Consider the following 51,855-nt stretch of genomic DNA (forward strand, 5'->3'; position numbering starts at 1 on the left):
GTCCTATTGGGCGGACGAGGACGCAATTCTGGCATGGAAACAGGTGTCCGAGCATCTGATCGCGCAGAAAATGGGGATCGAACGCTGGTATGCGCACTACGCGTTGCGGGTGGCAAAGGTCGAACGCGCCTATTCCGGGCCACAGGGGCGATCGGTCTGAACGGGCGCGCTAGCTGCCCAGAATGGCCCGCACATAGCCGCGCGTTTCCTTGTAGGGCGGCACACCTGAATACTTCTGCACCGCCTCCGGCCCGGCATTATAGGCTGCGAGCGCCAGCTTCCACGACCGGAACCGGTCATATTGCTGACGCAGGTAACGCGCGCCGCCTTCCAGATTTTGCACCGGGTTATGCGGATCAACCCCCAGCTTGCGCGCGGTAAAGGGCATCAATTGCGCAAGACCAATCGCCCCGGCATGGCTGCGTGCGCGCGGGTTCCAGCCGCTTTCCTGCTGCACCAACCGCAGGAACAGGTCTTGCGGAATGCCGTGCCGCTGGGCCGCGGCTTTGGCCAGTGCCAGGTATTCGCCTTTGTATTTTCCGGTGAAGGAGGGAATGCCATAGGTCGGCACGGCGTCCTTGTTGGGGGTCAGCCGGGTGCTGGAGGCGTATTGCTGCGCCGCGCGGGTGTCCAACACACGGGTCTGCGCCGCAAAGGCGGACCGTCCACCCGAGCTTGAAAACAGGTTCTCGGCAAAAGCGGCCTGACCGATTGGGGCAAGCCCCGTTGCAACGGCCAAAACGGCCCCGTATCCACGACGAAATATGCTGCGTGACATGCCTGTCCCCTGCCTGTCCCCTGAAATCAATGACGGCAATATACGCAAGTTCGGCTTTTTGGGGAAGAGGGTGTGGCATTTTGCGAAGGCGAGCTTGATATGCGGATATGGACCCGGCTTCACTGCCCTTCATTTGCCACGCCCACACGGGATTTCGGTTTCCCCATGCCCCCCCAGATGGTGTAACGATGAAGTCGAATTACAGAATCGAAAGGACGACGGATGGCGGGTTCGCTTAACAAGGTCATGCTGATCGGAAATCTGGGCGCCGACCCGGAAGTGCGTACATTCCAGAACGGCGGAAAGGTCTGCAACCTGCGCATTGCGACGTCAGAGACCTGGAAAGACCGCAACACCGGCGAGCGGCGGGAAAAGACCGAATGGCATTCGGTCGCCATCTTCTCGGAAGGGCTGGTGCGCGTCTGCGAACAGTTCCTGCGCAAAGGCTCCAAGGTTTATATCGAAGGCAAGCTGCAAACCCGCAAGTGGCAGGACCAGTCGGGGCAGGATCGCTACTCGACCGAAGTCGTGCTGCAGGGGTATGGCGGCACTTTGACCATGCTGGACGGACGCGGTGAAGGCGGCGGCCAGGGTGGCGGCGGCGGTTACGGTGGGGGCAGCCAGGGCGGCTATGGCGGTGGCGCTGGCGACAGCGGCCCGGCACCCGCAGGCGGCGGCTTCGACGACGAAATCCCGTTCTGACCCAGTCGGATACAAGCGATGCAGCCGCCCTGTTGGGCGGCTGTTTTCATATCAGCGCCTCGCCAGCGCGTCGTCCAGCACCGCGCGCACCACATCCATATCCACATCATCTGCCACGAAAGCGTCGCCAATGGCACGGGCCAGCACGAATCGCAGCTTGCCCTGTTCGACCTTCTTGTCCTGCCCCATCAGGGTGATCAGCCCCGCGCTGTCCGGCAGTTCGCCCGGAATGTCCGACAGGTCTTTCTTCATCCCCATTGCCGCCAGATGTGCGCGGAACCGGGACGGGCTTTCCTGACTGATCAGCCCCAGCCGTGCCGAGGTTTCAAACGCCAGCGCGCACCCGATGGCGACGCCTTCGCCGTGCAGCAGCCGGTCGGAATAGCCCGTTGCCGCCTCCAGCGCGTGACCGAATGTATGGCCGAGGTTCAGAAGCGCACGATCACCCTGCTCGGTTTCGTCCCGCACCACGATATCGGCCTTCATCTGGACCGAGCGGCGCACGGCCTCTTCACGCAGCTTCATATTGCCAGCGGCCAGCGCAGGGCCGTTGAATTCGAGCCATTCGAAAAACGCCCCATCCCCCAGCCCGCCGTATTTGACGACCTCACCGTAACCCGCCAGAAAATCACGCGGGGTCAGCGTTCCCAACACCTCGATATCAGCCAGAACAAGGGACGGCTGATGAAATGCGCCGATCAGGTTCTTGCCTTGCGGGGCATTGATCCCCGTCTTGCCGCCGACTGAACTGTCCACCTGTGCCAGAAGCGATGTCGGCACCTGCACGAATCGCACCCCCCGGCGCAGAATCGCGGCGGCAAAGCCCACCAGGTCACCGATCACACCGCCGCCAAAGGCGACCACCACGTCCTTGCGTTCGACCCGCTGATCCAGCAACCATTCGACCGTACGCGTCAGTTGCGGCCAGCTTTTCGTCCCTTCCCCGGGCGGAAGGATCAGCGCGTCCGAGGCAATCCCGCTGGCAGCAAGCCCTTTCTGAAGCGACGCAAGATGCAACCCCGCAACAGTCTGTTCCGTCACGATCCAGACCTTCGGGCGGGGCAACAGGGGGGCGATTTCTGCGCCCGCGTGCCCGATCAGGCCCGGCGCAATCCGCACGTCATAGGCACGATCGCCCAACGGCACATGAACGGTGGTCATGTCAGGTTTCCTCCAGCACATCAGGGCGGGTCAGAAGCGCTGCCACAACCGCATCCGCCATTTCGGCAATCGAATAGTCGCGCTGCGCCTCGACCGCCAGGTCGGCCTTGGCATAGACCGGTACGCGAGTGTTGTAGATATCGGTCAGCGTGGCCTTCGGGTCGGGGGTACGCAAAAGGGGGCGCGTGTCCTTGTGGCGCACCCGCGCCCACAAAAGGTCAAGATCGGCCTTCAGCCAGACCGCAACACCCCGCTGGGCAATCATCTGGCGATTGCGTTCCGACATGAACGCCCCGCCGCCGGTGGATAGAACCGCGCGCTGGGTGTCCAGAAGGCGCCCGATCACCTCGGATTCGCGATCTCGAAAAAACGCCTCGCCGTCGCGTTCGAAAATCTCTGCGATCGACATGTTTGCGGCGCGCACGATCTCTTCGTCGCTGTCCAGAAACGGCACGCGCAACCGGTTCGCAACCGCCTGCCCGACCGCCGTCTTTCCGGCCCCCATCATGCCCACCATGACGATGGATTTTTTCAGTTTGAATGCCAAAACGGCGCTCACTTGCCCAAATTCGGATTTCTTTCCTGAATGGCGTGATCTTGCCGAAAATGCCATATATAAAATCAGACAAAATACCACTTGAGGCAGAAAATGGTTGGAACAACATGCTGATCCGTTTGATCAAGCTTATTCTTTTCCTGGCAATCGTCGGCTTTATCGGGCTGACCGGGTTTGCGTTCTTCGGTGACATGGCGCCAAGAACCGCCCCTCAAAGCAGCACAGTGACGTTGAATGGGGACTGAACAGGTCAGGGACAGACGACATGGACTCGCCGCTTGTCTGGGCGGCGCGTTATTGTGTGTTCTGACCGGACTGGCACTGCCCGCCACGGCGCAGGCACCGCAGGGCACCGCCCCCTTGTCGGCCATCGATTGGTTGTCGGACAGCATCGCACTGCCGCCGCCATCGTCTGACAGTGCCATCTTGCCTCCGTCTTTTGATGAACCGGCAACCAGTACGGGCGCGTCGGTGGCCGAAGTCACCATGACACTGCTGGAAACCCCGGTGCTGGATGCGGTCGGGCTGTTGCCCCATGCGGTGACGGGCCTGCCCCGCGACCTGTGGGGCATGTCACGGCCCGACGACCTGGCTCGCCGCATCACCGCAATTGATCTGGATCTGCTGCCAGCCCTGCAAAGCCTGCTGCAACGGCTGATGCTGGCCGAACTGGATCCCCCCAAAGGGGCCAGCGCGGGCGAAGATCGCCTGTTTCTGGCGCGGGTCGACCGCCTGTTGACCCAGGGCGCGCTGGATCAGGCCGAGGCGCTTCTGGCGCGGGCCGGTTCGGTCAACCCGCGTGTCTTTCGCCGCGCCTTTGACACCGCGCTTCTGTTGGGCAACGAGGACGAGCATTGCACCACCCTGCGCGCCACGCCCGAACTCAGCCCCACCTTCCCCGCCCGCGTCTTCTGTCTGGCACGCAGCGGCGATTGGGACGCGGCGGTCCTGACTTTGGAAACGGGGCGGGCGCTGGGCTATATCAGCGACGAGGACGACGCCTTGCTCGCGCGGTTTCTTGACCCCGAACTGTTCGAGGACGAACCGGACTTGCCGCGGCCCGATCACCCCTCGCCCCTGACCTTCCGCATGTTCGAGGCGATCGGCCTGCATATCAACACGACCTCGCTGCCGCTGGCCTTCGCGCAATCCGATCTGCGCGCCAATATCGGCTGGAAAGCACGGGCCGAAGCCGGGGAACGTCTGGCGCGGGTCGGGGCCGTGACGGAAAACCAGCTTTTGGGTCTCTATTCCGAACGCCGACCCGCAGCGTCGGGCGGCATCTGGGACCGGATGAGCGCGGTGAACGCCGTGGAAACCGCGCTGGCCTCAGAGGATGACGACGACCTTGCCCGCGCCGTGCTGGCGCTGTGGCCGCATCTGGAAGAAAGCGGGCTGGAGGTGCCGTTTGCGCAAGTCTTCGGGGCAGACCTGGCCAAACGCAACCTGTCCGGTCGCGCAGGCGACCTTGCCCTTCGGCTTGGGCTTCTTTCCGACCAATATGACACCGTCGCGGCCCTTGGGCATGCTGCCCCCCGCGACTCGCTCGCGCCGATCCTTCTGGGTATCGCACGTGGCGAGACCGCCGATCTGACACCGATCGACGACCGCAGCCGTGCCGTGCTTGACGGGTTCGCCGCCACCGATCTGCCCATCCGCCTGCGCTCGCTCGTTGAACAAGATCGACTGGGTGAAGCCATCCTGCGTGCCATCGAGTTGTTTTCAACAGGCCTGAATGGCGATCTGGACGAGTTGACCGATGCGCTGGCCTTCTTCCGGCATGTGGGGCTGGAACAGGTCGCCCGGCAGGCCGCTCTTCAGTTCCTGATTCTGGAGCGGCGCGGATGAACGCCGACCACGCCCGCTGGATTTCCACCTTTCTGGAAGCGCAGGCGGCCGAACTGGATGCGTCTGAAAACACGCTGCTGGCCTATGGGCGTGACCTGAAGAGCTTTGCCGAGTTTGCAGGCGACAAGGGGCTGGATTTTGCCGCCATCAGTCGCGCCGATATCGAAGCCTTCATGGTCGATTGCGACACAATGGGGCTGGCGCAATCCACCCGCGCGCGCCGTCTGTCGGCGATCAAGCAGCTTTACCGCTTTGCCTACGAAGAAGGGTGGCGCCCGGACAACCCGGCCATAAAGATCAAGGGGCCGGGGCGGTCGAAATCCCTGCCCAAGATCCTGAGCGAAGATCAGGTCGAGGCGCTGCTTGTCACCGCGCGCAATCATGGCCGCAGCCCGTTGGACAAACTGCGCAACACCTGCCTGATGGAACTGCTTTATGCCACCGGAATGCGGGTCAGCGAGCTTGTCACCCTGCCCGCCTCGGCCGCCCGTGGCGACCCGCATATGCTGCTGGTTAAAGGCAAAGGCGGGAAAGAGCGGATGGTGCCCCTGTCACCCCCCGCCCGCGATGCGCTGGCCGCCTGGCTTGAGGCGCGCGACGCCGCCGAGGATGAGAAACGCGCAAAAACGGGTGCCAAGCCTTCGCCCTTTTTGTTTCCGTCCAGCGGCAAATCCGGCCATCTGACCCGGCATCGTTTCTATGGTCTGATCAAAGAAATCGCCCTGGCCGCCGGTGTGTCGCCCGACGCGGTGACCCCGCACCGTCTGCGCCACGCCTTTGCCACGCATCTTCTGGCGCATGGGGCCGATCTGCGCTCGATCCAGACGCTTTTGGGACATGCCGATATCTCGACCACCGAGATTTATACACATGTACTGGAGGAACGGTTGAAAGACCTTGTCCTGACCCACCACCCGCTGGCCGACACCGACTAGCGCGTTATTCCGCTATACATTCCCGTGCGAACAGGCTATCAGCCCGCTTTCGCACCTGCGACGCAGCCCATGCACGCCGCCCTTCTTGTTCTTCAGACACAACAGAATCGACCGCCCGTGAAACAGCCTATCTCTGACGCGCTTGCCGAGCGCGGATATGACACCCTGACCCAAGTCCAGACCGCCGTGTCCGACCCTGCGCTGGAAGGCGCGGACCTTCTTGTTTCGGCCCAGACCGGGTCAGGCAAAACCGTCGGCTTCGGCCTGGCCATTGCGCCGGTGCTGTTGGGTGACGCAGATCAATTCGGCCCTGCCGCAAGCCCGTTGGGGCTGGTCATCGCCCCCACGCGGGAATTGGCGATGCAGGTGAAACGCGAGTTGATGTGGCTGTTTGCCAAGACCGGGGCGGTCGTCGCCTCCTGCGTGGGCGGCATGGATATGCGCGATGAACGCCGTGCCTTGGCGCGTGGCGCGCACATCGTCGTCGCCACACCGGGGCGTCTGCGTGACCACGTCATGCGCGGATCAATCGACCTGTCTGCCCTGCGCAGCGTGGTGCTGGACGAGGCCGACGAAATGCTGGACCTGGGCTTTCGCGAAGATCTTGAGTTCATTCTGGATGAAACCCCCGAAGATCGCCAAACCCTGCTGTTTTCCGCCACGGTCCCGAAAAGCATCGCCACGCTGGCCGCGCGCTATCAGAAGGACGCTCAGCGGATCTCTACGGTGGCTGAGAAAAGCCAGCACACGGATATTGACTACCGCGCCATGCTGGTCGCCCCGCGCGACGGGGAAAACGCGATCATCAACGTGCTCAGGTTTTTCGAGGCCCCCAACGCGATCATCTTTTGCAACACCCGCGCGATGGTCAGCCGACTGGCGACGCGGCTGTCGAACCGTGGGTTCAATGTGGTCGCCCTCTCCGGTGAGCTGACACAGAATGAAAGGTCCAACGCGCTTCAATCCATGCGCGACGGGCGGGCGCGGATCTGTGTGGCGACGGATGTGGCAGCGCGCGGGATCGACTTGCCGAAGCTCGATCTGGTGATCCATGCCGAACTGCCCAACAACCATGAAACGCTGTTGCACCGGTCGGGCCGCACAGGGCGCGCGGGACGCAAAGGGGTCAGTACTCTGATCGTGCCGCCTGCAGCCCGCAAAAAGGCAGAACGCCTGCTGCGCTTCGCCAAGCTGACCGCCGATTGGAGCCCGGCCCCTTCGGCGCAAGAGGTGCAGGCGGAGGATCAGAAACGCATTCTGGCCGATGAAGTCTGGATACAGGAGCCCACCGCGAACGAGGCTGCATTGGCCGAAGAACTGGTGGCGACATTCACCCCCGCGCAACTCGCCGCCGCCTATCTGAAACTTTACCACACGGCCCACGCTGCGCCCGAGGAACTGTCCGACGTCAACACCAAGCCGGAAAAGCGCGAACCCTTCGGGCCGAGCGTCTGGTTCAGCCTTGCCAAGGGCCGCGATCAGGGCGCCGACCCGCGTCACCTGCTGCCCATGCTGTGCAAGGCCGGCGGGATCTCGCGTGGTGATATCGGCGCGATCCGGCTGCAAGATGACCAGTCGTTTTTCGAGGTGAAGGCGAACAAGGTTCCCGGTTTCCTGTCCTTGATCACCCCCGCCATGTCGGTCGAGGGCTTTGCCGTCGAACAACTGGATGCTGCCCCCGATCTTGCGCGCACCGGGAAACCGGCCCCGCGCGGCAAGACACGCAAGTTTGACAAGAAACCGACAAAGCCGCACCGCAAAGGCGACCGCACGTCAAGCACCAAGCACAATGGGAAAGACGAGTTCGGCGCCGATCGTCCCATCAAAGCCCCCGTCCATGCCAGGACAAAGGACGCGGACGCCAAACCACGCAAGCCGTCCAAACCCGAGGGTGACACGCCCAAAGGCAAGCGACCCGCCGACCGCAAGAAAGGACCGCCCCCGCCGAAGGGCAAGCCCAACAGCAAGAAAAACCGCGCCCGGGCTGCCGCCAAGGCCATCGCAAAGGCCAAAGGCGGTGACAGCGCGCCAAAACGGCGGAAAAGCTGACCCAGGTTTGCGCGCCTATGCAGGCGGAGGCTGACCCTGCGGTGTATAAAGCTCTGCAGCGCGGGCCTCAAACGCGGCAACGATGCGGTGCATCGCTTCGTTGAAGACAAGCCCGATCACCTTTTGCAGGATTGCACTCTTGAACTCGAAATCCACGAAAAACTCCACCTCGCACCCATCCGGGTACGGGTGAAATATCCAGTGCGATTTCAGGTATTTGAAGGGACCGTCCAGATATTCCGTGTCGATCCGCCGCCCGCCTTCGTCCAGCCAGACACGGCTGGCAAAGCGTTCGCGAAACACCTTGAAACTGATGACAAGATCCGCCTCCATCAGGTCACGCCCATCGGGCTGCGGCGTCACGCGGCGCACCCGCGCAGCAGTATTCCACGGCAGAAATTCGGGATATCGCCCCACATCCGCCACCAGATCATACATCTGTTCCGACGTGTATGGCAGGACGCGTTTTTCCCCATGTGTCGGCATGGTCAGGTTTCCCCTTCTCACTTCGCTGCGTATGTCTTAGGAATACGACCGGAAATCAAGGGGGAACACATGGCACAGCGTCCATATGTCATAGACACGATGATCTCGGCCAAACAAATCGCGGCGCGGGTCGAAGAGCTGTCGCAGGAAATTCATGACGAATTCAACGGCACTGACAAGCTGGTCGTCGTCGGCCTGTTGCGTGGGTCGTTCGTGTTCATCGCCGATGTTGTGCGCGAGCTGGACCTGCCGGTCGAGGTCGATTTTCTGGAAGCGTCCTCGTACGGCGACTCGACCGAAAGCAGTCGGGAAGTCCGTATTCTCAAGGACTTGCGCGGTGAGATTTCTGGCCGCGACGTGCTGGTGGTCGAAGATATTGTCGACACGGGTTTTACCCTGAAACATGTGGTCGGTCTGTTGAAAGCCAAATCGCCGCGCAAGCTGAAAACCATCGCGCTGCTTGACAAACCATCCCGGCGCGAGGTCGACATCCGCGCCGACTGGATCGGGTTCGAAATCCCGGACGAGTTCGTGGTTGGCTATGGCATCGACTTTGCACAGCGCGATCGCAACCTGCCCCATATCGGCAAGGTGCGGTTTCTGGACGAAGACTGACCCATGAACCCGCGCTGGTTCATGCGGATGGCCAAATGGGCGCGGCATCCGCCTTCGGCCAAACGTGTGAGGTTGGTTTTTGCAGTCGTCGCGATCTGCGCGGCGATCGTGATTTACGAGATGCTGTTCGGAACACCGGACTGGATGCAGATGGAGCGTCTGCGTCTCAAGCCATAAAGTATTTCCTGTCAGCCTCTTGCAAGCTGTTCTTCACGCGCCGCGCGCAGCCGTGCGAAATCGTCACCCGCGTGATAGGACGAGCGTGTCAAAGGAGTGGCCGACACCATCAGGAACCCCTTGCCGTAAGCGGCGGTCTCGTAGTCCTTGAACTCATCCGGGTGCACGAACCGCGCGACCGCGTGGTGTTTCGGTGTTGGTTGCAGATATTGCCCGATGGTCAGGAAGTCGATCCCCGCCGCGCGCATGTCATCCATGACCTGCAACACGCCCTGACGATCCTCGCCCAGCCCGACCATGATCCCGGATTTGGTGAACATCGACGGGTCCAGTTCCTTGACCCGCTGCAACAGGCGAAGCGAATGGAAATACCGCGCGCCGGGGCGCACCTGCGGATAAAGGCCCGGTACAGTTTCAAGATTGTGGTTGAACACATCCGGCCGCGCCTCGACCACGGTTTCCAGAACGGACGGATCGCATTTCAGGAAATCCGGGGTCAGAATCTCGATGGTGGTGTCGGGTGACTGGTGGCGAATGGCGCGGATGGTCTGCGCAAAATGGTCTGCCCCACCGTCTTTCAGATCGTCGCGGTCCACCGACGTGATCACCACGTGGTTTAGCCCCAGTTTCTTCACCGCATGGGCCACGCGGCCCGGTTCGAACGCGTCCAGATCGTCGGGGCGACCGGTGGCGACGTTGCAGAAGGTGCAGCCGCGAGTGCAGATCTCGCCCATGATCATCATGGTGGCGTGGCCCTGGCTCCAGCATTCGCCGGCATTGGGGCACGCGGCTTCCTCGCAAACCGTGGCAAGGTTGTTTTCACGCATGATCCTGTGCGTTTCAGCATAGCCTTTACCGCCGGGCGCTTTCACGCGAATCCAGCTGGGCTTCTTGGGCTGTGCATTGTCCGGGCGATGCGCCTTTTCAGGGTGGCGACTTTCCGGGATTTTCAGATCACGCATGGCATTCCTCCGCGCCAAAATCGGCTTTGCGACATATAACGGTATCGTGCCGCCGAGTCACCTTGAAAGCCGCATGGCTGTTATGTGCCTGGCGCATGGCCTGTGTCCCGAACCACCTGCGTTCCCGCCTGTTGCAGCAGACCCGCCAGCGTATCGAACCAATCGGTATGCACCGACAGGTTGCGGCGCACCAAACCGATGGTGCGACATGGTTCGGGCTGGGCGAACCGGGCGACGGCAAGGTCGGGCGTGGCTTTCTGTTCGTCGCCCCGCGCCAGTTCGGGCAGGAAGGTCACGCCCAGCCCCCCCGCTGCCAACCGGCACAGCGTGCCCAGCGACGCCGCCCCAAGGTCAACCCGCCGGTCGCGCCGTCGCAGGCCGCAAACCTCAAGCGCCTGATCGGCAAGACAATGCCCCTCTTCCAGCAACAGCAGCAGTTCCGGGTCGATCATCGCCGGATGCAAAGACGCGCGTGTGCCGGTAATTCGCTCGATCTGGGCAGATGTGCCGGCCAGCAGGAAGCGGTCGGTGAACAGGGGCGCTTCGACCAGCCCGGTGACACCGGAGGGCAGCGCGATGATCGCGGCATCCAAACGCCCCTCTTCCAGATCTGCCAGCAGATCAGCGGTCTGGGCTTCGCGCAGGCGCAAGTCAAGCCCGGTCGTGCGGGCCCGGATCAAAGGCAACGCGATGGGCAGCAGATAAGGCGCAACGGTGGGGATAACCCCCAACCGAAGCCGTCCGGTCAGCCCTTTCTGCCAATGCACCGCATCTTCCATCCGCTCAAGTTCGGCCATGATCCGCTTTGCGGTGGCCAGCACGTCCTGCCCGGCCGAGGTCAGTGACACCCCTTTCCGGTCACGCAGGAACAGGGGCGTTTGCAGACGATCTTCCAGTTCCTTGATCTGATTGGAAAGGGCTGGTTGCGTCACATGACACCGCGCCGCCGCCTGGCCGAAATGACGGGTTTCGGCCAAGGCAATCACATAGGTCAGTTGCCGAAGGGTAATATTCATAACCTCTGATTATCAAACGCGGTGTTGCGTTGGAATACCGTTCTTGGACCTTTGCGCCACACCCCCTTCGACACGACAAGTTGCGGTTGCAGAACCTGTCCATGCTGCACTTGCAAAATCCGCGTTGAGACCTATCTGGAATCGTTCTAAGACAATGAGCAACCCGCGCCGCGCGATTCTGTGCGCGCCTCAGACAGAAGGATTTTTAACATGCAAGCTGGCGTTCGCGTTCCCAACATCACCTTCCGCACCCGTGTCCGGGATGACAGCATCGAAGGCCCCAACCCCTTCCGCTGGCAAGACATGACGTCGGACGATTATTTCAAAGGCAAGCGCGTTGTGCTGTTTTCGCTGCCCGGTGCGTTCACGCCGACCTGCTCGACCTATCAACTCCCGGGCTTTGAAAAAGGCGCCGACGAGTTCCGCGCGCAAGGCATCGACGAGATCTACTGCATGTCGGTCAATGACAGCTTCGTCATGAACGCTTGGGCCCGCAACCAGGAACTTGAAAACGTCAAAGTCATCCCCGATGGATCAGGCGAGTTCACCCGCGGCATGGGCATGCTGGTCAACAAGGACAACCTTGGCTTCGGTGCCCGCTCGTGGCGCTATGCCGCCGTCATCAACGATGGTGTGGTCGAGGCATGGTTCGAAGAGCCCGGCCGCTGCGACAACCACGCCGAAGACCCCTATGGCGAAAGCGCACCCGAAAACGTGCTGGCCTGGCTGAAAGAGGCTGGCGAGAAAGTCGCGTAAAGTGTTTCAGATCGCATTACAGGAAGGGCCGCTGGTACCAGCGGCCTTTTTTTGACGCAGCAATCCGCAGGACATGCGTTTCTTTCATCTCGCTGCAGATCGAAGCGCCCATTCGCGTCTGTATCGGCTATTGCTGCCATCAAGGCAGACCTCCGCGCTTCAGGACAGTCGCTCCAGCCGACCTTTTCGCTTGTAGATGTTCTTGTAATCCCACTGCACCTGCCGACTCTTCACAAGCCAGCGTTTCAAGTCGTCATATCTGATTTCTTCCACATCCGTGTATCGGATTGACGCATCCATGAACTTGCCGGTTCCCGGCTTCAAATCCAGCTCGTCAAAATCCGCCCCGCTCCAGAACATCAGACGGATACAGCTTTTGAGCTTGCTGTACCCGACGATGGGGTTTTCCTTGAGAAACCAGACAGGATGGGCATGCCAGATCTTGCTTTCAGCGTCTGGAAGCATCTCATCAATCACTGCACGCAGAGCCTCACATATCGCCCTGTCATCAGTTGTCTGCGCATCGTGAAATTCTTGAATGGTGGATGGTTTCATAACCGAAACATAGCATAGACCGGGCCAGTCCCGAAGCCATGCCAAAACTCGAGCGATCCGGTATCCGAGGCGATCGGCTCGATGCAGCCGAAGCCCTTTATCCACCAACCCCCTTCAACCCGGTCAAGAACCGCGCTGCGTTTTCCTGATAGTGCACAGCAGACTCATACAGCCCCTTGATCGTCGCCTCATCCAATTCCCGCACCACTTTGCCGGGCGCGCCCAGCACCATCGAGCCGTCGGGAATTTCCTTTCCTTCGGTGATCAACGCCCCTGCCCCGATCAGGCAGTTCTTGCCGATCACGGCGCCGTTCATCACGGTGGCGTTCATGCCGATCAGGCTGCCGTCGCCGATGGTGCAGCCGTGCAGCAGCACTTTGTGACCCACAGTGACGTTCTCGCCAATGGTCAGCGGAAAGCCCATATCGGTGTGAAAAACGCAATTTTCCTGCACATTGGTGCCCGCGCCGACCGTGATCAACTCGTTGTCGCCGCGCAACGTGCTGCCGAACCAGACCGAAGCGCGTGCCCCGATCCGCACCTTGCCAATCAGGTTGGCGTCGGCGGCGACAAAGGCGTCCCCGGCAATTCCGGGGGCGATCCCGTCCAGTTCATAGATCATTGGTTTCCCTCTTCAAATTCGGCCTGCAACTTACGGACATGGTTCAACAATCCCGGTTGCTGATTGCGGCGCTGGCGGGTGGCTTCGACGATGGTGATCAGGCGTTCGGCGGTCTGGTCCAGATCGTCGTTGATCAGCACATAATCATAGCTGCCCCAGTGGCTGATCTCGTCCCAGCTTTTCTGCATCCGCTTGGCGATGGTGGCTTCGTCGTCCTGCCCGCGCCCCACCAGCCGCGCGCGCAATTCCTTGATCGAGGGCGGCAGGATGAAGATCGACAGCGAATGCGAGGCGAGCGAAGAGTTCCGTATCTGCACCTCGCCCTGCCAATCCACGTCGAACAGCACGTCGCGTCCGGCCTCGATCGCGCGGCGCACGGGCTCGGACGGTGAGCCATAGAAATTGCCGAAAACGTGAGCGTGTTCCAGCATCTCGCCCTGAATGACCATCTCCTTGAACCTGGCCTCGTCCACGAAATGGTAGTGCTGCCCGTCCACTTCGCCCTCGCGCGGCGCGCGCGTCGTGGCCGAGACCGAGAAGCTGAGCGTCGGGTCCCATTCCATCAACCGCCGCGCCAGTGTCGATTTCCCCGCACCCGAAGGCGAGGACAGAATGATAAGAAGGCCGCGCCTGTCGGACATAGTGCTACTCCACGTTCTGAACCTGCTCGCGCATCTGATCTATGACGTGCTTCAGGTCAAGGCCGATGGTGGTCAATTCCTTGAACTGCGCCTTGGAACACAGGGTGTTGGCTTCGCGGTTGAACTCCTGCATCAGAAAGTCCAGCTTGCGGCCAACCGGCTGATCCGACGTCAGGTGGCTTCGTGCGGCGTCGATATGGGCTTTCAGGCGGTCGATTTCCTCGCGCACATCGGTTTTGACGGCCAGAATGGCAAGTTCTTGCTGAACACGGTCGGGATCGGCGCCGTCGCTGTTGTCCAGCACGCGGGCAAGAGCCGTCTGCAACCCCGCGACCTGTGCGTCCTGCCGCGCGGCAAGCACGCCTTCGGCAGCGGTGACAAGCTGCGCGACATCGTCAATCTGTTGGGAAAGAAGTTGCGTCAATGCCGCCCCTTCCTGCGCGCGCGAGGCCTGAAATTGGCTGATCAATGGGGGAATGTCCTTCGCCAGCCGGGTCAACAGCGGGGCGGTGTCTTCGTCGGTCATGGCCCGTTGTTCCAGAACACCACGCATCCCTGCAATATCAGAGGGTTGCACGGGTGCGACCCGCAGGCCGCGGGCTTCGGCTTCGGCGGCGATGGCCATCAACTGAGCCAAGGCGCGTTCCAACCCGTCGGGGTTGATCGCGGTCTGTCCAGCCTCGTCGCGGCGGGTGATTTTCAGGCTGACCGAAACATTGCCACGTGCCACCGACGCCTTCAGCGCCTTGCGCAGCGGCTCTTCCAACCCGCCCAGCCAGTCGGGCAGCCGGATCTTGATATCCAGCCCCCGCGCATTGACCGATCGAAGATCCCAGACCCAGTTGCAGCCTTCGTCTTCGGCTGCGATGCTGGCGAAACCTGTCATGGAATGTGGCATGTGGAATTAACCATTCGTTAAGTTTTTATGCCAATTTCGAGAGGAATGTGACATATTAAGACATCGGTAAGGATTATCCTTCCAATCGTTAACAAACGGTCACAATTTGAACAAGCTCGCTGGTTACGACACATTTTATTAAAATCGTTTCAACTCCTGGGACGCGAAGATGAAGATTGAATACCTCAAAGATGGCAATGTGATCGCGCTGGCTTCGGCCCGGCGCACCATCAAATTTCCCGCCATCGCACAGATCGAAGCTTACTGGCACGCCTTGCGAAACGGTCGCCTGATGCCCACGCGTGGCGACGTGGACCCCCGCGGCATCGGAGAGAACCTGGCCCATGCCATGATCCTGGAACGGATCGCGCCGGGCCATGCGCGCATACGGCTGGCGGGCCAGCATATCAGCGACACCCTGTCGATGGAGGTGCGCGGGATGCCCCTGAGCGCCCTGTTCACGCCCGATGCCCGCGATGAGGTGCAGGAGGCGCTGGAAAGCGTGTTCACGACCCCTGCCGAGGTCAGCCTGACCCTGCAAAGCGAAAGCAAGCTGTTTCACAAGACGCTGGACGCCCAGTTGATCCTGTTGCCGCTGAAGGACATTCACGGCAACGTCACCCGTGTTCTGGGCGGGTTTCAGGTCGATGGTGCGCTGGGTCGCGGTCCGCAACGCTTCGGTGTGCGCAATCTTGATATACGCCCCCTGACGATGCCCGGCACCCACGGCAAAGCACGCAGATCGCGTCCGCGGCAAGAGACTCTGTCCCGCCCCGGATACTGGGATATTCGCGGCGCTGATGCGGCGGTCCCAGCGGGTGACGAAAAGCCGGATGTGACCCGCGTCGATATCCGACCGACGCGGGACCGCAAAAGCGAAGGACATATCATGCGCCCCTCGGACGCGCGCGGCATTCCGGTGCCCGGTCTGGCCGAACTGGCGGCAAGTTTTCACGGTGCATCATCTTCGATGCAGATCGAACCGCCGAGGCGCCCGGGGGGTCATTTGCGGCTGGTCAAACAGGACTGAGGCCCCGCGCCAAAAGACACGAAAAACCCCGGCCGCCTGGACCGGGGTTTTCTGTTTGATCTGGCCTTGATTGATCCGGTTGTGTGGATCCGGCCAAGACAGTCAGCCCGCTTTGATGGCGGCGGCATCCTCGCTGCGCATGGAGGAAAGTTCCTCGGCCACCAGAAACGCCAGTTCCAGAGACTGGCTGGCATTGAGGCGCGGATCGCAGGCGGTGTGATAGCGGTCCGACAGATCCTCGTCCGTGACGGCGCGCACGCCGCCGGTGCATTCTGTCACATCGGCGCCTGTCATTTCGAAATGCACACCACCGGGGATCGTGCCCTCGGCTTTGTGGACGGCAAAGAACTCCTGCACCTCTTTCAGCACGGAATCGAAGGGCCGGGTTTTGTAGCCTGTTGCCGATTTGATCGTGTTGCCATGCATCGGATCGCAGGACCAGACGACATTAGCGCCTTCGTCTTTCACGGTCTGAATCAGGCGCGGCAAATGCTCGGCCACCTTCCCTGCCCCGAAGCGTGCGATCAGGGTCAGACGACCGGCATCGTTGTTCGGGTTCAGCTTGGCCATCAGAACCTTCAGATCGTCCGCCGTTGTGGTCGGCCCGCATTTCAGGCCGATGGGGTTCACCACACCGCGGCAGAACTCCACATGCGCACCATCGGGCTGGCGGGTGCGGTCGCCGATCCACAGCATGTGACCCGAGCCTGCCACCGTCTTGCCGGTGGTCGCGTCCAGGCGGGTCAACGCTTCTTCGTATTCCAGCAGCAGCCCTTCGTGCGAAGTATAGAAATCGACCGTCTGCAAGGTGTGCGCCCGGTCGCTGTCGACGCCGGCGGCGCGCATGAAATCCAGCGTGTCCTGAATACGCTCGGCCATTTCACGGTATTTCTCGGCCTCGTCGCTTTCAGTGAAGCCCAGCGTCCAGCTGTGCACCTTGTGCACATCCGCCAGACCACCGGTCGAAAAAGCACGCAGCAGGTTCAGGGTTGCTGCGGCTTGCGTATAGGCCTGCAACATCTTCTGCGGATCGGGAATGCGCGCTGCCTCAGAGAAATCGAGCTCGTTGATGATGTCACCGCGATAGCTGGGCAGTTCAACCCCGCCGACGGTTTCGGTCGGCGCCGAGCGCGGCTTGGCGAACTGTCCGGCCATGCGGCCAACCTTGATGACCGGCACCTTGGCGCCATAGGTCAGCACCATCGCCATTTGCAGCATCACTTTGAACGTATCGCGGATCGCGTCGGCCGAGAAATCCGAGAAACTTTCGGCACAATCCCCACCCTGCAACAGGAACGCTTCTCCGCGTGAGGCGCGGCCAAGCTGGGCGCGCAGGCGCATCGCTTCGCCCGCAAAGACCAGCGGAGGATATTTCGCAAGCTGTGCCTCGACCTCGGCCAGTTTGGCCGCATCGGTATAGTCAGGCATCTGCACCCGTGGCTTCTTGCGCCAGGCCGACTTGTCCCACTGCGTCATGTCATTGCTCCGTCTTGCATGGTTTCCCGCAGGTGCGGGGTGAAGCCCATCTTCTAACGCGGTCGGCGGTCACGTGCAATTACCGTTATGGAATACGCACGGGTCGGTTTACTGTTCTGGCAGACCGCTCTGCCCCGATGGACCCCTCTCAGGACAGACGCCGCGCGATTTCGCCCTGTTGTTTCACCCTTGTCGCAGGCGCGCAAACCTGATGTGGTCCCCCGCAACCACATTAAAACCCCTCTTGGACGAGGTGACTCGGATGACAAAAGACCCAACACCCGCAACGACGGCCCCGCGCCGTTTCGTCTTCGTGTTGGTCGAAGGCTTCACCCTGCTCAGCTTCGCGGGCGCCATAGATGCGCTGCGCATCGCCAACCGGGCTGCCGGGCGGCGGTTGTACGAATGGGTTCTGATGGGTGAAGGCGGCCAGACGATCACGTCATCGGCGGGCGCCTCATTCAACCTGGACAGTGACCTGGTAGAGCTGAAGCGTGAGGACTGCGTGGTGATCTGCTCGGGCGTCGATGTGCAGAGCCATTGCACGACGAAACTTCTGAACTGGTTGCGCCGCGAGGCCCGGCGCGGGGTCAAGATCGCGGGCCTGTGCACCGCCGCCCATGTGATCGCCAAGGCCGGGCTTCTGAACGACAAGCGCGCGACGATCCATTGGGAAAACCATGACAGCTTTGCCGAAGCCTTTGACGAGGTCGACCTGACCAAGCGGGTTTTCGTGATCGACGGCAACATCATGACGGCGGCGGGCGGCACATCGTCGATTGACCTGATGTTGAAACTGATCGCGGATGAACATGGCGAGGACATCGCCAACATCGTCGCAGATCAACAGATCTACACCTCGATCCGCACCGACCGCGACACCCAGCGCCTGTCGGTGCCCACCCGGATCGGCGTGCGGCATCCGAAGCTCAGCGAAGTGATCCAGAAGATGGAAGCCAATATCGAAGAGCCGATTTCACCTTCGATCCTGGCCGCTGATGTGGGCCTGTCCACACGGCAGTTGGAACGCCTGTTTCGCCGGTACCTGAACCGCTCGCCCAAGCGGTATTACATGGAGTTGCGTCTGCAAAAGGCGCGCAACCTGCTGATGCAGACGGATATGAGCGTGATCAACGTGGCGCTGGCCTGCGGCTTCTCAAGCCCCTCGCATTTCTCGAAATGCTATCGGTCGCATTACGATACGACACCGTATCGTGAACGCGGCAGCCACGCCACGCGCGTGGCGCCATGATCCGCACCGACCGGCTGTGCCTGCGCGCCCCGCGACAGGACGATCTGGACGATCTGCACGCGGTCTTCGCCCACCCCGACGCCATGCGTTACTGGAGCCACCCGGCCCATACCGAACATTCCCAAACGCAGCAGGTGCTGGACGGCATGATCCGCTCGCACAGGGCCACCGGGCTGGAATATGTCGTCGCGCATGAAGGCCGGGTGATCGGCAAGGCGGGTCTGTGGCAGATTGCCGAACTGGGATACATCCTGCATCCCGACCATTGGGGCAAGGGATTGGGGCGCGAAGCCCTTATGGCCGTCTTGGGTGCCGCCTGGGACCGGCATCCGGGGATCGACAGGATCACTGCCGAAATCGACCCGCGCAACATCGCCTCGGCCCGGCTGCTGGACGGGTTGGGATTTCAGGTGACGGGGCACGCCGAAAATACGTTGCAGGTCAACGGGGAATGGTGCGACAGCATCTATTATGCCCTGCCCCGTCCGGGGGCTGCCGCTTGACGTGGCGCCTTTTTGTGCGTGGGTCACGCTTGGGCCTTTTCTTTTCCGATGGGCTTGCCTAGGCTCGGCTTCGGAATTTTCCAACTGGGAGAAAAAACATGAAAAAGATTCTTATGGCCACCGCCGCCAGCGCATTGATGAGCGGCGCGGCCTTTGCAGACGACATCAAGGTGGGCGTGCTTCTGGGCTTTACCGGCCCGCTTGAATCGCTGGCCCCGCATATCGCGGGCGGTGCGGAACTGGCGATTGCCGAGATCAACGATTCGGGCCTGTTCATGGAAGGGTCCACCGTGACCGCCGTGCGCGGTGATTCAACCTGTGTCGATGCTGCCGCTGCCACCGCCGCCGCTGAACGTCTGGTCACCGGTGACGGCGTTGCCGGCATCGTGGGCGCGATGTGTTCGGGTGCGACCGGCGCGGTTCTGACCAGCGTGGCGCTGCCCAACGGCATCGTTCAGATCTCGCCCTCGGCCACGTCGCCGGGCCTGTCGACCATCGAGGACAACGGGCTGTTCTTCCGCATGGCGCCGTCGGATGCGCGTCAGGGTGAAATCATGGCCGACATCATCACCAGCCGCGGCATCAACGAAGTGGCCGTGACCTATACCAACAACGACTATGGCAAAGGTCTGGCCGACAGCTTCGCGGCTGCTTTCGAAGCAGCCGGTGGCACAGTGACCATCAATGCCGCCCACGAGGAAGGCAAGGCCGACTATTCCGCCGAGGTGGGCGCGCTGGCCTCTGCCGGTGGTCAGGCGCTTGTCGTTGCCGGGTATTCGGACCAGGGCGGTTCGGGCATCATCCAGGGCGCGCTGGACACTGGTGCGTTTGACACGTTCGTCCTGCCCGACGGCATGGTGTCGGACATCCTGACCCAGAAATTCGGCAGTGACATCGACGGCAGCTTCGGTCAACACCCCAGCTCGGCCAATGACGGCGCGGGCAAGCTGGAAGAAATGCTGGCCGCGGCCGGGATCGACGGCACATCGCCCTATGCCAAGGAAGGCTATGACAGCGCCGCTGTTCTGCTTCTGGCCATGCAGGCGGCCGGATCGACCGACGGCGCGGCTGTCGCGGAAGCTGTGACCATGGTGGCCAACGCCCCCGGTGAACCCATCGGACCGGGCGAACTGGGCAAGGCGCTTGAGATCCTCGCCGGTGGCGGTGACATCGACTATGTCGGCGGTTCCGACGTAGAACTGATCGGCCCCGGTGAAAGCGGCGGCAGCTATCGCGAGATCGAGATCAAGGGCGGCGCCATCGAGGCGGTGAAATTCCACTAATCGACCTTGCATGAACAACGAAACAGCCCGGATCACGTCCGGGCTGTTTTGGTAAGAAAAGCGGCCTACTTCCGGTTGCGAGAGGGGACAGACATGATCGTCATCGAAGACGTTCACAAGCATTTCGGCGGTTTTCACGCGGTGGACGGCGCCACGATGCGGATCGAGGAACGCTCGATCACGGGATTGATCGGACCAAACGGCGCGGGCAAAACGACATTGTTCAACGTGATTGCCGGCGTGCTGCCCCCGACCTCGGGCCGCATCACAATGGCGGGCGAGGACATCACAGGCCTGCCGCCGCACGAGCTGTTTCACAAGGGGCTTCTGCGCACCTTCCAGATCGCGCATGAATTCGGGTCGATGACCTGTCGCGAAAACCTGATGATGGTGCCGGGCGGTCAGTCGGGCGAACAGCTCTGGAACACATGGTTTGGCCGCAAACGGATCGCCGACGAAGAACGCGCCCTGCGTGCCAAGGCCGATGAAGTGCTTGAATTTCTGACCATTTCCCATATCGCGGACCTGCGGGCGGGCGAGATCTCGGGTGGTCAGAAAAAGCTGCTGGAACTGGGCCGCACGATGATGGTCGACGCGCGGATCGTCTTTCTGGACGAGGTCGGCGCAGGCGTGAACCGCACCCTGCTTTACACCATCGCCGACGCCATCAAACGCCTGAACGAAGAACGCGGCTATACATTCGTCGTGATCGAACACGACATGGATTTTATCGAACGTCTGTGCGACCCGGTAATCTGCATGGCAGAAGGCAAGGTGCTGGCCGAAGGCACGTTGGACGAGATCAAGGCCAACGAGCATGTGATCGAGGCCTATCTGGGCACCGGATTGAAAAACAAGGACAAAGTGGGCGCATGAGCGGGAACCCCTATCAGGACGCGCGGGGCAACAAGGATGCCTCGATCGTCAATCCCAAGGGTCAGGGTACGCTGACCCCAAGCTCGGGCACCGGGCACCAGATGCACACGGGCGATGCCTTTCTGATCGGCGACAGCATGACCGGCGGCTATGGCAAGAACGGCCCGGACATCCTGCATGATTGCACCATTGCCGTCGACAAGGGCGAGATTGCGGTGATCGTCGGCCCCAATGGCGCGGGCAAATCCACCGGCATGAAGGCCGTGTTCGGGATGCTGAACCTGCGCCAGGGCTCGGTCCGGCTGGATGGCGAGGACATCACAGACCTGTCCCCGCAGGCGCGTGTCCATAAGGGCATGGGGTTTGTGCCGCAGACGCAGAATATCTTCACCTCGATGACGGTGAAGGAAAACCTCGAAATGGGCGCCTTCATCCGCGAGGACGACATTTCCGGCACCATGGATCAGGTCTATGAGTTGTTCCCGATCCTGCATGAAAAGCGCAATCAGGCGGCAGGCGAGCTGTCGGGTGGTCAGCGGCAGCAGGTGGCCGTGGGGCGCGCCCTGATGACCAAGCCCAAGGTTCTGATGCTGGATGAACCCACCGCGGGCGTCAGCCCCATCGTGATGGACGAGCTGTTTGACCGGATCATCGAAGTGGCGCGCACCGGCATTTCCATCCTGATGGTCGAACAGAACGCCCGACAAGCCCTTGAGATTGCAGATAAAGGCTATGTGCTGGTGCAGGGCGCCAACGCGCATACCGGATCTGGCAAAGAGCTGCTGGCCGACCCCGACGTGCGCCGGTCGTTTCTGGGGGGATGAGGATGCTGAAAGATGTTTTCGTGGTGGCCGCGACCAGCTTTGTCGCCCTGCCCGCCCTCGCCCAAACCTGCGCGTTCACCATGGAATGTTACGAGACAGAGGCCTGTCAGGACACGAGCTTCGCGCTGACAGCGGAACTGGACGACTCCAAGCTCGTCACCGATTTCGGCGATCTGACCGTGGTGGGCGTGAAACGGGATGCCCCGCTGATCACCGTTTTTGCCACCGGTGAAGGTGCGGAATACCTGCTGTCACGCAATGGCGACACGGCACGCTTCACCGCTCATTCCAATGACGGGCCAACGGCAATCACCTATCTGGGCACATGCGAGGGAGAGTTCTGATGGATTTTCTGAATGCCGTTGTGGCACTTCTCAACTTCGTCGTGATCCCCGCGATGGCCTATGGCAGCCAGTTGGCGCTGGGGGCGCTGGGCGTCACGCTGATTTACGGCATCCTGCGATTCTCGAACTTCGCGCATGGTGACAGCATGGCGTTCGGGGCGATGGTGACGATCCTTGTGACATGGTGGTTTCAGTCGATGGGCGTGTCGATCGACCCACTGCCCACCGCCCTTCTGGCGCTGCCCTTCGGTATTGTCGGCACCGCGCTGATGCTGTTGGCCACTGACCGGGTCGTCTATCGTTTCTATCGCCGGGTCAAAGCCAAACCCATCGTCTTTGTCATGGCCTCGATGGGGGTGATGTTCATCATGAATGGCGTGGTCCGCTTCATCATTGGCCCGGATGATCAGCGCTTTGCAGATGGCGCGCGGTTCATCATCAGCGCGCGTGATTTCAAGACCATGACCGGACTGGATGAAGGGCTGGCCTTCAAAACCAGCCAGGGGTTGACCATCGTCACCGCCGTCATCGTCGTGGCCGCGCTGTTTTGGTTTCTGAACAGGACACGCACCGGCAAATCCATGCGCGCCTTTTCGGATAACGAAGATCTGGCGCTGCTGTCCGGCATCAATCCCGAGCGAGTGGTGATGATCACATGGATCATCGTGGCCGGCCTGATCACCATCGCAGGCACGCTTTACGGTCTGGACAAGACCTTCAAACCGTTCACCTATTTCCAGCTTCTGCTGCCGATCTTCGCCTCGGCCATCGTCGGCGGGCTGGGCAGCCCGCTGGGGGCCATCGCCGGCGGTTTCGTCATCGCCTTTTCCGAGGTCACCGTGACCTATGCCTGGAAGAAGGTCGCCACATACCTGCTGCCGGACAGCCTTGAGCCCTCGGGCCTCGTGCAATTGATGTCCACAGATTACAAATTCGCGGTCAGCTTCGTGATCCTGATCATCGTCTTGCTGTTCAAACCCACCGGTCTTTTCAAGGGGCAATCGGTATGAGCCAATCGCTTCGCACTCCGCTAATGTTCGCGCTGGTGGCGCTTCTGTTCATCCTGGAGGGTTCGACACAGGCCTGGATCTTTTCAGGCAGTTGGAACTCGTCCATCACCATCCTGAACATGGCGCTGATATCCGCCGTGATGGCCCTGGGCGTGAACCTGCAATGGGGCTATGCGGGCTTGTTCAACGTCGGGATCATGGGCTTTGTGGCCCTGGGCGGGCTGGCCACGGTATTGGTGGCCATGCCCCCCACACCGGGGGCCTGGGGTGCGGGCGGGTTTCGCATCGTCGCGGGGCTTGTGATGGGGGCTGCGACCATCATGCTGATGGTCTGGCAATACAAAACCATGGCGCAGGGACGCCTGCGTGGCCTGACCATGTTTGCGACACTCGTCGTCGGCTTTTTCGTGTTCCGCTGGATCTTTGACGCGGGCGTCGCCGGGGTCGAGGCGATCAATCCGGCCCAGACCGGGTATCTGGGTGGCCTGAATCCCGGCGGGCCCGACAATTACCGCGCCCATGGCTATATGACGCTGCTGGCCTGGCCGGTGGGGGGGCTTCTGGCGGCGGGCGCCGCATGGCTTGTGGGCAAGACCGCACTGGGCCTGCGCTCGGACTATCTGGCGATTGCCACGCTCGGCATCGCCGAGATCATTCTGGCGGTGGTGAAGAACGAGGACTGGCTGGCGCGCGGTGTGAAGAACGTGATCGGCCTGCCCCGCCCCGTCCCGTATGAGGTCGACCTGCAACAAAGCGCGGGCTTTGCAGAGCGGGCGGCAACCCTTGGGCTGGACACCACGACGGCCTCGACGCTGGCGGTGAAGCTGTCCTATTCACTGCTGTTTACGGCGGTGCTGCTGGTTCTGGTGATCCTGGCGCAACTGTCGCTGAAATCCCCGTGGGGGCGCATGATGCGCGCCATTCGCGACAACGAGGTCGCGGCACAGGCGATGGGCAAGGACGTGACCCGCCGCCATTTGCAGATCTTCGTGCTCGGCTCGGCCCTGTGCGGATTGGCAGGCGCGATGATGACCACGCTGGACGGGCAGTTGACGCCCGGAACCTATCAGCCGCTGCGCTATACATTCCTGATCTGGGTGATGGTCATTGTCGGCGGGTCGGGCAACAACCTGGGATCCGTGCTGGGGGCGTTCGTGATCTGGTTCTTCTGGATCCAGGTCGAACCGATTGGCAACTGGCTGATGTCGATGGTGACAGCCGGCATGGCGGATGGGTCGGCGTTGAAAACGCATCTGCTGGATTCGGCGGCCCATATGCGCCTGTTCTCGATGGGGATCATTCTGCTTCTGGTCCTGCGTTTCAGTCCACAGGGCCTGATCCCCGAGAAGTGAGGTCATGTCCCGCGCTCCATCCCTTGCCATCCTGATCCTGGCTGCGGGCCGGTCACGGCGGATGGGGCGGGACAAGCTGATGCTGCGCGGGCATGACGGGGTGTCGCTGCTTGCCAAACGGATCAGCACGGCCCTCGCCACGGGCCATGGGGTATTCGTCGCCTTGCCCGCGCGATCGCCTACCCGTCTGACCCTCGTACGGCAGAGCCTGGCCACGCCACTGCCCTGCCCGGATGCGGGTCGGGGAATGGGGCACAGTCTGGCGCACGCCATCGGGTCTTTGCCAAAGGGGCTGGACGGCGTGTTGGTGCTGCTGGCAGATATGCCCGCCCTGACACTTGATGATCTGATGAGTCTGTCTGACGGTTTCGACCCGGACCGGATCCTGCGCGGCGCCACGCAGGACAACGCACCCGGCCATCCCGTGTTGATCCCGGCACGGTTTTTGGGTCGTTTGTCCGCGTTGGAAGGGGATCAGGGCGCGCACCATGTCATCGCAGATTTGCCCACCCGCCTTATCCCCCTGCCCGCCGATCACGCGCGGTTTGATGTCGATACACCTTCCGATTGGCAGGAGTGGCTAGATCGTTCAGCACCGTCCTGACCAGTCCGGCCGCTGCCGTCATGCGAACAGAAGCGAAACCTCGCGTTCATCGAGAATGGGGCGCGTGCGCACATAGGCCGCGCGCGCCTGATGGCTGGCCAGCTTGGGCAGGTGGGTCAGGATCTCATCCGCCGTATCCGCGTCAGCAGTCCGGATACGATCCATGTCGGGCCGCAGGCTTTCAACCCAGTCATCACCGCAATGCAGCAGTTCATAGGTGTCGAACAGCACATGCACGAAGGTCGGATTGACCGTTTCATCCGGTGTGAACAGCCCAACCGCCGCAAGGTCGCGTGCGCTGCACAGCACTTCGGCCGCGCCAAACAGGAGTTCATTTTGCTGGTGCGTGATCAGCACCAGTTGATCCGGCGTCACAAGGGACGTGCTTTCGCGGCCATCGAACGAGGTGCGGCGCATCGGGGGATCGCCCTGATCAGACAGTCGCGAAGTGCCAACCCAGCGCAGGGTCGCATAGCCGCCCCGATGGGTCTTGACCTGATCGCCGATCTGCAGGTCACGGGCATGCACAGGCCCGCGCAGGGTTTCGACCCGCGTATGGGCCGACAGCCCCGAGGACGCAATGCCCCCGCGCGAGTGACGCCCCCGTAACGGATCGTGTGTCGGTGAAATTGGCGAAAACCCGGCCCAATGGATCGGCGTGTTTTCCTGCACCCTGATATCACGCAAGCTCAACTTTGAAACCTTTACATACGCGTCGGACACCCGTCCGACATGACTTTGTTAATAGCAATTTGCGCCCAAAATATGAAGATATCCTCGATTTTTTCCAATGTTTTCACCCATTACGGGTAAAATCTGCGGTTTCGTGCCCTTGCCCTGCCACACTTCTCTATCTGGGGTTGTCGGGCCGAGGTCGCTGCGCGTTTTCCGGTTGTCCAATGATTCCATCGGGGGACTTTTCCCGCAAAAGGCAGGGTATCAGGCCAGATTGTCCAACGACGACAACAGGTCATCCAGAAGCGGGTCAACCGGCTCGCAGCCAACCGACAGCCGCACGAACCCCTCGGCCACATCATCGCCCCACCGGATCCGACGCTCGGCTGAACTGTGCACGCCGCCGAATGACGTCGCGGGACGCAAATAGCGGCTGGCGGTGATGAACGCCTCGGCCTGATCCTTGTCGGCCAGCGTCAGGCCGATCAGAAAGCCGAAGCGCAGCATCTGCCGCTTGGCAAGAACATGCGCGGGATCACCGGCCAGCCCCGGATAACGGATCGCTTGCACAGCCTTGTGCCCCTCTAGCGCCTGGGCAATGGTCTGGGCCGATTGGCACATGCGATCAAACCGCACCTCAAGCGTTTCCAACCCACGATGCAGAAGCCACGCCGCATGGGCAGACGGGATCGCGCCCGAGATCTTGCGCCAGTCCAGCACCGCTTCGAGCAATGCGGCATCACGCGTGGCGACATGCCCCATCAACACATCCGAATGTCCGCCGGGTGCCTTGGTGTCCGAGGACACCACCAGATCAGCCCCCAGCGCCAGCGGGCGCTGGCCGAAAGGTGTCATGGTGGTGTTGTCCACGATGGTGATCCCTTCCTCCGCGCGCACTTTTTCCGCAATCGCTGCGATGTCGCACAGGTCCAGACCCGGATTGGAGGGGCTTTCGATGAACACCACGTCGATGCCGTCAAACCCGCCCTCGGAAAAGCGAACTGTGGGACGCTGGATCACCCTGACCCCCAGTTGCGACAGGAACCGCGTCGACAACAGGCGGGTGACGTAATACCCGTCCGATGGGATGAGCAGCGTCTGCCCGGCCGTCAGCGTGGCAAAAAGGGCGGCTGAAATCGCCGCCATACCCGACGGAAAAGCCACGCAGGGCGCGTCTTCCAATACGGCAAGACTGTGTTCCAGCGCCTGCCAGGTCGGATTATCGACCCGCCCATAAGACGCCACCGCGTCCGGGTCACCGGGCAGGTGGAACATCGAACTGGACACAAGCGGCAGCGCCACCGGATCCCCTTTCGACAACCCCTGCCCGCGCAGATGCAGAAGGTCGGCGGCAAGGTTTCGGGGGTCTTTTTCCATGGGTCCGTCCTTTGCGACAGATCGCCAAACCACACGCCATTTGACGACGGTTCAAACTGACGTCGGAGTGGTGCCCAAGGAGAGACTCGAACTCTCACGCCCGTGAAGGCGGGGGATTTTGAATCCCCTGCGTCTACCATTCCGCCACTTGGGCACTGGGTTGGGATTACCCAAGCGCCGGGGCAAGGTCAACGAGGATTTGCCCCAACCGTGGCGATTTTATCCGCCTAGAACATCACCCCCACCAGCCACAGCGTGATGCCCGGAAAAGCCACCAGGATCACCACGCGGATCAGGTCGGACACCACGAAGGGCGCCACCCCGCGATAGGTCGCCGACATCGGAATGTCGCGCGCCATCGAGTTGATGATGAACAGGTTCATCCCGACGGGTGGCGTGATCAACCCGACCTCGACCACGATCAGGGCCAGGATGCCGAACCAGATGCCCGCCTCTTCCGGGGTCAGGCCGAAATCCAGTACTTCGATGATCGGATAGAAGATCGGGATGGTCAGAAGGATCATCGACAAGCTGTCCATCACGCAGCCGAAGATCAGATAGGCGACAAGCATCATGGCCAGCACCACCAGCGGCGCATATCCCTGTGTCGACACCCATTCGGCCAGCATTTGCGGGGCTTGCGTAAAGGCTAGGAACGAGTTGAAAATCTGCGCGCCCAGCACGATGAAAAAGATCATCGCGGTGGCCTGCGCGGTCGACAGGATGCTGTCCAGAAACCCTTTCCAGGTCAGCCCGCCGGTCATCACGCCATAAAGCCCGGTCGCCACCGCACCGACGGCAGCGCCTTCGGTTGGCGTGAACAGCGCCTGCACCCCGGGTTTCATCCAGTTCCAGTCGGCAGCGATCCCGCCCATCACCAGCCCAAAAATCACAACGACCGGCCAGATCGACAGCAACGTCCGGAATCGATGCGCGTAAGGCATACGCTCGGCGGTCGTGGCGCTGTCGGGATTGATCCGCACCATGACCGCAACGGTCAGCATGTAACCCAGCGCCGCAAGGATGCCGGGAACCAGCGCGGCGATGAACATCTTCACGATGTTCTGCTCGGTCAGGATCGCATAGATCACCAGAATGACCGAAGGCGGGATCAGGATGCCCAACGTGCCGCCGGCGGCCAGAACCCCGGTCGACAGGGCGTCGGAATAGCCCCGCTTGCGCATCTCGGGCAAGGCCACCTGCCCCATCGTGGAGGCCGTCGCGAGCGACGAGCCACACACCGCGCCAAAGCCTGCACAGGCCCCGACAGCGGCCATGGCAACACCGCCTTTGCGGTGTCCCAGCCAATCGGATGCGGCCTCGAACAAGGCGCCGGACATGCCGGACTTGGTGGCAAACTGTCCCATCAGCAAAAACAGCGGTACAATGGACAGCGAATAGCTTGAGAACGTGTCGTATGACAGCGTCTTGAGCTGGCTCAGCGTCACTGACGGGTGTCCCATCATGTACCAGATGCCAAAAAATCCCGTCAGCCCCATCGCCAACCCAATCGGCAGGCGCAGGAAGATGGCCAGCAGCATCAGGGCAAAGGCGACGATCGCCAGTTCTATTCCGGTCATACCCGCTGCTCCTTGCCATCAAGCACCCAGTTGAAGGACCGCCAGACTGAATATGCCGCAACGATCAGGAAAAAGGCTGCGCCGATCAGGCACAGGCCGAAGGGGATCCAAAGCGGGATCTCAAGCTCATAGGTGCTTTCTGGAAAGAAGGGTTTGTCACCCATACCAAGTGCTGAGCGCAGCCCTTCCGAGCCGAAGGGAAATTTCTCGCCAAACCCCAGCCACAACCGCCACAGAATGATAAACGCCGCCCCTGTCAGGAACAGATCACCAATCAGGCCAAGGATCGCCTGCATCCTGTCCGGCAGCTTGGAAATGAATATATCAACGGTCACATGACCGCGTTTCAACTGACACCATGGCATGAATGCGAAAACCGCGACGGCACATCCCATTTCAACAATCTCATAGTCGCCTTTGACAGGGCTAAGACCAAAGCCCGAAAGCGTCCGACCGATGATCGAGACCACCGTTGTCAGTGCGATCGCGACCAGAATTGCCCCACCGGAATACGCCATCCAGCGGCTGGCAAATTCCATAATGCGACCCACCCGCACCTGCGCTGTCTTTGCGATTGCCACGACTGCCCCCTTCATCCGGTGATGCGCAGTTGAACATTGCCTGCGCACATAAAAAGGCTTCGGGCACGCCTGGTTGCCCGAAGCCACGTCCCTCAACGATCAGTTGTCGGAATATTTCGCGACCAGCTCTTTGGCCATGGCCACCATGCCTTCACCGTCCAGACCCTTCGACGTCATGTCCGCGGCCCAGGCTTCCGTTTGCTTGTCCCCCAGAGCACGGATTTCGGCAACGACAGCAGGATCGAGCTGGTGAATGTTGTTGCCCGATTCCGCCACGATTTCGCGCCCGATCACGTCACCTTTGTCAAAAGAGGCACCGGCCCAGCCCGAGGTCTCAAGCCCCGAGTTGGCATCGATCACCGCCTTCAGGTCATCGGGCAGGTTTGCATAGGTGTCCTTGTTCATCGCCCAGATGAAGAACGTGTTGTAAAGCGAACGATCACCGGGGAATTCCGTGTGGCTGTCAGCCAGCTCATGCAGCTTCAGCGGCGGCACGATTTCCCAGGGTGTCACGCCCCCATCCACGACGCCTTTGGACAGAGATTCGGGGAAGGTCGGCATAGGCATCCCGACAGGTGATGCGCCGAGCGTCTCAAGCAATGCATTGGCCTGACGCGACGGGCCGCGCAGTTTCAAGCCCTGGAAGTCCTCCAGCGCCATGACAGGTTCGCCCTTCTTATGGACAATCCCGGGACCATGAACATGGGTTGCCAGCAGTTTGACGTCCCCCATACGTTCCATCAGGTATTTTTCCGAGAACTCCCACGCAGCTTTCGACGATGCCTCGGCATCGCGGCTGGTCATAAAGGGCAGTTCAAAGGCTTCGGCTTCGGGGAACCGGCCCGGCGTATAGGCGGGCAGCGCCCAGCCGCAATCAATCACGCCGTCGCGGATCTGGTCGTAAAGCGCCTGAGGCTTGCCGCCCAGTTGCATGGCCGGATACAGCTCGACCTTGATCCGTCCACCGGATTCTTTCTCTACCTTCTCGGCCCAGGGCGTCATGAAGTACAGCGGTGTGGACCCTTTCGGCGGCAGAAAATGCTGGCAGCGCAGCGTGACCTCTTGCGCCACGCTGGCCCCGGCAGTCAGCCCCAGCGCAACAACGCCGACAAAAGCAGTTTTCAGTGTGAATTTCATGTCGCTTCCTCCCAAACGCGATCTGTGTCTGATCTGTGCCGGACGTGTCCCGCCCGACCGATGATCAATTAAAAACAGGCTCTTTGCCGTCACGCAAGAATTATCGACTGCGCGGTCGGGTTTGTTTGTGATCCTGTCGCTGCAAGATTCGTAAACAAAACTCGTTGCGGTCGCAACAACCTTATAAACACGTAGGTTTTTCCGTTACTTAACGCATGAAATAAAGAAAGTTCCCAGCGTCCCCCCGGCCCGCTGGTTCAGATTCTGAACCGGACAAAAAAGAATCACTGCCTTACAGCCGGTCGACCGAGAACGTATCGCAACTGCGCATGTCACCACTTTCATAGCCACGCAAGAACCAGTTTTGGCGCTGTTCGGACGTGCCATGGGTGAACGTGTGCGGCATCGGCACACGACCTGCGCTGGCTTGCAGGGTATCGTCGCCAATCTGTCGGGCGGCGTTGATCGCCTCGGCGATGTCGCCCCGCTCCAACGTGCCGAACCGCGCCTGCGCCTCGCGTGCCCAAATGCCGGAATAGCAATCGGCCTGAAGCTCGATCCGCACCGACATCGCGTTGGATTCGGCCTCGCTGACCTGTTGGCGGATCGAATTGGCCTGCCCCAGAATGCCCAGTTCGTTCTGAACGTGATGTGCCACCTCATGCGCCACGACATAGGCCGCGGCGAAATCGCCATGCGCGCCCAACTGACGTGACAGAGTCGTGAAAAACGCCGTGTCCAGATAGACCTTGCGATCCCCGGGGCAATAGAACGGCCCGGTCGCGCCCGACGCCCCGCCGCAGGGGCTTTGCGTCACCCCTTTGTAAAGAACAAGCGTCACGGGATTATAGCGTTCGCCCACCTGTGTGCGGAACAGATCGTCCCAAACCTCTTCGGTGTCGGCCAGTGTGACCGAGACGAACTCGCCTTCCTGCCTGTCGGCTTCGGTGATCTCGCCGCCCCCGGTCGGCGCCAGCGCGCCGCCGCCTTGCAGAAACGGCGTCAGATCGACCCCAAGAAAGTATCCAATGGCAACCACGGCCAACAGCCCCAGCCCGCCGACCTGCGCCGTGCCGCCCATACCGCGCCGGTCTTCAATGTTTCGGCTTCCGCGCCGGCCACGCCATTTCATGAGTATATCCCTCCGTCCACTCGTTACGTAAAACGCCCAAAAGACACATCGGTTCCACAAGGAGTTTACCGGTCATTCGGCGTCTATCAAGACAAGATACCATACACGTCCCTTGACCTTGACCACGCCGCATGGTTCGTGAACGAAAACACGGGGCAAGAAGATGATCAGGCGCCTTTACGACTGGACGATGGGACTGGCCGATACACGCCACGCGCTTTGGGCGCTGGCGGTGGTGTCGTTTCTGGAAAGCTCGGTCTTTCCGATCCCCCCCGATGTCCTGATGATCCCCATGATCATCGCCCGCCCCTCACGCGCCTTTTCCATCGCCGGGATCGCTCTGATCGCATCGGTGATCGGCGGCGCATTCGGCTATTTCATCGGCTGGGGGCTTTATGAAAGCGTGGGTCATCCGGTGCTGGAGTTCTATGGCAAAACGGACGAGTTCGGCCATTTCGCGGACACCTACAACCAGTGGGGTGCCTGGGCGGTGCTGATCGCTGGAGTGACGCCCTTCCCGTACAAGGTGATCACGATCCTGTCGGGATCGACGGGGCTGAATTTCGGGGTCTTCATGGTGGCCAGCTTCATCGCGCGGGGTCTGCGGTTTTTCATCGTGGCGGCACTTCTGTGGAAATTCGGCGCCCCCATTCGTGACTTCATCGAGCGCCGATTGGGCCTGATGTTCATCCTGTTCGTCGTGATCCTGCTTGGCGGCTTCTATATGGTGAAATACCTATGAAACTTCTCGACCGCTTCTCAACCGCGCAGCTTATCGCCCTTGCCGCCGTCTCGTCGGCGCTGATCCTTGGCGGCGCGTTCGTCTTTCAGGCGCTTGGCTATGCACCGTGCAAACTGTGCCTGTGGCAACGCTGGCCCCATGCCGCCGCCATCGTGATCGGGGGCGCGGCATTGGCCAGCAAACAACGGGCGCTGGCCTGGCTGGGGGCATTGGCCGCCGCGACCACCTCGGCGCTGGGGTTTTATCACTCGGGCGTGGAACGCAAGCTGTGGGAGGGTCCGGCAGCCTGTTCCGGCGGCGGTGTCGCGGATCTGTCGGTCGAAGACCTGTTGTCGAAGATCAACGACGCCCCCCTGATCCGCTGCGACGAGATTCCGTGGGAGATGTTCGGCCTGACCATGGCCAACCTGAATGCCGTCGGTTCGCTGGGTCTGGCTGTCATCTGGGTTGTGGCCGCCACGCGAAAGGCCTGATCACTCCTGCTTGCCGCGCAAAAGCTGGCGCAGAATGCCGTGGAAGATCTGCACATCCGCGCGGGTCATCGGCATCCGGCTCCACATATTCCTGAGCGTCGTTTTCATCACCGGTGCTTTGGTGGGCGGAAAGAAGAACCCGGCTTCATCCAGCCGCACCTCATAATGCTGGGCCAGTTTCTCGATCTCGATGGCCTGCGCGCGGTCCGATCCTGCCCATTCCATCATTTCGTGGTTCACCTCGGAGGTCTGGCGACGCCATTCATAGGCCGTCAGCAACACGCATTGCGCCAGGTTGAGCGACGCAAACCCCGGATTGACCGGCACCGAGATGATCGCGTTGGCGCGTGCCACCTCGTCATTTTCCAGCCCTGTGCGCTCTGGCCCGAACAGAACTGCAACCTTCTTGCCCACCGTCTGCATCGCGCGTGCCTCTTCCATCGCGCGTTCGGGGCTGAAGATCGGTTTCGCCAGATCGCGCGACCGCGCAGTGGTCGCATAGACATAGTCGCAATCGCCCACCCCTTCGGCCAGCGTGTCGTACACCCCGGCGGCATCCAGAACACGGCCCGCGCCTGACGCCATCGCCACCGCCGACGGGTTCGGCCACCCATCGCGCGGGGAAATGATCCGCATCCGCTCCAGCCCGAAATTCAGCATCGCACGCGCCGCCGCCCCGATGTTTTCGCCCATCTGCGGGCGCACCAGCACGATCTCTGGTTGCGGGCCCAAATTGTCCGTCCTCTGATCCGCCAAGACCGATCCTTTCCTTTGTCTGGCGGCGTGATACGCTGACCGCAGGATCAGGGCAAGCAGGGGCATTGAAATGGCGTTTGACGAAGGAACCTTGGAGCTTCTCAGGCAGGATCTGCAAGATCTGGACGGGCTTGCCGAACGGCGCATGTTCGGCGGTATCGCCTTCATGCTGAATGGCAACATGCTGTGCGGGGTGCACAAGGACGGCGCGATGTATCGCGTCGGAAAAAAGAACGAAGCGGCGGCGCTGGCCCTGCCGGGTGCCCAGCCGATGGCCTTCACTGGACGCCGGATGGGCGGCTTCATCGACGCAGGTCCCGCAGCGGTGGCAGACGACGGCACCCGTGCGAAACTGCTTGAACTTGCCCTTGACTATGTGACCACCCTGCCCCCGAAATGACCCGGTCCAACCTCGCGCCACCCTCGTGCTTGCAAAGACGCGCAGGTCGTCTATGAAGCTGCAAACACCCGATGAAGAGGACCGCACGCGATGGCCGAGACCGAATTGGAACTTCCCCAGCTTTATCTGGTGACACCGCCCGATTTCGAATTGTCTCGCTTTCTCGACCAGCTGGCACGGGTTCTGGATGCGCACGCGACAGCCTGCCTGCGGCTGACGCTGGCGACCGCGGACGAAGATCGCATCACCCGCGCCGCCGACGCCTGCCGCGAGGTCGCACATGCCCGCGACGTGCCCATCGTGATTGCCGACCACGTGTTGATGGTTGAACGGTTGGGGCTGGACGGCGTGCATCTGGGCGATGGCGCGCGCCGGGTGCGCAAAACGCGCGACGAACTGGGCGCGGATGCCATCGTCGGCGCCTTTTGCGGGGCCTCGCGTCATGACGGGATGTCGGCGGGTGAAATGGGCGCGGATTATGTCAGCTTCGGCCCGGCCGGCACCACGCCGCTGGGCGATGGAAGCCGCGCCGATCGCGATCTTTTCGGATGGTGGAGCGAGATGATCGAAGTGCCCGTGGTGGCCGAAGGCGCACTGGACGAGGACACGATCCGTGCCTTGACCCCCGTCACCGATTTCTTCGCCATCGGTGAAGAGATCTGGCGCACCGACGACCCCTCGGCCACGCTGGGGCGTCTGCTGGACGCGATGAGGGGCTAAGACGCCTCGACATCCAGATCGCCCAGACCTGCACGCACCGCCGCCTCGCAATGGGCGGCCAGCGCCTTGCGGCTGTCGAAATCCGACACCTTGACCGGTGGGTGATAGACCACCTCGACCCGCCCTTGCCGGGGCGCGGCCAGCGTCTGCAGCAGATGTGGCGCAAACTCCATATCGCCCCACCAGCCATAGAAACGCGGATCGGCACCGGTGGGGGGGATATAGCGCAATGTCACCGGTTGCACCCACATGAAATCGCGCAGCTCGTCCGCGAAAAAAGCCGCGAACAGCGTTGATTTGAAAGGCAAAATGCGGCGCGAGTCGCTGGATGTGCCTTCGGGAAAGAACAACAGCTTGTGCCCGACAGACAGACGATCCCGAAACACCTTGATCTGCCCTTTGGCCTCGCGCCGGTCGCGATTGATGAACACCGTTCCGGTCGCGCGCGCCAGCCAACCAATACCCGGCCAGCCGGCCACTTCGGATTTCGAGACGAAATAAACACGTTTTCGGGCGTTCAGCGCAAAAATGTCCAGCCAACCGGCGTGGTTTGACACCACCGCCCCGTTTTCGCGCATCGGGGTGCCGGTCGTCGCATAGGGAATGCCCAGGATCACGAATGCCGTGCGACAGACGATCTGGGTGATATGCGGTGTCAACGGGCGCCGGAGGCCGAACAACGGTCTCTCGACCAGTCGCACCAGAAGCAGGACGGCCAGCCCGCCAAAGACCAAAACGGCCAGCGGCAGACCGCGCAGAACGACCCTGACCCAGTCCAGACCGCTTGGGTGAGACACGTGCGGCTCTGGTTCATCCTGCCACAGGGCCGTCATCTGCGCCCGCCCCCGGCATAGATCGCCTTGTGCGTCTGGCTCATTCGTTTGGTGTCCATGATCAGGCAGACATCGGTGGTGTTGAAGGCGTGGTCGACATAGGCCCCGTCGCCGACGACCCCTCCCAGTCTCAGATAGGCCTTGATCAGGGCTGGCACAGCCCGCATCGCGGCGGGGCGGTCGATCTGATCCTCGTCCATCAAATCCATGGGCTGGTAATGTGCCGGTCGCGCCCGCACCCGCAACTCTGGCGGCGCAAGATGACGGTGGTGCAGCAGGGACAAGGGGGCTTTCAATGCGTCGATATCGGTCCCGTGGAACGAGGCCACACCGAACATGAGGTCGATTTGGTGCAGGTCGACATAGTCGGCAAGACCTGCCCACATGACCATCATCGCGCTTCCCCCGCGATAGTCGCGATGCAGACACGAGCGTCCCAGTTCCAGCAATCTGCGGCCCGAGTGTTTCAGCACGCTCAGATCATATTCGTCTTCCGAATAGAACCGGTCCACTCCGCCGGGCGCGTCCGACAGCATGTCGCTGCGCAACAACCGATAAACCCCCACGGCGGGACAGCCCGCCCGTGCCTGATCGAACAGGATCAGGTGATCGAAATGCGGGTCGAAAGCATCCCGTTCCAGCCGCGCGTCATGGTCCACCAAAGCGCCATCGCCGCCCAGTTCTTCAACAAACACCTCATAGCGCAGACGTAGGGCGGCAATCAGATCGGCCTCGTCCCGGGCCAGTCGCAAAAGAAAATCGGGCTGGGGCATCGTCATTAACACTTTGCTAACCTCGCTGGGCTTCTATGGCGATGGTTTCGGGTTTGCAACCGGACGGGACACTTCCTATGGTTGCAAAAGAAGCAAGCAGGTTGCTTCAGGTTGAATGCGGAGGTTCAAACACAGGCATGAGATCCACCAGATCCGACAGGATAACCTGTTTTCCGGCATGTTCGAAATTCACCGTGATCTTGCCCCCGATATTGGACTGCACCTGTCCCAGACCCCAATCGGGTTTCTCGGGGTGACGCACCAGCATGCCCGGCTCCAGCAATGATCCCATTCCCATCCTGTCCTCCTATTCAAGGCGACCCCATGACACGACATAACCGCGACCTGACGGCGCTTATCGGTTCCCGCATCTGCCACGACCTTATCAGCCCTTTGGGGGCGATCGGCAATGGTGTTGAGCTTTTGCAGCTTTCCGGAATGGCTGACAGCCCGGAAATGGCGCTGATTGCGGAAAGCGTGACCAATGCCAACCTGCGCATCCGATATTTCCGCGTGGCCTTCGGGGCGGCACCAGATGATCAGTTGATCGCGGACGGCGAAATTCGCAGCATCCTCGCCCCCGGTGTCGATGGCCGCAAGATCGAGGTGGACTGGACACCGGAAGGCAGCCAGCCCCGCGCCTGTGTCAAACTGGCCTTCCTGATCCTGCAATGCTTTGAAAGCGCGATGCCCTGGGGGGGGCGGATCAGCGTCCGGCGTGACGGGGATCATTGGACGATCCGGGGTGTGGCCGACAAACTGAAGCTGGACCCGGACCTTTGGGCCTTGTTAAGCACCCCACAGGGCGACGCGGATGTGCCCCCGGCCCAGGTGCATTTTGCCCTGATCGCACCGGAACTGGCGCGCCAGAACCGAGCCGCCGGGGTGACGCTGTCGGATCATTCGATCAACGTCGAGTTTTGAACACCATCACGCGCGGGTCGTCCCGTCGCCTTCGACCAGATACTTGAACGAGGTGAGCTGCGCCGCCCCCACCGGCCCGCGCGCATGCATCTTGCCGGTGGCGATCCCGATCTCGGCCCCCATGCCGAACTCGCCCCCATCGGCGAACTGGGTCGAGGCATTGCGCATCAGGATTGCGCTGTCGAGCCGGGTAAAGAACCGTTCGGCGGTGGCGTCGTTCTCGGTCAGGATCGCGTCGGTGTGCGAGGATGAATACCGATTGATGTGCTCAATCGCGCCGTCCACGTCATCAACCACCCGCGCGGCGATGATGCTGTCCAGAAACTCCTTGCCCCAGTCATCTTCGGTGGCGGCAAGGGTGCCCGTCAGCCCCTCGCCTGCGTGAACCTCAACCCCGGCGTCCATCAGGTCGTTCAGGATTGTTTGCCCAAGGCCAACCGCATCGCGGTGCACCAGAAGACACTCCGCCGCGCCGCAAATGCCGGTGCGGCGCGTCTTGGCATTCATCACCACGCGGCGGGCCTTGTCGGGGTCGGCATCCTTGTCGATGAAGATATGCACGATGCCTTCAAGATGGGCAAAGACCGGCACCCGCGCTTCGCGCTGCACGAGGCCCACCAGCCCCTTGCCGCCGCGGGGCACGATCACGTCGATATAATCCGTCATGGTCAGCATCGCGCTGACCGCCGCCCGGTCACGGGTCGGCACGCGCTGGATTGCATCTTCGGGAAGTCCTGCGGCGCGCAAACCGTCTTGCAGGCAGGCATGGATCAACCCGGCGGAATGGAAACTTTCCGACCCTCCTCGAAGGATCACGGCGTTGCCTGCCTTCAGGCAAAGCGCGCCCGCATCCGCCGTCACATTGGGGCGGCTTTCATAGATCACGCCGATCACGCCCAAGGGGGTGCGCACCCGCTTGATATGCAGGCCCGAGGGACGATCCCATTCCGCCAGCACCTCGCCCACCGGATCGGCTTGCCCTGCCACGGCGCGCAGACCGTCGCACATGCCCTTGATGCGATCCTCGTCCAGCATCAGACGGTCCATCATCGCGGGCGACAGGCCCTTGTCGCGCCCAAAAGCCATGTCTTTTTCATTGGCCGCAATGATCTCGGCCCGCCGGTCCCAACAGGCATCCGCCGCCGCCAGCAACGCTTTTTCCTTGGCCTCGGCCGGAGCGAAGGCAAGCACCTTGGCCGCATCGCGCGCGCGGCGGCCAATCTCGGTCATCATGGATGTGATGTCTTCGCTCATCGTGTCCTTGTCCCTTTGTTGTCGCCCTTAAAGGGCCATGTCGTCGCGATGGATCAGGGCGGCGCGGCCCGGATAGCCCAGAATGGCCTCGATCCGGTCCGACCGCTGGCCCTTGATCGCCCGGGCCTCGTCCGCCGTGTAGCGGCTCAGCCCCGCGCCCAGATGGGTGCCGTCCGCACTGTGAATCTCGACCGGATCGCCGCGCTGAAACTCACCGCGCACCGCCGCCACGCCGGCGGGCAGCAGTGATTTCCCGGATCGCAGCGCGCGTTCCGCCCCCTGATCCACCACCACCGCGCCGCGTGATTTCATCGAAGCAATCCAGTGCTTGCGCGCCGCCTTCGGATCGGTGCGCGCAGTAAACAGGGTCGCCGCAGCCCCTTCGGCCAGGGCGCTGAGCGGGTTCATCCGCGACCCCAGCGTGATCGTCATGTCGCACCCTGCCCCGGTTGCCGTTTTCGCGGCCATCACCTTGGTTTTCATCCCGCCCTTGGACAACCCCGTGCCCGCGTCGCCCGCCATCGCCTCGATCTCGGGCGTGATGGTGTCGATCACATCATAGCGGGTGGCGGCGGGGTCATCTTTGGGGTTTCCGGAATAGAAACCGTCCACATCAGACAGCAGCACCAGATGATCAGCGCCCACCGTGACGGCCACTTGCGCGGCCAGCCGGTCATTGTCACCGAAGCGGATTTCATCCGTGGCGACCGTATCGTTTTCGTTCACGATGGGCACGACCCCCAGCGACAAAAGCGTCTCAAGCGTTGCGCGGGTATTCAGGTAACGCCTGCGATCCGCGCTGTCTTCCAGTGTCACCAAAACCTGAGCGGTGGTTGCGCCCAACGGCGCCAATGCTTCTTCATAGGCCCGCGCCAGCCGGATCTGTCCGACAGCGGCAGCGGCCTGCGATTGTTCCAGCGACAAGGTGCCTGCGGGCAGACCCAACACACCGCGCCCCAGTGCGATCGAACCAGACGAGACCAGAACGACATCCGCCCCCCGCGTCTTCAATACCGCCACGTCTGCGGCCAAGGACTGCAACCAGTCTGACTTCAGCGCCCCCGTTTCGACGTCGACCAGAAGCGCCGAGCCGATCTTGACAACGATCCGATTGGCATCGGTCAGGGTTGCCACGTCTGCTTCTCCTCTTGGGGTTTCTGACGGATGCGGTCGTCCGAAATCTCCTTGCGCAACGCCCGCAACACCTCGGTCGTGCCTTCATGTGCAACGCCCGACATCAACATCACGGGACCCGCGACAGCCTGAAGCGTCTTGCGCTTCTCTTCGCGTTCTTCGTCATCCAGCGCGTCGATCTTGTTCAAAACCGTAACGCGCGGTTTGCCGCCCAGAATGTCGCCATAGGCTTCGATCTCAGTGATGATCGTTTGCCAGTCCCCGACCACATCCTCGGATGTGCCATCAACCAGGTGCAGCAGGACGGAACACCGCTCTACGTGCCCAAGGAACAAATCGCCCAGGCCACGACCTTCGGACGCACCTTCGATCAAACCGGGAATGTCGGCCACCACGAACTCGGCCCCATCCACGCCGACCACGCCCAGATTGGGGTGCAGCGTGGTGAAGGGGTAATCCGCAATCTTCGGCCGCGCGTTCGAGGTCGCCGCCAGAAAGGTTGACTTGCCCGCATTGGGCAATCCCAGCAGGCCAACATCGGCGATCAGCTTCAGGCGCAGCCAGATCGTGCGTTCAACGCCCTCCTGCCCCGGATTTGCACGGCGCGGGGCGCGGTTGGTGGAACTGGTAAAATGCAGGTTGCCGAAGCCGCCATTGCCGCCCTTGGCCAGCACGAACCGCTGTCCAACCTCGGTCATGTCGGCGATCACCGTTTCCTGATCTTCGTCCAGAATTTCGGTCCCGACGGGCACGCGCAACACGATGTCATCACCATCGGCGCCAGTGCGCTGTTGCCCCATGCCGGGGTGGCCATTGCCCGCGAAAAAGTGCTGCTGATAGCGAAAGTCGATCAGCGTGTTCAGCCCGTCGACGACCTCGACCACCACGTCGCCGCCACGCCCGCCATCGCCGCCATCAGGACCACCGTATTCAATATACTTTTCGCGCCGGAACGACACGCAGCCCCCGCCACCGGACCCGGACCGGATATAGACCTTGGCTAGATCGAGGAATTTCATGGGGCACACGCCTTTTCTGGTTACGGTATTGGCGATAGAGGGAAATGCGCCGGGGCTCAAGAGTTCAAGCGGTTTGATGCGCAATCCGCTCAGGATTCTGTGGGGCGCGGCAAGATGAAGCTGCGCAGCGGAAAATCACCCCCGCGCGCAGCGCACCAGCCTGTTGTCGGCTCGGTTTCGACAAAGCCCAGCTTGGCCAGAACCCGCGCGGATGCCGGGTTGTCGAAAAACGCCGTGGCGCGGACCGCGTCCCAGTCATACTGCGCCCAGACATGCGTGATCAGCTTTTGCCCCATTTCGGTGGCAAACCCCCGGCCCCAATGTTCCGGCGCAAACATATAGCCCATTTCGGGGCCCGCTTCGTCGCGGGACATGATGCCCATGGCGCCGACCAACTGGCCGCGATGAAACACCGGCCCGGCCATGCCCGTCACAGGGTCACAAGGATGACAGCGTGAACGGGTGAAGGCAGGATCGGCGGGCCAGGGCCAACTGGACGTCATGCGCACCACGTCGAAATGCGACACAAGCGCATGAAATGCCTCGGCATCCGACGGCTGAAGGCGGCGCATCATCAACCGGTCGGTGACGAGCCGGGTCATCATTGGGAACGCTGCCAGTCGTCGCGGGTCAGGGAGAGCTTTATAAGTTCCATATCATTACCTTGCGCGACACAGCTCACCCTTTCGATCACGCCGGTTTCGCGAAAGCCGAGCTTCGTCAGCACGGCCCGCGAGGCGGCGTTGCCGCGAAAATAACCCGATCCCATCCGGTCGATTTCAAGATTTTCGAAGGCCCAATCCACCAACGCCGTCGCCGCCTTGGTCATTATGCCGCGCCCCTGATGGACACGCCCCAGCCAAAAGCCCAGCGTTGGGTCCAGCCCGATCACGCCCATGACCTGCCCGTATTCCTCGATCGCCAACCCGCCCAAAGGCGAGGTGTCGGCCAGATGGGTCAGAAAGCCGTTGAAATCGGACAAGCGATAGGGATGCGGCACGACCGTCAGCCAGCGCGAAACCTGGTAATCATTCAGCAGGCCAACCACCTGCTCGCCATCCGCAGCCCCAAGCGGGCGAAGCGTCAGCCGCCCCGCCCTGATAACAAACTTATCTGCCATGACAACAGCTTACGAGATCTTGTTGATATAGGTCCAGGTCGGCACATTGGCATTGCGGGACACGCAATGGCTTTCGGCATCCCCGATATATTCAAAACCGGCATGGGTCAGCACACGGGCCGAGGCCGGGTTGTCCTGAAACACTTCGGCAAAGATCGAGGTGTTGTTCTGGGGGTTCGCCGCGACAAGCGCCTGCACCGCTTCCGATGCAATCCCGGTGTTCCAGAACCCCGGCACAACCCAATAGCCAAGCTGCGATTGCGCCCGGTCCAGATGGGTCAGGCTGATCACGCCCAGAACCTCGCGCCCGTCATCACGCGCGCCATCCATCACCCAGACATCTTCCTGGCGATCATCCTGCAAGGACCGTTCAATGAACGCCTCGGTCGTGCCGGGCGGCAGGGGATGCGGGATCGAGCGGGTGCCGTTCGCCACACGCTCATCCGCCGTGTACAGGGACAGGATACCCACATCCGACCGGCGGACAGGGCGGAGCACAAAGCGATCCGCCTCGATCAGCGGCTGGCGTGTGATCTCTGCATGCTTCATGGCTTTCCCTCCTCTGAAAAGCGCAGGATGCACCGGGTTGGTCAGGTCTGTTCCAATGACATATCGCAGGATATGGGGGGTAATAAGACCAAAATATGAAATCCCGATGAATGGCAGATAGGTGTTTGATACAAAAAGAAAAGGGGCCGGCTGTCACAGCCGGCCCCTGGTTTTTCACAACCTTGTCAGGTTCGGCTTATTCGGCGGCCTCCGCCACCGGGAGAACCGAAATAAAGGTGCGGCCTTTCAGGCCTTTATGGAATTTGACGGCGCCTTCGGCGGTCGCGAATATGGTGTGATCCTTGCCCATGCCGACATTTTCGCCCGGCCACATTTTGGTGCCGCGCTGACGCACGATGATGTTGCCGGGGATCACGGCTTCGCCGCCATATTTCTTGACGCCAAGGCGACGACCGGCCGAGTCGCGGCCGTTACGGGATGAACCGCCTGCTTTTTTATGTGCCATGTTCTCTCTCCTTAGCTCAGATTAGGCCAGCGTTTTGGCCTGCTCAACCCACTCGGGCTTAACCTTGACGGCGTCGAAGCTGTCAACGTCAACCGCCGCAAGCTGGGCGAACGTGGTGATGCCGGCATCGGCCAGCTTCTTGGCGGCGGCGGGGCCGACACCGGTGATGGCGGTCAGGTCATCCGCAGCAGCGGCTGCTTCTGCCTTCTCGGCCGTCTTGGGGGCCGCCTTTTTCGGCGCAGCTTTCTTGGCCGGAGCAGCAGCAACGCCACCCGATACCGAGCCTGCGCCAATCGCAGCTTTCACGCCCGATTTGTCCGCGCCCTTTTCAAGGATGTCGGTCACGCGGATCAGCGTCAGTTGCTGACGGTGGCCCTTGGTGCGCTTCGAGCCGTGCTTGCGGCGACGCTTCACGAAGTGAATGACTTTTTCGCCTTTGATCTGGTCGATGACCTCGGCCTGCACGCCTGCACCGGATACGGTGGGGGTGCCGACGGTTGCACCAACCATCAGAATCTCGTTGAACTGGACTTTGTCGCCCGCAGCCGCAGCCAACTTTTCGACGCGCAGCACGTCGCCAGCCTGAACTTTATACTGCTTGCCGCCGGTTTTCAGAACCGCAAACATTTGATCTTCCTTCATATTCCGCGTTCTGTGGTCCCGGCAGGGCCGGTGTTTGTCGAAGGGTTGATCCCTTCCCTTACCGCGAACAGCGCGCCCCGATGGGCAAAGTTAAACGCCCCCACGCGGGATAATCCCGGCAGGAGTGGCGGCTTATCGGTTGAAAACGCCCGCAAGTCAAGACGATTTCCGGGGAAAATCGCATCCCGCGTGCGCCCTTGCCCGCACCGCCCCTTGCGACCCTTCGCATGACATATTAGGCCATGAAAGGAAACCCTGCGGCGGTGCAGCCCCCTGCACTTGCCCGCCGACCCAAGCGCAAGGAGCCCGCGATGCTGCCGCTGAATGCCAACCAGATCCCGGTCATGTTCAATCGCGCGATGGGGCTGGCGCGCAGCGGCAAACCGCGCGACGCGCTGGATCTGTTGGCGCAGATCGCCAAACTCGCCCCGACCCGCGCCGAGATCCCGTTTCACATGGGGCAGATCCACATGCAGGCCGGGCGTCCGAAGGACGCAAGCCACTTTCTGGCCCGCGCGGCCGAGCTGGCACCGGGCGAGATGAAGGTGTGGCAGGCCTACGCTGCCGCCGTTGCCGCCCATGGCGATGATGCGGCGCTGAAGGCTGCGAAGGCGCGTTTGAAGGCTGCCAAACTGGGCGCGCGTGACCGCAAGGCCATCGCCAAGGCAATGCAGGCGGTCCAGACCAGCACCGCGCGCGTGACCTTGAACGTGTCGAAGGATGAAATCAACGCTCTGGTGGGGCGGGTCAATGCCGGGCACATGGCCGAAGCGGAAGCACAGGCGCGCCAGTTGATCGCGACCCGCGGCGGCAGTGAAATTCTGTCCACCATCCACGGCGCTGCCCTTGCCAGTCTTGGCCGCACCGACGAGGCAGAGGCCGCCTTTCGCCATGCCTTGTCCATTGATCCCGATTATGGCGAGGCCGCCGCGCAACTGGGCCAACTGCTGCTGGCCGAAGGGCGTCATCAGGAGGCCAGGCCCATTCTGTTGCACGCAAGGCGGCTGATTCCGCATAACCCGATCGTTCTGGGCAATCTGGGCAAGCTCTATCAGGATCTGGGGTCACCGACCGAGGCGGTGGAGTGTCTGGATCGCCTTTTGAAACAGGATCCCGAGAACCGCCTGGCCCTGATGACGCGCGCGCAGGCTCATCTGACGCTGGAAAACGCGGCCGCCGCACGGACCGATCTGGATCATCTGGAACGGCTTGCGTCCCCCACCGGCGAAACGCTTGCCCTTGGCGCGGTGGCGCGCAAACTGGCCGGCGATGCCGACGGTGCGCATACGCAGATCAAGGCGGCGCTTGAGGCAGATCCCAACAGCCTGCGCGTGATCACCATTGCCGCCAACATCCTGCAACAGGAAGGCGCGATGAACGAGGCCGACGCCTTGCTGCGCGATGCGCTGGCCCGCGGTGTCCGCTCGGGCGCGATTTACCGGATGATCGCACATGGCAAAAAACTTGCCGCCGATGATCCGGTGGTCACCGAAATGCAGGATTTGTGGCAGCGCGATGACCTGCCCGACGAAGGCCGGATGGATCTGGGCTATGGTCTTTTGAAGGTGATGGAAGACACGGGCGATTACGATCAGGCCTGGCACTACCTGTCGCGCGCGAACGAGATCATGGCCAGGCGCCACCCCTATGGACGCGCCAAGGCCCAACGGGATTTCGACAAGCTGCGCGCTTTTCTGGACGGGTTCGACCCCGACCGGATCGGCACGGTCGGGTTTCAGGACAACCAGACCATCTTTGTCACCGGCCTGCCCCGGTCCGGGACCACGCTGGTCGAACAGATCTTGGCCAGCCACTCGACTATCACCGGCGGGGATGAGTTGAGCATCCTGCATCCTCTGGCGTTCGAGGCGGTGGCGAAAACCGACCGCGACGGCGGCACCATTGCCGACATGACCCCGGCCCAGCTTGAGGGCATCGGTCGCGCCTATCAGGCCGCCATCGACATTCGTCTGCCGGGGGCCGAGCGGATCACCGACAAGACGATCTCGACCTATCAGATCGCGCCGCTTTCGTGGCTGGCGCTGCCCAATGCCAAGATCGTCGCGCTGCGCCGCGATCCGCGTGACAATTTGTGGTCAATGTTCAAGAACCGCTTTGTCACGGGGCTGCATCTTTACACATACACCCAATCCGATCTTGTCGAGACCTATCGCCTGTTCACCGAATACCTTGCCCTGTGGCGCGAGATGGCACCTGACCGGATATACGAGCTGGAATACGAATCCCTCGTCGCCAACCCCGAACACGAAGTGCGCAAGCTGCTCGAGTTCTGCGAACTGGACTGGGAGGACGCCTGCCTGGATTTCCACAAGACCGACCGGGATGTGAAAACGCTGTCACTGGCGCAGGTGCGTCAACCGCTCTACAGCTCGTCCATCGGCAAATGGCGCCGGTATGAGGCGCATCTGGGCGAGATGCTGGACGGGCTGAAAGGACTGGACGGGGTGCCCGACGACTGAGCGCGCGCCGTATGCCGCGCGCCCTGCCCGGATCACCACCCGCCGTGATCCGGCATCACAGGTCTTGCTGCGCCCCGAACTCGCCCACGGCGCGTCCAAGATCCGAGGACAACCGAATATAGATCTGGTCCAGCGCCTCGAACATCGCATGGTTCAGCGCGTGACCCGCCGGGGTGGCCGAAAAGGCAACGTAGTCGTCCAGCACCTTTTGTGACACCGGGCCATAGGCCGTCGACAGGAAGGCAAACAGCCATTCAGACGTGTCACGCCGAATTTCCGTCTCCTGCGACCAGACTTCGAACAGGATTTCCTGCTCAGTCAGTTTCTCGGCCGCCACCGGATGGGCATCGGTCATCGCCCGCAAAAAGGCATAGTTCGAATTCAGCGCCCCCATGACATTGCGTTCAACCAGGTCATTGACCTCGACAAAACGCAGAATGGCGTCTTCATGTGGCGTCAGCGCGCGCCCGCTCAGCCAGGCAGTGCGGGCGCGGTCTTCGACCCCGGGTTCCAGAAAGGCGCGGCGCGCCGAGATCTCAAGTTCGACCACGCGCTGCATGTCTTCGGAGGCATAGAAGATGTTCAGCGCCTCAAGATGCGCGGGGTCCAGCGCCGCCTCCATCGCGCTTTCAGCATCGGCTTTCAGCCGGTCGATGTCATAAATGGCCTGAACCCGCCGCTCCCACGCGGTCCCGCCGGGATGACCCAGCAGGTCGACATCTGCCTCAAGCGCCATGGTGGCGCCTTCCACCTGCATGATGTCCAGCAGATCATTCAGCCGCAAAAGCGACCACAGCGTGTCGTAGGCTTGCGCTTGCACCGTGTCGGGTGCCGTCGGCGACTGATCGCGCACCCCTGCCCAACCTTCTGCCGCACTGCCGCCGATCGCCAGCGCAACAAGCACAGCCGCGACGCGCAGGAAAGGGCGCAGGCGATGGGGCATCACAACTCCTGTTCGGGTTGCAGATCGACCAGACGGCTGGCCAGAGTTTCATAGCGTTCCGCCATGATCTGATACTGGACCGCGTTCAGAATTTCATAAACTTGACCCATCTTCGGATCCTGAAGCGCCGCCAGATAATCGATCAGCTCTTCGTCCGACAGATCACGATATGCATAAGCATTGGCCACAAGGCTGTTGACCTCAATGCTCTTGCGCATCTCGTCGCTCTGCTCCATCAGCATCAGACGCAGGTCCTCCTCCGAAATGTCAAAATCACTGACGCCGGCCGCGACGGCGGCCATCAGGTAACGCACCTGGATTTCGACAATCGACCGGATCGCCGTTTCCGTGGACCCGATCGCCGTGCCCATTTCCCGAAACAGTTCAATGCGAATGCTGTTTTGCTTCAGCAACTCGCCGGTCAGCCGCTCGCCCTCGGCGTATTTCACGGTGTCATCGGCCATGTGGCTTTCGTTTTCCACCTCGACCAGGCGTTGACCCAGCGGGCTGCCATAGAAGGCCGCGCCATGGTCCAACAACTCGTCCGGCATCACCGCGGCGATCATCTCAACGGCTTCCGAGATCATCTCGTCAGGGTCGAACACCTCTTCGGCCAGCTTGACCCATTGGCGACCGAACACATCGGGATCTTCGCCGGTCAAGGCCGGACCTGCCATCGCGCCTTGCTGGATCGACGCAATCGCCACGTCAAACCCCGTGACCTTCAGAAATTCGCGGATCTCCTGTTCCTCGGCCGCCTGTGCTGCGGACACCGCCCCCAGCACCAACAGGACAAAGGCCATCATTGAAGGACCCAGCCGCGGCAACATGGGCGCCAATCTGTCGAGTTTCATTGCAACATCTGCCTTTTCGACTGCTTCGATCCCCCGCAGCCTAGCCCCCCACCGGGCGGGTGCCAAGCTCTGCCCGATCACGAAACCGCTGTTCGGCGGTGATTTGTTCAAAAAATGGCTTGCACATGCCGCGCGGTCGAATTATGCCCCCCAAGACCCCCGCGGAGAGGTGCCGGAGTGGTCGAACGGGGCGGTCTCGAAAACCGTTGTGGGTGCAAGCCCACCCAGGGTTCGAATCCCTGTCTCTCCGCCACTACAGCTTGTAAGGTACTGATATCGTTATAATTTTTAGCAAAATGGGCTGCCACCCCCCTTCTTATCCCCCACCCCATCTTTGATAAGCGAAACACCAAATTGACGGATAAGATTGCGCCTGAGCTGCTGATCCATGTTTGCTTTTATCGAGTTTGGCCTTTAGCAGACCATCATTGGGGAACAATTTTCTGTCGAACAGCGTAATTAGACCTGTTCGACGGGTGAATGATCATCTCTTTGGCAGTCGGGAAATCGCGCTAGGCACTTGCCCAGTAACCAAAGAGGCTATGAACTCGCCCTTGGAAAGACGGGTCGCGAAGAACTGCCAGTTTGATTTGTATGGTGAAATGCACCACAGATTACCATCGTCAAAGTCTAGGCACACGACACGGTTGCTATCTGCCCATCTGTTTGTGATCTGACGTCCATAACCGTTGAAAACAAACTGATCTAAAATACCCCCTAGTCCACGGTTTTGCTCCATTCCTTGAAGGAATGTTGATCTGTCACGTTTAAGCCGTGTTCCGTCGACCACCCAGATCAAATTCCCATAGAACTCTTCTCTTTCCCGTCGCTCTCCAGCGCTAATATGCGAATGCTGAAACTCTATAACCAATCCACTCGGAGTTCTTAAATCCGCGAAATGTGTTTCTCCATCTTCACTACGTAGATAACACTCCTGCCAATTCCTTGGGAAATGATCTTTCCATGTCCGATGCCATTTTGTCTCGGGTTTGCCCGCGCAACAATTGCTGTTGCAGCAATCTATTGCATTTGCGGCAAGCCGGTTGCTGCAACGGACAGGTGATCGCGTAGAACGTACCTAACAAGAAATTGCTTCAATAGTTCGAATGCATCTTTGGGTTGTTTCTGTGTTTTCAAAAACGATCGCCCCTCTCTTTAGATCATTGCGCAGGTTTTTCAGAACCGAAACCCGTCGTTTCCCGATATCCCCACCGCGTTCTTCGGCAAGAAATCGGCACGCATCTATCAACGGATCGTAGAGCGGCTCTGCAAGTTGGCCGTGCGAGCTATGGACCTGTCGGAAGACTTTGACCAGTTGGTTATCGTAATCGATCTGGCGGGCGCAGTGAACCAACGAGAAAGCCGTGTTTCGTACGCTTTTGTAGTTCCAGGTCACGTCCGCGCCGGTGATCCAGAAATAACTGTATGCCTCTACATGCCCAAGCAGAGCCTCTGAATAGAGATCAAAAGCATCCGAGTGGTTGCTGTCTCGACCCTTGAAATAGCATACTACAGATCTTCGGGCCTTAAACTCCATTTTCACACTATCTGCATATGACTTTCCGTTAATTACGTGATCGCAAATCTCCAATTGGTTTTTGTGGGAGTGCCCATGAGTGCGCTCCATAATCAGCCAATTCCGCATTCCGTTAGCGTCTTCATAGCCCTGATCGACACAGTATTGGAAATCCTCTCGAGCCTCCGCGATCATTGGCGTACTCTGCATGGCGTACACAATTGCCCTTAAAGACCTAAACGCTGGGTTTTCCGCTACTCTTACAGAATACGGCCTTGTAACCAAAGAAAGTGCATCCGAAAATTGTTCCTTCGAAAGAAATCGATCAACTTCACTTTCAACAATCACAACTTCCTTTGGTTTCTTTTGCCCTGCCGATTTGAATGCCTTTACTCTTTCTCTTATTGTCTCACCAAATTTCAATTCGCTTGTTTTTCCACGGATGAAAGTTCTAGTGACGGGGTTGAGGAAGTACTTTGTTTCGCCCTCGTTGGAGACCACAGTAGAAAGGAAGAAACCGATTAGCTGACCAATGCTATCTGCGATTGCGCCATCGCCGATTCTGATAATTGTAGATATTTCTGGGTTTCCTACTGGATTTCCGAATTCACCTATTGCAGCGAGCACGTGTCTTGCATTGTTGTTTCCGGGTAGAGATTGGTACTCCCGTTCAAAAAGGTATTTTCTAGCTTCTTCTCCTCTTCGTTCAAGGAATATCTCGTGAGCTTTTTGATAAGTTCCCGTCACCTTTCGCAGTCGAATGATAGTCTCAACAATTAAAGGAATCGCCTCGGTTGTCTCCTTCAGATCGTTGTTGAGATATTTCGCGTCTGGGATTGGCACTTGAAATTGATTGCAACAGTTCTTTACGAACTCCTGATACTCGTTTTCTTTTGTGAATCCGGTAACCTGAATTGAACTCTCCGCAGAGACCGGTTCATTTCTTTGGGTGTAGAGCATTCGAATCGTTTGTTTTGCTCGAATGGCCATCATGAACAGAGCGTCAAAGCCCGCTTCCTGCTTCTTTGTGATCAAAGTATCGATATCGTCGAATACAATAAACACGTTCTCGTGAGAAAAGACTTCTTTGACGCGTTCTTCTAAACCGGCTTTGTTGAGCTCTGAGAAATCTTCCGTGGCAGAGTAATCTGCGGCTATCAAAATGGCTCTTAAGATCCCCTCGTAGTTTTCAAAATCGACATCCTTTGTATCCTGAATCTTCCCGGTTAACGTATTTAACTCCTGCTCCTTTGCACTCAAAAAAATTACGCGATCGAAGGTGGTTCCATCCACAGTTTTTATTCTACTACCAAAATCTCGTAAGATGCTCGCAAACTCGTGGGCAATCGTGCTTTTTCCACTACCCCCTCTCCCCCAAAGAAATGCGCGCGGCTGGTCATGCGAACTCACCCAGTTCAAGAGCTGGGACAAAACGTCGATACGACCCACAAATCTCCCGATTGTTGATGGTGACGGGGGCATAAAGTTCTGCAATTTTGCAGTCAGTACATTGCCTTCACGCGGACCGAAAAGGAATGATATATTTCGGCTTTCAGCTTCCAAAACCTCGTGCCCCTGCCGAAACCACAACATTCCTTTCTCGTATTTGCCCAATTGTTTTTTCAGGACGACAGGAGGAACGTTCGGTTTTCGTTTTGGAACCACGAGCAGATCAACAACTGCCCCAGCATGGTCCACATGTAGGTGCCGGACATTAATTGAAACTTCGGACAATTCACGGAGCCGTGTGTTTAGACGTTCTATGTCAATCGTTTTTTTGTTGTGTCCGCTTGTTCGGCATTGGTCATCTACTCCAACAACCACAATGCCGCCAAAACTGTTGTAAAACCCAAAGATTAACCTGCAAATACCGGCAAAATACTCGTCTCCTAAATTTTGCGGATAATCCCGTTTGTAATCAAATAAAGAGTCCTCTTGGGCCCAGAAAACTCCATTTTCGTCTTGGAGCTGTTCTACTAAAGAAATTGCATTTTGGAAATCTGCGGATTTCCTAATTAATTGTTCGGCGGATTGTTCAATCAGTGAAGGGTTCAATAGTAGCCTCAAATCAGCAGGTTGTTTCATTTCTCATACAACTATCGATAGTAGCGCGATCCGTGATGAAATTTCCAGTGCTGGCTTTCGCCTATTGTGTCGAAAATGTTTATCCTAGTGGAGAAGCAACCATATCCCATTCCCGCCCTCGCGGCGAATGCCCTACATTTGGCGCGCTAAAGGCTATGGATGTCCGTTTGTCGAAGCTTCGATAGACCGTTTCGCGCCAACGGCGAAAGTCTGCTTTCCGCCCGATCCGCCCTGACCAAACCGACAAAACCGACAAAACTCAGTTTGGGTGAGTGTAGCTCTACGTTTTGTCAGTTAAGTCAGTTCTGTCAGGGCGGGTGTTGATGCAACACGCCCGAACAGGGCTCAGCCGTTGAACACCGCCGGATTGACCAGGAAG

General features: G+C 60.5%; 57 protein-coding genes and 2 tRNA genes (1 of these 59 cut by a window edge). 26 read left to right on the plus strand and 33 right to left on the minus strand.

Annotated features, from left to right (window positions below):
* A protein-coding gene (locus tag MUY21_RS08785) for an antibiotic biosynthesis monooxygenase (RefSeq protein ID WP_248409954.1) crosses the window boundary here: on the plus strand, nt 1–160 show its 3' end. The gene continues 188 nt to the left of window position 1, outside the view; 160 of the gene's 348 nt are visible here — the last part of the coding sequence; its start codon lies beyond the left edge, outside the window; it ends in the stop codon at nt 158–160.
* A gap of 9 nt (nt 161–169) precedes the next feature.
* On the opposite strand, the gene MUY21_RS08790 is transcribed toward MUY21_RS08785, so the two are convergent.
* Nucleotides 170–778: a lytic transglycosylase domain-containing protein gene (locus tag MUY21_RS08790; RefSeq protein WP_248409955.1), complete on the minus strand. Its 609-nt coding sequence runs from the start codon at nt 776–778 to the stop codon at nt 170–172.
* Nucleotides 779–1,000: 222 nt separating this feature from the next.
* Between MUY21_RS08790 and ssb the strand changes: the two genes are divergently transcribed.
* The gene (ssb, locus tag MUY21_RS08795) at nt 1,001–1,480 is read left to right on the plus strand and encodes a single-stranded DNA-binding protein (RefSeq protein WP_248409956.1); all 480 of its coding nucleotides are present in this window, start codon (nt 1,001–1,003) and stop codon (nt 1,478–1,480) included.
* Nucleotides 1,481–1,531: 51 nt separating this feature from the next.
* On the opposite strand, the gene aroB is transcribed toward ssb, so the two are convergent.
* Both aroB and MUY21_RS08805 read right to left on the minus strand, forming a co-directional pair.
* On the minus strand, nt 1,532–2,641 hold the full coding sequence (gene aroB, locus MUY21_RS08800; protein ID WP_248409957.1) for a 3-dehydroquinate synthase: 1,110 nt from the start codon (nt 2,639–2,641) through the stop codon (nt 1,532–1,534).
* A 1-nt stretch (nt 2,642) separates the two neighbouring features.
* Entirely contained in the window at nt 2,643–3,158 is a 516-nt protein-coding gene (locus tag MUY21_RS08805; RefSeq protein WP_248410050.1) for a shikimate kinase, read from the minus strand.
* A gap of 23 nt (nt 3,159–3,181) precedes the next feature.
* Here MUY21_RS08805 and MUY21_RS08810 point away from each other — a divergent pair, with 23 nt between their 5' ends.
* The 4 genes from MUY21_RS08810 to MUY21_RS08825 all read left to right on the plus strand — a co-directional run bounded on the left by MUY21_RS08810 (nt 3,182) and on the right by MUY21_RS08825 (nt 8,029).
* Entirely contained in the window at nt 3,182–3,442 is a 261-nt protein-coding gene (locus tag MUY21_RS08810; protein ID WP_248409958.1) for a hypothetical protein, read from the plus strand.
* A gap of 52 nt (nt 3,443–3,494) precedes the next feature.
* Nucleotides 3,495–5,045, plus strand: a complete 1,551-nt coding sequence (locus tag MUY21_RS08815; RefSeq protein WP_248409959.1) for a hypothetical protein — start codon at nt 3,495–3,497, stop codon at nt 5,043–5,045.
* Nucleotides 5,042–5,980, plus strand: a complete 939-nt coding sequence (locus MUY21_RS08820) for a site-specific tyrosine recombinase XerD (protein ID WP_248409960.1) — start codon at nt 5,042–5,044, stop codon at nt 5,978–5,980. Before MUY21_RS08815 ends, MUY21_RS08820 begins: the two co-directional genes overlap by 4 nt.
* A 117-nt stretch (nt 5,981–6,097) precedes the next feature.
* Nucleotides 6,098–8,029: a DEAD/DEAH box helicase gene (locus tag MUY21_RS08825; protein WP_248409961.1), complete on the plus strand. Its 1,932-nt coding sequence runs from the start codon at nt 6,098–6,100 to the stop codon at nt 8,027–8,029.
* A gap of 15 nt (nt 8,030–8,044) precedes the next feature.
* On the opposite strand, the gene MUY21_RS08830 is transcribed toward MUY21_RS08825, so the two are convergent.
* Entirely contained in the window at nt 8,045–8,515 is a 471-nt protein-coding gene (locus tag MUY21_RS08830; RefSeq protein WP_248409962.1) for a type II toxin-antitoxin system RatA family toxin, read from the minus strand.
* A 69-nt stretch (nt 8,516–8,584) separates the two neighbouring features.
* Here MUY21_RS08830 and hpt point away from each other — a divergent pair, with 69 nt between their 5' ends.
* Together hpt and MUY21_RS08840 are read left to right on the plus strand one after the other, a co-directional pair.
* The gene (gene hpt / locus MUY21_RS08835) at nt 8,585–9,130 is read left to right on the plus strand and encodes a hypoxanthine phosphoribosyltransferase (protein ID WP_248409963.1); all 546 of its coding nucleotides are present in this window, start codon (nt 8,585–8,587) and stop codon (nt 9,128–9,130) included.
* A gap of 3 nt (nt 9,131–9,133) precedes the next feature.
* Complete coding sequence (locus MUY21_RS08840) at nt 9,134–9,307, plus strand: hypothetical protein (RefSeq protein ID WP_248409964.1); 174 nt, start codon at nt 9,134–9,136, stop codon at nt 9,305–9,307.
* An 11-nt stretch (nt 9,308–9,318) separates the two neighbouring features.
* On the opposite strand, the gene lipA is transcribed toward MUY21_RS08840, so the two are convergent.
* Both lipA and MUY21_RS08850 read right to left on the minus strand, forming a co-directional pair.
* Entirely contained in the window at nt 9,319–10,269 is a 951-nt protein-coding gene (gene lipA / locus MUY21_RS08845; protein WP_191285867.1) for a lipoyl synthase, read from the minus strand.
* A gap of 80 nt (nt 10,270–10,349) precedes the next feature.
* Complete coding sequence (locus MUY21_RS08850) at nt 10,350–11,285, minus strand: hydrogen peroxide-inducible genes activator (protein ID WP_248409965.1); 936 nt, start codon at nt 11,283–11,285, stop codon at nt 10,350–10,352.
* A gap of 210 nt (nt 11,286–11,495) precedes the next feature.
* Here MUY21_RS08850 and MUY21_RS08855 point away from each other — a divergent pair, with 210 nt between their 5' ends.
* Nucleotides 11,496–12,041 (plus strand): peroxiredoxin, encoded by a 546-nt coding sequence (locus tag MUY21_RS08855; protein ID WP_248409966.1) that lies wholly within the window; start codon nt 11,496–11,498, stop codon nt 12,039–12,041.
* Nucleotides 12,042–12,200: 159 nt separating this feature from the next.
* Here MUY21_RS08855 and MUY21_RS08860 read toward each other — a convergent pair whose 3' ends face one another.
* From MUY21_RS08860 to MUY21_RS08875, 4 genes are all read right to left on the minus strand, one after another.
* A complete protein-coding gene (locus MUY21_RS08860) occupies nt 12,201–12,596 on the minus strand; it encodes a DUF1801 domain-containing protein (RefSeq protein ID WP_248409967.1) in 396 nt (131 codons plus the stop codon).
* Between the two features lie 97 nt (nt 12,597–12,693).
* Nucleotides 12,694–13,218 (minus strand): gamma carbonic anhydrase family protein, encoded by a 525-nt coding sequence (locus tag MUY21_RS08865; protein ID WP_248409968.1) that lies wholly within the window; start codon nt 13,216–13,218, stop codon nt 12,694–12,696.
* On the minus strand, nt 13,215–13,859 hold the full coding sequence (gmk, locus tag MUY21_RS08870) for a guanylate kinase (protein ID WP_248409969.1): 645 nt from the start codon (nt 13,857–13,859) through the stop codon (nt 13,215–13,217). Before gmk ends, MUY21_RS08865 begins: the two co-directional genes overlap by 4 nt.
* 4 nt (nt 13,860–13,863) lie before the next feature.
* Nucleotides 13,864–14,745 (minus strand): YicC/YloC family endoribonuclease, encoded by an 882-nt coding sequence (locus MUY21_RS08875; protein ID WP_248409971.1) that lies wholly within the window; start codon nt 14,743–14,745, stop codon nt 13,864–13,866.
* A gap of 181 nt (nt 14,746–14,926) precedes the next feature.
* Here MUY21_RS08875 and MUY21_RS08880 point away from each other — a divergent pair, with 181 nt between their 5' ends.
* Complete coding sequence (locus MUY21_RS08880) at nt 14,927–15,787, plus strand: PAS domain-containing protein (RefSeq protein WP_248409972.1); 861 nt, start codon at nt 14,927–14,929, stop codon at nt 15,785–15,787.
* A 102-nt stretch (nt 15,788–15,889) separates the two neighbouring features.
* On the opposite strand, the gene MUY21_RS08885 is transcribed toward MUY21_RS08880, so the two are convergent.
* Nucleotides 15,890–17,263, minus strand: coding sequence for a 3-deoxy-7-phosphoheptulonate synthase class II (locus tag MUY21_RS08885; protein WP_248409973.1), 1,374 nt, complete (start codon nt 17,261–17,263; stop codon nt 15,890–15,892).
* Nucleotides 17,264–17,525: 262 nt separating this feature from the next.
* Between MUY21_RS08885 and MUY21_RS08890 the strand changes: the two genes are divergently transcribed.
* The 9 genes from MUY21_RS08890 to MUY21_RS08930 all read left to right on the plus strand — a co-directional run bounded on the left by MUY21_RS08890 (nt 17,526) and on the right by MUY21_RS08930 (nt 25,311).
* A complete protein-coding gene (locus MUY21_RS08890; RefSeq protein ID WP_248409974.1) occupies nt 17,526–18,515 on the plus strand; it encodes a GlxA family transcriptional regulator in 990 nt (329 codons plus the stop codon).
* Nucleotides 18,512–19,018 carry a GNAT family N-acetyltransferase gene (locus MUY21_RS08895; protein ID WP_248409975.1) on the plus strand — a complete coding sequence of 169 codons (507 nt, stop codon included), beginning with the start codon at nt 18,512–18,514 and terminating at the stop codon, nt 19,016–19,018. The genes MUY21_RS08890 and MUY21_RS08895 overlap by 4 nt, the downstream gene beginning before the upstream one ends.
* Before the next feature lie 98 nt (nt 19,019–19,116).
* On the plus strand, nt 19,117–20,301 hold the full coding sequence (locus tag MUY21_RS08900) for an ABC transporter substrate-binding protein (RefSeq protein WP_248409976.1): 1,185 nt from the start codon (nt 19,117–19,119) through the stop codon (nt 20,299–20,301).
* Nucleotides 20,302–20,394: 93 nt separating this feature from the next.
* The gene (locus MUY21_RS08905; protein ID WP_248409978.1) at nt 20,395–21,177 is read left to right on the plus strand and encodes an ABC transporter ATP-binding protein; all 783 of its coding nucleotides are present in this window, start codon (nt 20,395–20,397) and stop codon (nt 21,175–21,177) included.
* A complete protein-coding gene (locus tag MUY21_RS08910) occupies nt 21,174–22,001 on the plus strand; it encodes an ABC transporter ATP-binding protein (protein WP_248409980.1) in 828 nt (275 codons plus the stop codon). The genes MUY21_RS08905 and MUY21_RS08910 overlap by 4 nt, the downstream gene beginning before the upstream one ends.
* 2 nt (nt 22,002–22,003) lie before the next feature.
* A complete protein-coding gene (locus MUY21_RS08915) occupies nt 22,004–22,345 on the plus strand; it encodes a hypothetical protein (RefSeq protein ID WP_248409981.1) in 342 nt (113 codons plus the stop codon).
* Complete coding sequence (locus MUY21_RS08920; protein ID WP_248409983.1) at nt 22,345–23,355, plus strand: branched-chain amino acid ABC transporter permease; 1,011 nt, start codon at nt 22,345–22,347, stop codon at nt 23,353–23,355. Before MUY21_RS08915 ends, MUY21_RS08920 begins: the two co-directional genes overlap by 1 nt.
* Nucleotides 23,352–24,707, plus strand: a complete 1,356-nt coding sequence (locus MUY21_RS08925; RefSeq protein WP_248409984.1) for a branched-chain amino acid ABC transporter permease — start codon at nt 23,352–23,354, stop codon at nt 24,705–24,707. The genes MUY21_RS08920 and MUY21_RS08925 overlap by 4 nt, the downstream gene beginning before the upstream one ends.
* Before the next feature lie 4 nt (nt 24,708–24,711).
* Nucleotides 24,712–25,311 (plus strand): nucleotidyltransferase family protein, encoded by a 600-nt coding sequence (locus tag MUY21_RS08930; RefSeq protein WP_248409985.1) that lies wholly within the window; start codon nt 24,712–24,714, stop codon nt 25,309–25,311.
* A gap of 18 nt (nt 25,312–25,329) precedes the next feature.
* Here the strand turns inward: MUY21_RS08930 and MUY21_RS08935 are convergent, their stop codons facing one another.
* The 7 genes from MUY21_RS08935 to MUY21_RS08965 all read right to left on the minus strand — a co-directional run bounded on the left by MUY21_RS08935 (nt 25,330) and on the right by MUY21_RS08965 (nt 31,793).
* Nucleotides 25,330–26,004, minus strand: a complete 675-nt coding sequence (locus tag MUY21_RS08935; protein ID WP_248409986.1) for a Hint domain-containing protein — start codon at nt 26,002–26,004, stop codon at nt 25,330–25,332.
* Between the two features lie 246 nt (nt 26,005–26,250).
* Nucleotides 26,251–27,363, minus strand: coding sequence for a cystathionine gamma-lyase (locus MUY21_RS08940; RefSeq protein ID WP_248409988.1), 1,113 nt, complete (start codon nt 27,361–27,363; stop codon nt 26,251–26,253).
* Between the two features lie 68 nt (nt 27,364–27,431).
* Nucleotides 27,432–27,517: transfer RNA gene (locus MUY21_RS08945), tRNA-Leu, on the minus strand.
* Between the two features lie 73 nt (nt 27,518–27,590).
* Nucleotides 27,591–28,943, minus strand: coding sequence for a TRAP transporter large permease (locus tag MUY21_RS08950; protein WP_248409990.1), 1,353 nt, complete (start codon nt 28,941–28,943; stop codon nt 27,591–27,593).
* On the minus strand, nt 28,940–29,524 hold the full coding sequence (locus tag MUY21_RS08955) for a TRAP transporter small permease (RefSeq protein WP_248409991.1): 585 nt from the start codon (nt 29,522–29,524) through the stop codon (nt 28,940–28,942). Before MUY21_RS08955 ends, MUY21_RS08950 begins: the two co-directional genes overlap by 4 nt.
* Before the next feature lie 99 nt (nt 29,525–29,623).
* Complete coding sequence (locus MUY21_RS08960; RefSeq protein ID WP_248409993.1) at nt 29,624–30,661, minus strand: TRAP transporter substrate-binding protein; 1,038 nt, start codon at nt 30,659–30,661, stop codon at nt 29,624–29,626.
* Nucleotides 30,662–30,953: 292 nt separating this feature from the next.
* Nucleotides 30,954–31,793 carry a neutral zinc metallopeptidase gene (locus tag MUY21_RS08965; RefSeq protein WP_248409995.1) on the minus strand — a complete coding sequence of 280 codons (840 nt, stop codon included), beginning with the start codon at nt 31,791–31,793 and terminating at the stop codon, nt 30,954–30,956.
* Between the two features lie 163 nt (nt 31,794–31,956).
* Here MUY21_RS08965 and MUY21_RS08970 point away from each other — a divergent pair, with 163 nt between their 5' ends.
* Nucleotides 31,957–32,535: a YqaA family protein gene (locus tag MUY21_RS08970; RefSeq protein ID WP_191285843.1), complete on the plus strand. Its 579-nt coding sequence runs from the start codon at nt 31,957–31,959 to the stop codon at nt 32,533–32,535.
* A complete protein-coding gene (locus MUY21_RS08975; protein ID WP_248409996.1) occupies nt 32,532–33,008 on the plus strand; it encodes a disulfide bond formation protein B in 477 nt (158 codons plus the stop codon). Before MUY21_RS08970 ends, MUY21_RS08975 begins: the two co-directional genes overlap by 4 nt.
* Here the strand turns inward: MUY21_RS08975 and MUY21_RS08980 are convergent, their stop codons facing one another.
* Nucleotides 33,009–33,740 carry an RNA methyltransferase gene (locus MUY21_RS08980; RefSeq protein WP_348984587.1) on the minus strand — a complete coding sequence of 244 codons (732 nt, stop codon included), beginning with the start codon at nt 33,738–33,740 and terminating at the stop codon, nt 33,009–33,011.
* A 94-nt stretch (nt 33,741–33,834) separates the two neighbouring features.
* Between MUY21_RS08980 and MUY21_RS08985 the strand changes: the two genes are divergently transcribed.
* On the plus strand, nt 33,835–34,164 hold the full coding sequence (locus MUY21_RS08985; RefSeq protein ID WP_248409997.1) for a TfoX/Sxy family protein: 330 nt from the start codon (nt 33,835–33,837) through the stop codon (nt 34,162–34,164).
* Nucleotides 34,165–34,254: 90 nt separating this feature from the next.
* Nucleotides 34,255–34,884 (plus strand): thiamine phosphate synthase, encoded by a 630-nt coding sequence (locus MUY21_RS08990; RefSeq protein ID WP_248409999.1) that lies wholly within the window; start codon nt 34,255–34,257, stop codon nt 34,882–34,884.
* Here the strand turns inward: MUY21_RS08990 and MUY21_RS08995 are convergent.
* The 3 genes from MUY21_RS08995 to MUY21_RS09005 form a co-directional block, all read right to left on the minus strand.
* A complete protein-coding gene (locus MUY21_RS08995; RefSeq protein WP_248410001.1) occupies nt 34,881–35,681 on the minus strand; it encodes a lysophospholipid acyltransferase family protein in 801 nt (266 codons plus the stop codon). The genes MUY21_RS08990 and MUY21_RS08995 overlap by 4 nt on opposite strands.
* 32 nt (nt 35,682–35,713) lie before the next feature.
* Nucleotides 35,714–36,496: a GNAT family N-acyltransferase gene (locus MUY21_RS09000; RefSeq protein WP_248410003.1), complete on the minus strand. Its 783-nt coding sequence runs from the start codon at nt 36,494–36,496 to the stop codon at nt 35,714–35,716.
* Nucleotides 36,497–36,596: 100 nt separating this feature from the next.
* Nucleotides 36,597–36,782, minus strand: coding sequence for a DUF3553 domain-containing protein (locus tag MUY21_RS09005; RefSeq protein ID WP_248410052.1), 186 nt, complete (start codon nt 36,780–36,782; stop codon nt 36,597–36,599).
* 32 nt (nt 36,783–36,814) lie between these two features.
* On the opposite strand from MUY21_RS09005, the gene MUY21_RS09010 reads away from it, so the two are divergent.
* The gene (locus MUY21_RS09010) at nt 36,815–37,414 is read left to right on the plus strand and encodes a histidine phosphotransferase family protein (RefSeq protein ID WP_248410005.1); all 600 of its coding nucleotides are present in this window, start codon (nt 36,815–36,817) and stop codon (nt 37,412–37,414) included.
* A gap of 6 nt (nt 37,415–37,420) precedes the next feature.
* Here the strand turns inward: MUY21_RS09010 and MUY21_RS09015 are convergent, their stop codons facing one another.
* The 8 genes from MUY21_RS09015 to MUY21_RS09050 all read right to left on the minus strand — a co-directional run bounded on the left by MUY21_RS09015 (nt 37,421) and on the right by MUY21_RS09050 (nt 43,583).
* A complete protein-coding gene (locus MUY21_RS09015; RefSeq protein ID WP_248410007.1) occupies nt 37,421–38,668 on the minus strand; it encodes a glutamate-5-semialdehyde dehydrogenase in 1,248 nt (415 codons plus the stop codon).
* A 27-nt stretch (nt 38,669–38,695) separates the two neighbouring features.
* Nucleotides 38,696–39,802 carry a glutamate 5-kinase gene (gene proB, locus MUY21_RS09020; protein WP_248410009.1) on the minus strand — a complete coding sequence of 369 codons (1,107 nt, stop codon included), beginning with the start codon at nt 39,800–39,802 and terminating at the stop codon, nt 38,696–38,698.
* Nucleotides 39,790–40,821: a GTPase ObgE gene (gene obgE, locus MUY21_RS09025; protein ID WP_248410011.1), complete on the minus strand. Its 1,032-nt coding sequence runs from the start codon at nt 40,819–40,821 to the stop codon at nt 39,790–39,792. Before obgE ends, proB begins: the two co-directional genes overlap by 13 nt.
* 89 nt (nt 40,822–40,910) lie before the next feature.
* Nucleotides 40,911–41,423, minus strand: coding sequence for a GNAT family N-acetyltransferase (locus tag MUY21_RS09030; protein ID WP_248410013.1), 513 nt, complete (start codon nt 41,421–41,423; stop codon nt 40,911–40,913).
* Entirely contained in the window at nt 41,423–41,941 is a 519-nt protein-coding gene (locus MUY21_RS09035; protein WP_248410015.1) for a GNAT family N-acetyltransferase, read from the minus strand. The genes MUY21_RS09030 and MUY21_RS09035 overlap by 1 nt, the downstream gene beginning before the upstream one ends.
* Before the next feature lie 9 nt (nt 41,942–41,950).
* A complete protein-coding gene (locus MUY21_RS09040) occupies nt 41,951–42,490 on the minus strand; it encodes a GNAT family N-acetyltransferase (RefSeq protein WP_248410016.1) in 540 nt (179 codons plus the stop codon).
* A gap of 196 nt (nt 42,491–42,686) precedes the next feature.
* Complete coding sequence (gene rpmA / locus MUY21_RS09045) at nt 42,687–42,956, minus strand: 50S ribosomal protein L27 (RefSeq protein WP_191285830.1); 270 nt, start codon at nt 42,954–42,956, stop codon at nt 42,687–42,689.
* Between the two features lie 21 nt (nt 42,957–42,977).
* Nucleotides 42,978–43,583 carry a 50S ribosomal protein L21 gene (locus MUY21_RS09050; RefSeq protein ID WP_248410018.1) on the minus strand — a complete coding sequence of 202 codons (606 nt, stop codon included), beginning with the start codon at nt 43,581–43,583 and terminating at the stop codon, nt 42,978–42,980.
* Nucleotides 43,584–43,909: 326 nt separating this feature from the next.
* On the opposite strand from MUY21_RS09050, the gene MUY21_RS09055 reads away from it, so the two are divergent.
* Complete coding sequence (locus MUY21_RS09055) at nt 43,910–46,078, plus strand: sulfotransferase (RefSeq protein ID WP_248410020.1); 2,169 nt, start codon at nt 43,910–43,912, stop codon at nt 46,076–46,078.
* 55 nt (nt 46,079–46,133) lie between these two features.
* Here the strand turns inward: MUY21_RS09055 and MUY21_RS09060 are convergent, their stop codons facing one another.
* A complete protein-coding gene (locus MUY21_RS09060) occupies nt 46,134–47,021 on the minus strand; it encodes a hypothetical protein (protein ID WP_248410022.1) in 888 nt (295 codons plus the stop codon).
* Nucleotides 47,021–47,875, minus strand: coding sequence for a DUF2059 domain-containing protein (locus tag MUY21_RS09065; protein ID WP_248410024.1), 855 nt, complete (start codon nt 47,873–47,875; stop codon nt 47,021–47,023). The genes MUY21_RS09060 and MUY21_RS09065 overlap by 1 nt, the downstream gene beginning before the upstream one ends.
* Nucleotides 47,876–48,038: 163 nt before the next feature.
* Between MUY21_RS09065 and MUY21_RS09070 the strand changes: the two genes are divergently transcribed.
* A tRNA-Ser gene (locus MUY21_RS09070) sits at nt 48,039–48,128 on the plus strand.
* Nucleotides 48,129–48,953: 825 nt separating this feature from the next.
* Here MUY21_RS09070 and MUY21_RS09075 read toward each other — a convergent pair.
* Nucleotides 48,954–51,476 carry an RNA-binding domain-containing protein gene (locus MUY21_RS09075; protein ID WP_248410026.1) on the minus strand — a complete coding sequence of 841 codons (2,523 nt, stop codon included), beginning with the start codon at nt 51,474–51,476 and terminating at the stop codon, nt 48,954–48,956.
* Nucleotides 51,477–51,855 lie beyond the last annotated feature (379 nt).

The organism is Aliiroseovarius sp. S2029 (genome assembly GCF_023195575.1).
GTDB classification, from domain to species: Bacteria; Pseudomonadota; Alphaproteobacteria; order Rhodobacterales; family Rhodobacteraceae; genus Aliiroseovarius; species Aliiroseovarius zhejiangensis.

Excerpts from the sequence above, each read along its gene's own strand:
- MUY21_RS08910 (WP_248409980.1), top strand. The coding sequence starts at position 21,174 with ATGAGCGGGAACCCCTATCAGGACGCGCGGGGCAACAAGGATGCCTCG.
- MUY21_RS09005 (WP_248410052.1), bottom strand. The coding sequence starts at position 36,782 with ATGGGATCATTGCTGGAGCCGGGCATGCTGGTGCGTCACCCCGAGAAA.
- hpt (WP_248409963.1), top strand. The coding sequence starts at position 8,585 with ATGGCACAGCGTCCATATGTCATAGACACGATGATCTCGGCCAAACAA.
- MUY21_RS08885 (WP_248409973.1), bottom strand. The coding sequence starts at position 17,263 with ATGACGCAGTGGGACAAGTCGGCCTGGCGCAAGAAGCCACGGGTGCAG.
- MUY21_RS09075 (WP_248410026.1), bottom strand. The coding sequence starts at position 51,476 with ATGAAACAACCTGCTGATTTGAGGCTACTATTGAACCCTTCACTGATT.
- MUY21_RS08880 (WP_248409972.1), top strand. The coding sequence starts at position 14,927 with ATGAAGATTGAATACCTCAAAGATGGCAATGTGATCGCGCTGGCTTCG.
- MUY21_RS08940 (WP_248409988.1), bottom strand. The coding sequence starts at position 27,363 with ATGGAAAAAGACCCCCGAAACCTTGCCGCCGACCTTCTGCATCTGCGC.
- MUY21_RS08920 (WP_248409983.1), top strand. The coding sequence starts at position 22,345 with ATGGATTTTCTGAATGCCGTTGTGGCACTTCTCAACTTCGTCGTGATC.
- MUY21_RS08970 (WP_191285843.1), top strand. The coding sequence starts at position 31,957 with ATGATCAGGCGCCTTTACGACTGGACGATGGGACTGGCCGATACACGC.
- MUY21_RS08930 (WP_248409985.1), top strand. The coding sequence starts at position 24,712 with ATGTCCCGCGCTCCATCCCTTGCCATCCTGATCCTGGCTGCGGGCCGG.
- obgE (WP_248410011.1), bottom strand. The coding sequence starts at position 40,821 with ATGAAATTCCTCGATCTAGCCAAGGTCTATATCCGGTCCGGGTCCGGT.
- MUY21_RS08895 (WP_248409975.1), top strand. The coding sequence starts at position 18,512 with ATGATCCGCACCGACCGGCTGTGCCTGCGCGCCCCGCGACAGGACGAT.
- MUY21_RS08790 (WP_248409955.1), bottom strand. The coding sequence starts at position 778 with ATGTCACGCAGCATATTTCGTCGTGGATACGGGGCCGTTTTGGCCGTT.
- MUY21_RS08820 (WP_248409960.1), top strand. The coding sequence starts at position 5,042 with ATGAACGCCGACCACGCCCGCTGGATTTCCACCTTTCTGGAAGCGCAG.
- MUY21_RS09015 (WP_248410007.1), bottom strand. The coding sequence starts at position 38,668 with ATGAGCGAAGACATCACATCCATGATGACCGAGATTGGCCGCCGCGCG.
- MUY21_RS08915 (WP_248409981.1), top strand. The coding sequence starts at position 22,004 with ATGCTGAAAGATGTTTTCGTGGTGGCCGCGACCAGCTTTGTCGCCCTG.
- rpmA (WP_191285830.1), bottom strand. The coding sequence starts at position 42,956 with ATGGCACATAAAAAAGCAGGCGGTTCATCCCGTAACGGCCGCGACTCG.
- MUY21_RS08855 (WP_248409966.1), top strand. The coding sequence starts at position 11,496 with ATGCAAGCTGGCGTTCGCGTTCCCAACATCACCTTCCGCACCCGTGTC.
- MUY21_RS09055 (WP_248410020.1), top strand. The coding sequence starts at position 43,910 with ATGCTGCCGCTGAATGCCAACCAGATCCCGGTCATGTTCAATCGCGCG.
- MUY21_RS08925 (WP_248409984.1), top strand. The coding sequence starts at position 23,352 with ATGAGCCAATCGCTTCGCACTCCGCTAATGTTCGCGCTGGTGGCGCTT.
- ssb (WP_248409956.1), top strand. The coding sequence starts at position 1,001 with ATGGCGGGTTCGCTTAACAAGGTCATGCTGATCGGAAATCTGGGCGCC.
- MUY21_RS09035 (WP_248410015.1), bottom strand. The coding sequence starts at position 41,941 with ATGGCAGATAAGTTTGTTATCAGGGCGGGGCGGCTGACGCTTCGCCCG.
- lipA (WP_191285867.1), bottom strand. The coding sequence starts at position 10,269 with ATGCGTGATCTGAAAATCCCGGAAAGTCGCCACCCTGAAAAGGCGCAT.
- MUY21_RS08865 (WP_248409968.1), bottom strand. The coding sequence starts at position 13,218 with ATGATCTATGAACTGGACGGGATCGCCCCCGGAATTGCCGGGGACGCC.
- MUY21_RS08990 (WP_248409999.1), top strand. The coding sequence starts at position 34,255 with ATGGCCGAGACCGAATTGGAACTTCCCCAGCTTTATCTGGTGACACCG.
- MUY21_RS09060 (WP_248410022.1), bottom strand. The coding sequence starts at position 47,021 with ATGCCCCATCGCCTGCGCCCTTTCCTGCGCGTCGCGGCTGTGCTTGTT.
- MUY21_RS08950 (WP_248409990.1), bottom strand. The coding sequence starts at position 28,943 with ATGACCGGAATAGAACTGGCGATCGTCGCCTTTGCCCTGATGCTGCTG.
- MUY21_RS08860 (WP_248409967.1), bottom strand. The coding sequence starts at position 12,596 with ATGAAACCATCCACCATTCAAGAATTTCACGATGCGCAGACAACTGAT.
- aroB (WP_248409957.1), bottom strand. The coding sequence starts at position 2,641 with ATGACCACCGTTCATGTGCCGTTGGGCGATCGTGCCTATGACGTGCGG.
- MUY21_RS09040 (WP_248410016.1), bottom strand. The coding sequence starts at position 42,490 with ATGAAGCATGCAGAGATCACACGCCAGCCGCTGATCGAGGCGGATCGC.
- MUY21_RS08905 (WP_248409978.1), top strand. The coding sequence starts at position 20,395 with ATGATCGTCATCGAAGACGTTCACAAGCATTTCGGCGGTTTTCACGCG.
- MUY21_RS08960 (WP_248409993.1), bottom strand. The coding sequence starts at position 30,661 with ATGAAATTCACACTGAAAACTGCTTTTGTCGGCGTTGTTGCGCTGGGG.
- MUY21_RS08965 (WP_248409995.1), bottom strand. The coding sequence starts at position 31,793 with ATGAAATGGCGTGGCCGGCGCGGAAGCCGAAACATTGAAGACCGGCGC.
- MUY21_RS08900 (WP_248409976.1), top strand. The coding sequence starts at position 19,117 with ATGAAAAAGATTCTTATGGCCACCGCCGCCAGCGCATTGATGAGCGGC.
- gmk (WP_248409969.1), bottom strand. The coding sequence starts at position 13,859 with ATGTCCGACAGGCGCGGCCTTCTTATCATTCTGTCCTCGCCTTCGGGT.
- MUY21_RS08875 (WP_248409971.1), bottom strand. The coding sequence starts at position 14,745 with ATGACAGGTTTCGCCAGCATCGCAGCCGAAGACGAAGGCTGCAACTGG.
- MUY21_RS08805 (WP_248410050.1), bottom strand. The coding sequence starts at position 3,158 with ATGGTGGGCATGATGGGGGCCGGAAAGACGGCGGTCGGGCAGGCGGTT.
- MUY21_RS09010 (WP_248410005.1), top strand. The coding sequence starts at position 36,815 with ATGACACGACATAACCGCGACCTGACGGCGCTTATCGGTTCCCGCATC.
- MUY21_RS08975 (WP_248409996.1), top strand. The coding sequence starts at position 32,532 with ATGAAACTTCTCGACCGCTTCTCAACCGCGCAGCTTATCGCCCTTGCC.
- MUY21_RS08840 (WP_248409964.1), top strand. The coding sequence starts at position 9,134 with ATGAACCCGCGCTGGTTCATGCGGATGGCCAAATGGGCGCGGCATCCG.
- MUY21_RS08850 (WP_248409965.1), bottom strand. The coding sequence starts at position 11,285 with ATGAATATTACCCTTCGGCAACTGACCTATGTGATTGCCTTGGCCGAA.
- MUY21_RS08890 (WP_248409974.1), top strand. The coding sequence starts at position 17,526 with ATGACAAAAGACCCAACACCCGCAACGACGGCCCCGCGCCGTTTCGTC.
- MUY21_RS09050 (WP_248410018.1), bottom strand. The coding sequence starts at position 43,583 with ATGTTTGCGGTTCTGAAAACCGGCGGCAAGCAGTATAAAGTTCAGGCT.
- MUY21_RS09030 (WP_248410013.1), bottom strand. The coding sequence starts at position 41,423 with ATGACCCGGCTCGTCACCGACCGGTTGATGATGCGCCGCCTTCAGCCG.
- MUY21_RS09000 (WP_248410003.1), bottom strand. The coding sequence starts at position 36,496 with ATGACGATGCCCCAGCCCGATTTTCTTTTGCGACTGGCCCGGGACGAG.
- MUY21_RS08810 (WP_248409958.1), top strand. The coding sequence starts at position 3,182 with ATGCCAAAACGGCGCTCACTTGCCCAAATTCGGATTTCTTTCCTGAAT.
- MUY21_RS08985 (WP_248409997.1), top strand. The coding sequence starts at position 33,835 with ATGGCGTTTGACGAAGGAACCTTGGAGCTTCTCAGGCAGGATCTGCAA.
- MUY21_RS08830 (WP_248409962.1), bottom strand. The coding sequence starts at position 8,515 with ATGCCGACACATGGGGAAAAACGCGTCCTGCCATACACGTCGGAACAG.
- MUY21_RS09065 (WP_248410024.1), bottom strand. The coding sequence starts at position 47,875 with ATGAAACTCGACAGATTGGCGCCCATGTTGCCGCGGCTGGGTCCTTCA.